The sequence below is a fragment of the uncultured Brevundimonas sp. genome (assembly GCF_963977465.1).
Taxonomy (GTDB): Bacteria; Pseudomonadota; Alphaproteobacteria; order Caulobacterales; family Caulobacteraceae; genus Brevundimonas.
The window spans coordinates 277,241-332,590 of sequence record NZ_CAXBOQ010000005.1; the positions used below are offsets into that span (position 1 = coordinate 277,241).

A 55,350-nucleotide genomic window follows, 5' to 3' on the forward strand; every position below is an offset into this window, starting at 1 on the left:
TCGCCGAAGCGGCGGGTGCTGCGGGCCAGACGCGCGGTGCGTCGGGCACTGTCGAAGATCCGGGGGGGCGCTGAAATGGGGCTCATGGGTATTCAGGATGGGGGCTGGCGCGACCGATTGAAAGCGGGACCCGGTCTGATCCTGCCGCGGCTCCGGGATCTGGGGCGCGGCCTGACCGACCTGATCCTGCCGCCCCTGACCCATGACAGTCTCGAAATCTCCGGAGCACCCGGACTGACCGCCGATGCCTGGAGCCGGGTGGTCTTCCTCGAAGCCCCGGTCTGCGATGGCTGCGGCGCGGCTTTCGAGGCCGACGGCGGGACCTTTGCCGCCGATCGCTGCGCTGCCTGTATCGCCGCCCCCTACGCCTTTGCCCGGGCCCGGGCCGCCTGTGTCTATGATGAGGCCTCGCGCGGCCTGATCCTGAAATTCAAACACGGAGACCAGCAGCAGTTCGCCGGCCTGTTTGCCCGCTGGCTGTCGCGCGCCGCCGCCGATCTGCTGGCTGACGTCGATGCGGTCGTGCCCGTGCCCCTGCACCGGCTGCGGCTGCTGGAGCGTCGCTTTAACCAGGCGGCCGAGATCGCGCGGCCGCTGTCGCGACACGCCCGGCTGGACTATCTGCCCGACGCCCTGGTGCGGGCCCGGCACACCGTCAGCCAGGGCGGACGCAGCGCCCGCGGCCGCCGCCTGAACGTCAAATCGGCCTTTGTCGTGCCCGAGGCGGGTCGGCGGCAGATTCGGGGGCGTCGCATCCTTCTGGTCGACGACGTGTTGACCACCGGAGCGACCGCCGAGGCCTGCAGCCGCGCGCTTCTGGCGGCCGGTGCCCGCGCCGTCGATCTTGCCGTCGTCGCCCGGGTGCGAAACGCGCGGGAACTGCCTATCTAGTCAGGACCGCACCCTCCAAGGAGCCTGAATTGCCCGAGATTACCCTCTACACCAAGCCCGGCTGCGGCTTCTGCAGCGCCGCCATGGGTCTGCTCAAGCGCAAGGGCGTGAGCTTTACCGAAATCGTCGCCTCACACGATCCGGCCAAAAAGCAGGAGATGATCCAGCGCTCGGGCGGCCGCATGACCTTCCCCCAGGTCTTCATCGGCGACACCCATGTCGGCGGATCGGACGAACTGCACGCCCTTGACCGCAAGGGCGAACTGGACGCCCTGCTGGCGGCCTGATGACCCGATCGCTCGACATTGCCCTGATCCAGACCCGCACCCCGGCCACCGCCGAGGAGTCCTGGGCCCATGTCGAGCCTCTGGTGCGCGAGGCCGCCGGGCGCGGAGCGAAATTCATCCTGACCCCCGAAGGCACCAATGTGCTGGAGCAGCGCCGCGACCGGCGCGAGGCGGCGATCACCGACCACGGCTCCGATCCCGTCGTCACCGGCCTGCGCGGTCTGGCCCGCGAACTGGGCGTCTGGATCCTGATCGGCTCGGCCATCGTCCGCTCGGGGATCGCCGACGACGCCCGGGCCGCCAATCGCGCCATCCTGATCGATGACCAGGGACAGCTGGTCATCACCTACGACAAGCTGCACGTGTTCGATGTCGACCTGCCCGGCGGCGAGACCTGGCGCGAAAGCGCGGCGGTGCGTCCCGGCGACGCGGCCGTGGTCGCCCAAACCCCGTGGGGCGGTCTGGGTCTGTCCATCTGCTACGACATCCGCTTTCCCCATCTGTATCGGGCCCTGGCCCGGGCTGGGGCGGCCCTGATCGCGGTTCCCGCCGCCTTCACCGTGCCGACCGGCGAGGCCCACTGGGAAACCCTGTTGCGGGCCCGGGCCATCGAGACCGGCTGTTTCATCCTGGCCCCGGCCCAGGGCGGAACCCATGAAGACGGCCGTCGCACCTGGGGCCATTCCACGGTGGTCGGTCCTTGGGGCGAGATCATCGCCCGCTGTGACGATGACGCGCCCGGCGTCCTGCTGGCCACGCTCGATCTGAACGCGGTCGAGCGCGCCCGGGCCGCCGTGCCCCAGCTGCGGCACGATCGCGAATTCGCGGGGCCGGCATGATCCGCTACGCCCTGTCCTGCGGCAACGATCATCCGTTCGAGGCCTGGTTCGGCACCTCGGGCGACTACGACGACCAGGCTGCACGCGGCCTCGTCGAATGTCCGGTCTGCGGCTCGCGCGCCGTGTCCAAACAGATCATGGCCCCGGCCGTCGCCGGCACCCGCAAGACGGCGGCGAGCTCAGCCGACCCGGCGAAAATGCAGGCGATGATGATGCACGCGGCCCGTGAGGTCCGCGCCCATGTCGAGGCCAATTTCGACTATGTCGGCGACACCTTCGCCCGCGAGGCCCGCGACATCCATGAGGGCCGCAGCGAAAAGCGCGAGATCTACGGTGAGGCCACCGGTGCCGAGGTCAAGGCGCTGAAAGAGGACGGCGTGCCCTGTGCCGCCCTGCCGCCGCCGCCGCCCGATCCGTCGAAACTCAATTGAGCCCGCTGGCCTGGCGACCGATGACGGCGGGCGATCTGGACGCCGTCGCCCGGATCGCCGTCGTCGGCTTTCCCGATCATTTCGAGGGCCGCCCCTGTTTCGAGAACCGGCTGGCGCTGAATCCATCCGGCTGTTTCGTCCTCGCCGCCGGTGACGGTGAACCGCAGGGCTATCTGGTCACCTATCCTTGGAGTGCGGGTTCGGCCCCGACGCTGAACACCGTGATCCCGGCGATCCCGGCGGACGCAGCGGTGATCTATCTGCACGACCTCACCCTGCTGCCGACGGCTCGGGGTGGTGGCTGGTCGCGCCCGATCGTCGAGCGGCTGGTTGACGATGCGCGCGCCGCCGGCTGGCCGACCCTGGCCCTTGTCGCCGTCAATGACGCGACGGCCTTCTGGGCGCGGCACGGCTTCAGCGCGGTCGAGAGCCCGGGTCTGGCGGCGAAACTGGCCAGCTACGGTCCGGACGCCCGCTATATGGTCCGGCCGCTCTGAACCGTCAGTCCCGCAGGGCGATCATCATATAGTTGATGTCGGCGTCGTCGCTTTCGCTCCAACGATCGGCCAGCGGCTCATAGGCCAGGCCGAAGGGCCCGCTCACCGCCAGCGGTTCCTGCGACAGCATCAGCCGGATTTCGTCGGGCTTGAGGAATTGCCGCCAGTCATGGGTGCCCGGCGGCACCCAGCCCAGCACATATTCGGCGGCGATCTTACCCAAGACCAGCGCCTTCAGCGTGCGGTTCAGCGTGGCCACGATCATCATCCCGCCCGGTTTCACCAGCCGCGAACAGGCGCGGATGAAGGCTGCGGGATCGGCGACGTGCTCGATCACTTCCAGCGTCAGCACCACGTCGAACGGCCCGGCCCCCTCGGCCTCCAGTTGTTCGACCGTGGCCGCGCGATAGGCGATGTCCAGCCCCTGCTCGGCAGCATGGGCCCGGGCCGTGCCGATGTTCTCGCTCGAGGCGTCGACGGCCGTGACGGCGAACCCCAGCCGTCGCATCGGCTCGGCGATCAGCCCCCCGCCGCAGCCGATATCCAGCAACGTCAGCCCGGCGAACGGCGCGCGGGTCTTCACGTCGCGCCCGAACCGCTCCGCCGCGCGATCGCGTACGAATTTCAGCCGGGCCGGATTGAATTTGTGCAGCGGCGCGAACGGGCCGCGCGCGTCCCACCACTCGGCCGCCTGGGCCGAGAACCGCGCCACATCGGCCGGATCGATACTGGGTCCCGCCGCCCCGGCCCCGGATTCGGGCGGGCTTTGGGCTTTGCGCGTCGTCAGGGTGTCGTTAGAAGCGACCATGAGCCGAGGGATGAACCCGTCGGCCGTTCCATGCAAGACGGGGGCGATCTGCCACGATGACGCGGCTGGTGATGAAATTCGGCGGCACCTCGATGGGCGACCTCGAGCGGATTCGTCGTGCCGCCCGGATCGTCGCCGCCGAGGCGCGCGCCGGGCACAGCATCGCCGTGGTCGTATCGGCCATGGCCGGCAAGACCAATGAGCTGGTGGCCTGGACCGACGGCGCGGGCCGCGCGGCCCAGAGCGTGTCGATGACCGACGATGAATATGACGTGGTACTGGCCTCCGGCGAGCAGGTTACGGCTGGTCTGCTGGCCCTGACCCTGCGCAATCTCGGTCATGACGCCCGCAGCTGGATGGGCTGGCAGATCCCGATCATTACCGACGACGCCCACGGTCGCGCCCGCATCGATGAGGTGCCGGGTGACGTCCTCGGGGCCGCCATTGACGCCGGTCAGATTGCCATCGTGCCCGGTTTCCAGGGCGTCAGCCGCGCCGGACGCATCACCACCCTCGGCCGCGGCGGTTCGGATACCTCGGCGGTGGCGGTGGCCGCGGCCCTGGGCTGTGCCTGCGACATCTATACTGACGTCGACGGCGTCTATACGACCGACCCGCGCATCGAATCCCGTGCCCGCCGCCTTGAAAGGGTCTCCTATGAGGAGATGCTGGAGATGGCGTCACTGGGGGCCAAGGTGCTGCAGACCCGCTCCGTCGAACTGGCCATGGCCAAACGGGTCCCCCTGCGGGTCCTGTCCAGCTTCATCGAACCCGACGCCGCCGGCGTCCTGCCCGAGAAATCCGGTACCCTGATCTGCGACGAGGAGGAAATCGTGGAGAAACGCATTGTGAGCGGCGTCACCATGAGCCGCGACGAGGCCCGTATCAGCCTGCTGGGTCTGCCCGACAGCGTCGACCGCCCGGCCGAGGTCTTCACTCGCCTGGCCGAGGCCAACGTCAATGTCGACATGATCGTCCAGTCGCCCAGCCGCACCGAAGGTAACGTCAACCTGACCTTCACCACCGGACGGCGCGATGCACTGCGGGCGGCGGAGCTGATGCGTGCGGGCCAGACCGACATCGGATTTCAGGATATTCGCGTCGACGAGGATGTCGCCAAGGTCTCGGTTATCGGTGTCGGCATGCGCAGCCACGCCGGCGTGGCCCAGACCATGTTCCGCGCCCTGGCCGACAAGGGTATCAAATTCCAGGCGATCTCGACCTCCGAGATCAAGATCAGCGTGCTGATCGACGCGGCCTATGCTGAGCTCGCTGTGCGCGCGCTGCATTCGGCCTACGAACTGGAAGCTGTATAGGGTCATGGACGCAGTCGCCCCTTCGGGCGTCTGAACGGGAGCGGCGATGCCAAAAGGCGGCGGATTGACGACGAGGGGGCCACGGAACCTCCTGCGCCAGATCCGCGAGGCCATGGCCGGCGCGGCCCCGGCCCAGGAACGTCTCGACATGGTCGTGCGCACCATCGCCCAGTCGATGGTCGCCGAGGTCTGTTCCATCTATCTGCGCCGCGCCTCCGGCGAGCTGGAGCTGTTCGCCACCGAGGGCCTGAACCGCGACGCCGTGCATACGACCCGTCTGCGGCCCGACGAGGGTCTGGTCGGGGAGGTCGCCCGCATGGCTGTGCCGATCAGCCTGTCGAACGCCCCGGCCCACCCCAGTTTCGCCTATCGCCCGGAAACGGGCGAGGACCCCTATCACGCCTTCCTCGGGGCCCCGCTGTTGCGCGGGGGCCGCGCCATCGGCGTCCTGGTCGTCCAGAACCGGGCCGAGCGTCGCTATGACGACGAAGAGGTTGAGGATATCCAGACCATCGCCATGGTCCTGGCCGAGACCGTGGCCTCCGGCGAACTGCTGGCCCAGGGCGATCTGCGCGACGTCGAAGTCGCGCCGCACCGGCCCGAGCGGATCAAGGGCCAGAGGTTCGCCGAGGGCCTGGCCTATGGTCTGGTCGTCCTGCACGAGCCGCCACTGGCCCCGGAACAACTGCTGTCCGATGACCCGGACGCCGAGGGGGCCCGGCTGTCCCAGGCCCTGTTCGCGCTCAAGGCCAATATCGATCACATCCTCGAAGGCGGGCAGGGCAAGCTGGCCGGGGCCTCGTTCGAGGTGCTCGAGACCTACCGCATGTTCGCCGACGACCGCGGCTGGAACCGGTCGCTCGTGGATGCGGTGCAGAGTGGCCTGACCGCCGAGGCCGCCGTCGACCGGGTCCGCAACGAACACCGGGCCCGCTTCGCCCAGGCCCGCGACCCTTACATCAAGGAGCGGCTGCACGATTTCGAGGACCTGGCCAACCGGCTGCTGCGGGTGTTGGCCGGTGACCGGCCGGGCGAGCGCGAACTGCCGGACGACGCCATCCTCGTGGCCCGCAACCTCGGGCCGGCCGATCTGCTCGAATATCCCCGCGACAAGCTGCGGGGGCTGCTGCTCGAGGAGGGATCGGCCGCCAGCCATGCCGCCATCGTCGCCCGGGCCCTGCAGATTCCCTGCGTCGGGCGCCTGGTGGGTCTGCGCGACCGCCTGTCCGAGGGTGACCTGGTCATTGCCGACGGCGAGGCCGGTGAGGCCTATCTGCGACCGCGCCCCGACATGCTGGAGGCGGTCCAGTCGCGCATGGAGGTCCGGGCCCAGCAGCGCGCCGAGTTCGCCCTGCTGCGCGACACCCCGGCCATCACCCTGGACGGCACGCGTATCACCCTGCTGGCCAACGCCGGCCTGGCCGTCGATCTTGAGAACCTGAACCAGACCGGGGCCGAGGGCATCGGCCTGTTCCGCACCGAATTCCAGTTCATGGTGTCCGAGGAACTGCCGCGGCTCGATGCCCAGACCGCCCTCTATAAACTGGTCCTCGACGCGGCCGGCGACCGGCCCGTGACCTTCCGCACCCTCGACGTCGGCGGCGACAAGGTGCTGCCTTACCTCGAGACCGAACGGGAAGAGAACCCGGCCCTGGGTCGCCGCGCCATCCGTCTCGGCCTCGACCGCCCCGGCCTGCTGCGCCTGCAGATCCGAGCCCTGCTCCAGGCCGGAGCCGGGCGCGAGCTGCGCGTGATGTTCCCGATGATCGCCACGGTCGATGAGTATCGGGCCGCCCGCGAACTGGTCGAGGTCGAGAGCCGGTGGGCCCGTCGCCGCGGCCGGACCCTGCCGGACCGGCTGCGCGTCGGGGCGATGATCGAATGCCCCTCGCTGCTGTGGCACCTCGACGCCCTGCTGCCGATGACCGATTTCGTCTCGATCGGCACCAACGACCTGTTCCAGTACATGTTCGCCGCCGACCGGACCAATCCGCTGGTGTCGGACCGCTACGACCCGATGTCGCCGCCGGCGCTGCGGGCCCTGGCCGAGATCCAGAAGAAATGCGCCGATACCGGCACCCCGGTCTCGGTTTGCGGGGAGCTGGCCGGCCGTCCGCTTGAGGCCTTCGCCCTTATGGCGCTCGGCTTTACCCGGCTGTCGGCGCCGGCCGGCGGCGTCGGACCGGTCAAGCGCATGATCCTGTCGACCGACCTGACCGCGGCCCGGCGCGGCATGGCCAATCTGCTCGGCTCGTCCGCCGGTTCGATCCGCAGCGAACTGGAATCCCTGGCCCGGAAATTGAACGTCTCGACCTGACGTGTCTCCCGATGGCACAGCCCCGCCCCGCGGGTCGTGACCTCGGGTTATGCCCAATAAATCGTTGATCGGTCGGCTCTAATGAGTTATCCACAAGACGAGTTTGAAGGTCCTCCGGGGGGAGGCCTGAACGGTCAGCATCATGTGTTAGGCGGTTCAGGGTCGAGTACGACGCCGGGAAGTTCTGTTTCCGGGTCGAGTGTGAGGTCGGGCGTTATGGCGCTGGATACGGGGTCTGTCCCCGAAGAGTTTCGGGACCACCCCGACTGGAAGGACCCTGCGCCTTCCATCGCTGAGGCCGTGACTCTGGGCGAGGGTCTGCGGATGGCGCGTGACGCCTCCGGCAAGTCGCTGGCCGAGCTGTCCACCATCACCCGCGTCCACACCCGTTATCTGACCGCTCTCGAACAGAACGACTTCTCCATCCTGCCGTCGCGCGTCTTCTCGACCGGCTATGTGCGCGCCTATGCCGGGGCCCTCGGGGTCGACGAGCAGCTGGCCGTCGAGCGGTTCAAGCGCGAATGCCCCGACCCGTCCATGCCGCTCCAGGCCCCGGTCGGCGTCGCCTTCGAGGATGTGCGGCGCTATTCGCCGCGCCTGATCGCCGCCGGTCTGGCCCTGGTGCTGGCCGTGGTCGGCTGGAATGTGTTCCAGCGCGTTAGCCTGATGCGCGCGCCGCATCCTTCGGCCCTGACCGCCACGCCCGAGAGCTGGACTCTGGGGGCCGTGCCCGGCCAGGACGGCCTGATGCGCCTGTCCGCGCCGCAGCCCGCGCCGCCGGATCAGACGGTGCCCGCCTTCTACATCACCCCAGGTCTTGAGGCCCAGCTGACCGGCATCCGGCCCGGCTCGGCCGAGGCCCTGGCCGCCGCCGCCGCCGATGCAGCTCCGGTGCAGAAGGCCTTCAATCCGCGCGGAGCCATCTACGGGGCTTCGGCCACCGCCTCCCAGGTCGTGCTGCAGGCCCGCAAGGCCGCCAGCCTGGTGGTGCGCATGGGCGACGGCCGGGTCCTGTTTGCCCGCCAGCTGGTCGCCGGCGAGGCCTGGCGTGCCCCGGATGGCGTCTCGGCCACCATCGACACCTCCGATCCGACCGCCTTCGACGTCTATCTGAACGGCGAGCATGGCGGCGGGCTCCAGGCCGTGCTGACGCCCCTGTCGCAGCTCAACAGCCGGGCCCAGGCCCTGGCCCGCCAGACCGCTGCGGCCGTTGCGGCCCGCACCGAAGCGCGCGAGGCAGCGGCCATCGAGGCCCAGGCCGAAACCGCCGCCCCGGACGTCATTCCGGGCTGAATCGACGCAGGCCCCGTCCTGCGGCGTGGTTTCGCGCCGGCGGATCGCCTATATTGCGCGGGACATGAGCGAACTTTCCCATATCCGACCGTGGCGCCACATCGAGCGCCGCAAGAGCCGCCAGATCATGGTCGGCTCCGTGCCCGTCGGCGGTGATGCCCCGATCAGCGTCCAGTCGATGACCAACACCCTGACCTCGGACCCGGCGGCGACGATCGACCAGATCCGCCAGCTGGAAGAGGCCGGGGCCGACATCGTCCGTGTCTCCTGCCCGGATGAAGCCTCGACCGCCGCCCTCAGCACCATCGTGCGCGAGTCCCGGGTACCGATCGTCGCCGACATCCATTTCCACTACAAACGCGGCATCGAGGCCGCCGAGGCCGGGGCCGCCTGCCTGCGCATCAATCCGGGCAATATCGGCAATGCCCAGCGCGTTCGCGACGTGGTCCAGGCCGCCCGCGACAACGGCTGTTCGATGCGGATCGGCGTCAACGCCGGCAGTCTCGAACGCGACCTGCTCGAGAAATACGGTGAGCCCTGTCCCGAGGCCATGGTCGAGTCCGCCCTCAACCACGCCCGCATCCTGCAGGATCACGACTTCCACGACTTCAAGATTTCGGTGAAGGCCTCCGACCCCTTCCTGACCGTCGCCGCCTACCAGCAACTGGCCGAGGCCATCGACTGCCCGCTTCACCTCGGCGTGACCGAGGCCGGGCCGCTGCGCTCGGGCACGATCAAGTCGGCCATCGGCATGGGTAATATGCTGTGGTCCGGCATCGGCGACACCATCCGCGTCAGCCTCGCCGCCGACCCGGTCGAGGAGATCAAGGTTGGCTTCGACATCCTCAAGTCGCTGGGTCTGCGCCATCGCGGCGTCAACATCATCGCCTGTCCATCGTGCGCCCGTCAGGGCTTCAACGTCATCGAGACCGTCGGCATCCTCGAGGAAAAGCTGGCCCACATCACCACGCCGATGTCGCTGTCGATCATCGGCTGCGTCGTCAACGGTCCGGGCGAGGCCCTCTATACCGACGTCGGCTTCACCGGCGGCGGGGCCGGGTCCGGCATGGTCTATCTGAACGGCAAGATGGCCCACAAACAGCTCAACACCGGCATGGTCGATGAGATCGTCCAGCAGGTCGAGGCCAGGGCCGCCGAGCTCGATGCCGCACGTAAGGTTGTGACTCGGTCACCTGTCGCCGCAGAGTAGCAATCGGTTGCGACGGGCCCGGACCGGGCGCATATTCCACCCATGCCCGCGCTCTCGCCCATAGAATCCGAGTTCGCCTCGACTGAAGAGGCCGAGGCCTATGACGTCTGGTTCCGGGCGCGCGTTGAAGCATCACTGGCTGATCCCCGGCCCGCCGTACCGCATGATGAAGCCGTCGCGAGGATCGATCGCGCGCTTGCCAAGTCCGCATCCGGGGCTTGAGCCGTGCTTCCGACGGTCTGGTCAGAGACGGCCATCACCGATGTTGAGCAAATCGTCAGCTACATCGCGGCGCGCAATCCTGACGCTGCCAGGCGCATCCGTAACCTGATCGTTGATACAGCCCGGACGTTGGGTGATCATCCATATGCCTACAGGCCCGGCCGCGTGTCGGGCACACGGGAGGTGATCGTTCATCCCAACTATGTCCTGATCTATCGCGTAGAGGTAGATGCCATAACGATCACCAACGTCTTCCATTCCGCTCAGCAGTATCCCCCCGAATGAAACTCTATTTCGCCGGCCCGTCCCCCTTCGTCCGCAAATGCCGGATCGTGGCCCGCGAGAAGGGGCTGGCCGACCGCATCGAGGAAATCGCGGTCAATCCGTACGAGAACGCGCCGGAACTGATGGCCACCAATCCGGTCGTGCAGGTCCCGACCCTGATCGCTGATGACGGCCTGCCACTGACCGACAGCCCGGTCATCTGCGAATATTTCGACACGCTCGGTACCGGCCCCCGCCTGCTGCCCGAGGGCGGCGCGGACCGCCTGCGCGTGCGACGGATGGAGACCCTGGCCAACGGCGCGCTCGAGATGGGGGTCAAATGGCTGCTGGAACTGCGCCGCCCCGAAGCAGAACGCTCGCCGTCATGGATCGCGCGCTGGTCCCACAATATGGATCGCGCCCTCGATGCACTGGAAGCGGCCCGTCCCGATCCCGCCGTCCTCGACATGGGCACGATCACCGCCGGCGTCGCCGTCACCTGGATCAGTTTCCGCCACCCCAACCACGACTGGCAGACCGGCCGCCCGAATTTGGTCGCCCTGCAGACGGCGCTGGAGGCTCGACCCAGCTTCGTCGAGACCCGGCCCGTTTAAGGCGCAAAACCCGCCAGTTGCAGGCCTTGATAGCCCGCCAGAATGACGATCAGCACCCCGACCCCATAGGTCAGCAGCCGGGCCGGGACCCGCTTGGTGATCCAGCCGGCGAACGGCGCGGCGATCACGCCGCCGATGATCAGTCCGGCCAGCGCGGCAGCATGGTTTTCCAGCGCCCCGCCCGACCAGCGTCCGGTCAGCAGGGTCGTCAGGAAGGCCGCCGATATGGCCACGGTGACCAGAAGTTCGGCGGTATTGACGGTGCCGATGGCCCGGCGCGGTTCGGTCCCGGCCCCGACCAGGGTCGAGGTCACCGTCGGACCCCAGCCGCCGCCGCCGATCGCATCCAGCAGACCCCCGACGAACCCCAGCGGCCCGCTCCAGCCCAGCGGAAACAGGCGCAGCCGCACATCGCGGGCGGCCCGCCACAACACCCAGATCCCGATGGCCAGCAGATACAGCAGGATGAACGGCTTGATCGTTTCGCCGGGAATGCCGGTCAGCACATAGGTCCCGACCACCCCGCCGATCATGCCGCCCGCGGCCAACGGCCAGAACAGGGACCACCGGATGTTCCGGTGCATCACATGCGAAACGGCCGAGGCCGCGCCGGTGAAAATCTTGGCGACATGGACACTGGCCGAGGCGGCGGCCGGCGGCACACCAAAGGCCAGCAGCACCGTATTGGCGATAACGCCATAGGCCATGCCCAGCGCCCCGTCGACGATCTGGGCCAGCAGGCCGACCAGCAGAAACAGCAGGAAGACGTCCATTCAGCTACCGGTCCGGCGTCGGCCCACTGCGGTGACGCCCACCTGCCTAATGCGCCGCACGCCGCAGCGGAAGCGGCGGTGACGCGCTTGTTATCCATCGCCTCCGGTCCGGGCTCCCTCCATCGACAGGCCCCGCCCTCCGCGCTAGAGCGAAATCGGTTGAGTGGGACGAAGTCCAACTCGGCTCAGATTTCGCTCCAGTTTGAATCTGGACCATTTTTTGGATTCAGGTCGGTTCGACCTGAAACAAAAATGGTCTAAGGCTCCGCCCCTTCGGAATTCAGGATACTGTCCCCCGTGCGACTGCCCCAGGCCCGGCTCGATCAGGTACTCGACCGCTTCCACCAGGTGGAGGCGCGCATGGGCGCGGCCAGCGACGGTCAGGAGATCGTGCGCCTGTCCAAAGAGCATGCCGAGCTCAAGCCGGTCGCCGACGCCGTCATGGCCGTGGCCCGGGCCCGGGCCGAGGTCGCCGATCTCGAGGCCATGGCCAGTGACCCGGAGATGGCCGCCATGGCCGCCGAAGAGCTTGAGGCGCTCAACGAGACCCTGCCGGAGCTGGAGCGCGAGGTCGCCCTGCTGCTGGCCCCGCGCGACGCCGACGAGAACGCCTCGGCCGTGCTGGAAGTCCGCGCCGGCACCGGCGGTGACGAGGCCGCCCTGTTCGCCGGTGACCTGTTCCGCATGTATTCGCGCTATGCCCAGGCCCGCGGCTGGAAGGTCGAGGTCGATTCCGCCACCGAGGGCGACGCCGGCGGCTTCAAGGAAATCATCGCCACCGTGAACGGCGACGGTGTGTTCGGCCGGCTGAAGTTCGAGAGCGGCGTGCACCGGGTGCAGCGCGTGCCGTCGACGGAAGCCCAGGGACGCATCCATACCTCGGCCGCCACCGTCGCCGTCCTGCCCGAGGTCGAGGATGTCGAGATCGACATTCAGGACAAGGACATCCGCATCGACACCTTCCGCGCCTCGGGCTCGGGTGGCCAGCACGTCAACAAGACCGACTCCGCCGTGCGCATCACCCATTTCCCGTCCGGGATCGTGGTGACCTCTTCGGAGAAGTCGCAGCACGTCAACCGCGACAAGGCGATGAAGAACCTGCGCGTCCGCCTGTATGACCAGCAACGTCAGGCCAAGGACCTGGCCCGCTCCGACACGCGCAAATCTCAGGTCGGCTCGGGCGACCGCTCGGAACGTATCCGCACCTACAACTTCCCCCAGGGCCGCGTCACCGACCACCGTATCGGCCTGACCCTGCACAGCCTGCCACAGATCCTCGAGGGCGACATCGACCCGCTGCTGAACGCCCTGATCACCGAGGACCAGGCCGCGCGCCTCGCGGATCTGGAAGCCGAGTTCAGCTAGACGGCGTCCCGTCGTCTTCCGGCGGCGGCCCGGGGCGATCCCGGCTTCGCTGTCGGTCGCGGCGGATACGGCGGTGCATCAGCCGGTCGGACAGGGCCTCGGCGTGTTTCAGGGTGAAGGCCAGGGCCGCCGGATTGCCGCGTCGGGCCCCGACACTGTCGGCGACCACGGCACCCCGGTCACCGATCGCCAGAGGCTGGCCGGTGGTGGTGTCGATCGCCGTCTGGTGTTCGATCTCGGCGTTCAGCTCGGCCCCGAGAATGATGATCTGCACCGACAGCCAGGTCCACAGCAGGAAGCCCATCATCGCCGCCAGCGGCCCGTAGGCGGCGGTGCGCACAAAGGTCTGCAGGTACCAGCTGAACACGAACGATACCGCCAGACTGGCCGTGGCCGCAAACACCGCCCCCGGGGTCAGCCAGCGCCAGCGGGCGCGGCTGCGGCACGGGCCATAGCGATAGATCACCGCCAGCGCGGCCCCATACCCGACCAGCAGGATTGGCCAGCGCAGCGGGGCCAGGTGGTTCCACTCTGCAGCCAGACCGAACACCCCCAGCACCAGCGGCACGCCGACCACCAGCGCCGCCGTCATGAACACTGCCATCAGGCCCGACAGGGTGAAGGCCATGCAGATCAGGTTGTAGTGGACGATATTGCGCTTCTCGACCTGATGGTAGGCGACATTCAGTCCGTAGAAGAGCGTCTTGATGCCGTTGTTGGCCACCCACAGCGACAGCAGCAGCGTCCAGGCCAGGGTCAGGGTCATCTGCGGCTTGGCGGTTTCCGCCAGCCGGTCCATCTCGCCGCCGAGGAAGCTGGCCACGCCCGAGGGCAGGACCGAATAAAGGAATTGCAGCCGGCTCCAGGCGTCGGCCGGGTCGGCGAACAACCCATAGACGGTGACGAATGCGGCCAGGGTCGGGAACAGCGACAGCACGATGAAGAAGGTCACGCCCCCGGCCAGGAAGCCGACCCGGTCGCCGAAATAGGACATCCCGACCCGCCACAGGATGTCGGTCCAGCCCTTGCGTGGAATCTGCAGCGGGCGCCTGGCCAGTCGACCGCGGCCCGGCTCGCGCGCGTCGAAATCCTCGGGCGTCGGCGGCGGCGGCGGCGGTTCGTCCGGGCGAAAGCCGCGCACGTCCAGCCCGACCTTGTGGCCTTGACGATGCAGCAGATGGATGGCCCCGGCCCCCGCGGCCAGGCTGCCTGCCACGGCCGCCAGCAGCCGCCAGGCGCGCCCGCCACCGCTGGCGCGGGCCGGTTTGGATGATCCGGTTCCTGTCCCCATCGGGCTCATCAACACCTCCCGTGATCTGCCGTTCCGCTTGAATTCGGTCGAAAGGCGCACCAATCAATCCTCATGACCGATAGCACGCCCGCCCCCACGCTCGTCACTGTCTGGAAATCTGCCCAGGCCCGGCTCAAGGCCGGTCACATCGACAGCCCCACCATCGACGCCCGCCTGCTGCTCGAGGTGGCCGGTGAGTGCAGCCGCACCGACATCCTGACCGATCCGCATCGGGTCCTGACGGCGGAGCAGGCCGCGGCCTATGCGGCGATGATCGACCGGCGGCTCAAGCGCGAACCGGTGTCGCGCATCCTCGGTCGCAAGGGCTTCTGGAAGATCATGCTCAACGTCACCCCCGACGTGCTCAGCCCCCGCCCCGATACCGAGGCCATCCTCGACGTGGTCATGCTGGCCTTCCCGCCGGAACGAGCCTTCCAGATGATCGACCTGGGTACGGGTTCGGGCAATATCCTGCTGGCCACCCTGGCCGAGCGCCCGGCCGCGCGTGGCGTGGGCACCGACATCTCGTCCGAGGCCATCGCCGTGGCCAAGGAGAATGCCGCCAACCTCGATCTCGACGCCCGCGCCAGCTTCCTGCGCACCGAATGGGCGACCGGCTTCGGTCCGGGTGAGTTCGACCTGGTGGTGTCTAATCCGCCCTACATCCCCAGCGCTGACATCGCCGGCCTCGACCCCGAGGTGTGTGATCACGACCCGCATCTGGCGCTGGATGGCGGCCCTGACGGCCTGCAGGCCTATCGCGAGCTGGCCCCCGAGATCCGCCGCATCCTCAAGCCGGGCGGCATCTTTGCCGTCGAGATCGGCTGGGACCAGGGCCGGGCCGTCCGCGACCTGTTCGCGGCCGCAGGCTTCGCCGACGCCAAGGTGGTCAAGGACCTGTCCAACCGCGACCGTGTCGTCACCAACGGCCCCGACCCGCGCACCAACCCGATTCCGAAGATGTGAGCCCGGCACGGGCGTGCCGAACAAACCCCTTGGAAACCCGCCCGTCCCGCGCTAAGTCTTTGTCTGTCTCCCACCCAAAACGCACGCCTTGGACCGCTTCCGGCCCATCCACGCGCGCATCAGGGCAGTGACGGTCGGGCCGGTCGCCCGGCGGACCACAGGGCGTCAACGGATTTCCGAATACATCGTCAGCGGGGATTGGCCCCGAACGAGACGGAACGAAGAAACGGACGGCGACAGGCTGCAGCATGCAGACCCGCCCGTTCCCCTTAAAAAGCACGGTAAGTTTCGATGAGAGATTTCAAGGGCATGAAGCGTCAACGCGGACGCAACAGGAAGCCCGGCGGCGGTGCCAGCAACGCCAACAGCAGCAATCCGAACCGGTCGTGGGATTCCCAGGGCCCCGAGAACATCAAGGTCCGCGGCAACGCCCAGACGGTCTATGAGCGCTATCAGCAGCTCGGCCGCGATGCGACCGCGAGCGGCGACCGGGTTCTGGCCGAGAACTATATGCAGCATGCCGAACACTATTTCCGCGTGCTGCGCGCCCTGCAGCCACAGCGTTCGGTGTCCGAGATCGCCGCCCGCGAACTGTCCAACCAGGGCTATGACATCGATTTCGAGGACGAGACCGGGGCCCAGGCCGCCGCCTTCCTCGCCGCCCAGCAGGCCGCCGACCGCGCCGCCCAGGGCGACTCCGGTGACAGCCAGGGCGACAGCAACAGCAACGGCAATGGCCAGTCGGGCAACAATCAGTCCGGCAACAACCCGTCGGGCAACAATCCGTCCGGCAACCAACAATCCGGCAACGGCCAGCCGCGTGAGTGGCGCGACCGCGACGGCAATCGTGACCGCGACGCCCGCCCGCCGCGCAACCGTGACGATCGCCCGCGTGAGGATCGGCCCCGTGAGGACCAGGCCCGCGACGACCAGCCCCGCACCGAGGGCGATTCCGACAGCAGCCGCCGCGAGACCCGCCGCGAACGCTGGGAACGCCGCCGCAACGAACGCCCGGCCCGCGGTGACGGCACCGACGGCGAGACGTCCGGTTCCGACGACGATCAGGCGACCGCCGCTGCCGCGACGCCCGCGGCCGAACCCGCCGAAGCCGCACCGGCCCGGACCGAGACCCGGGCCCGCCGGCCGCGCGCCGAACGTGCCCCCCGGACCGCGACCGTCGATACCGCCGATGACGCGCCGACGGCCCTGCCGGGCTTCCTGACCCGCTCGACCGTGCCCGCCGCTGCCCCGGCCGAGGCTGCGGATGCGCCGGTCGTCAAACGTCGCGCCCCGCGCAAGAAGGTCGAGGCTCCCGCCGGCGACGAGTGACCCCGCACCGCAGCGGCCGGTCTTGACGGCAGCGGTCATGACCGCTTGTTGGGACCGGTACCCTGCGGAAGGACCGTCCATGCGTTCGCGTCTTCGTCTGTCTCTCGTCACCGCCGTGGCGGCTGTCACCGTGACGGCCTGCGCCGCCACGCCCCCGCCGCCGCCACCGCCGCCGATGGGGCCGTCGGGCCAGCCGGGCCGGGTCCTGCGCGACTGGCGCAGCATCATCACCAGCACCGACCGCGATCGTTACACCCGCCGCGACGCCGCCTGGGCCCTGGCCCTGCAACAGGCCCGACGTCTGCCCGGCTCGGGCGACCTGTCCAGCCTCGGTGATCTGATCGACCCCGACGCCGCCCGCTCCGGCGTGCGCCCGCTCGTCGGCGACTACCGCTGCCGCACCGTCAAACTGGGCTCCCAGGGCGGCGAAGCCGGGCTCGGCTATGTCGTCTATGACTGGTTCGCCTGCCGCATCGAACAGACGCCGGGCGGCCTGAAATTCTCCAAACTGACCGGCTCGCAGCGCCCGGGCGGCCTGCTGTTCACCGAGACCCGCGACCGGATGGTCATGCTCGGCTCGGTCGCCCTGGCCGCTGAACCGCCCGCAAACTCCTACGGCCAGCGGCCCGAGCGCGACCTCGTCGCCGTGCTGGAACGGATCGGCGACCGCCGCTGGCGCCTGGTCATCCCCTGGCCGCAGAACGAATCCAACCTCGACGTGATTGAGCTGGTGCCGAACTGAGCACCAAACCGGTCCGCGTCGCCGTCGCGGGGGCCGGCCCCTCGGGGCTGGCCTGCGCCCTGATGCTGGCCCGTCAGGGTCGCGACGTCGTGGTCTTCGAACGGTTTGCCGAGGCCGGTCCGGTCGGGGCCGGCTTCATGCTGCAGCCCACCGGACTGGCGGTTCTGGACCGGCTCGGCCTAACCCCGGCCGTCGAGGCCATGGCCCAGCCGATCGATCACATCATCGGTCGCGAGGCCCGGCGCGGCCGGGTCGTGCTCGACGTCCACTATCGCGATCTGGCACGACCGCGGGTCGCCCTGGGGGTCCACAGGGCCGCCCTGTTTGATGTCCTGTACCGGGCCTGTGTCGCCGACGGGGTGCGCTTCGAGGTCGGGCGCGAGATGGTCGCCGCCGGGGCCGGTCGGCTGACCGATGCCCACGGCGTCCAGACTCCGGCCTTTGATCTGGTCATCGATGCGTCCGGCGCGCGCTCGCGCATCGCCGCCGACCTCGGCGCGCGACCCCGCCCTTTGGCCTGGGGTGCCCTGTGGGCGACGACACCGTGGCCGGGCGCGCCGTTTGATGCCCGCGCCCTGCAGCAGGTCTATCGCTGCGCGTCCCGGATGGTCGGGGTTCTGCCGGTCGGCGCGCGGCCGGGCGCGCCGGAGCGGCTGGCCACCTTCTTCTGGAGTCTCAGGACCGACGATTATCCGGTCTGGCGCAGCGCCGGGCTGGAGGCGTGGAAGGTCGAGGTCCGCGCCCTGTGGCCCGCCACCGGCGACCTGCTCGAGACGATCACTGACCCGGACCAGCTGACCCTCGCCCGCTATGGCCATCACACCCTGGCCCGCCCCGTCGCCGACCGGCTGGCGATCATCGGCGATGCGGCCCATGCCACCAGTCCGCAGCTGGGGCAGGGGGTGAATATGGGCCTGCTGGATGCCTGGAGTCTGAGCCAGGCCCTGACGCGGGAACCCGGTGTCCCGGAGGCCCTGTCGGCCTATGCCAGCGCCCGTCGCTGGCATGTTCGCCTCTATCAGGCGCTCAGCATGGGCTTCACCCCCTTCTACCAGGCCGACGGGGCCTTCCTGCCATGGGTCCGCGATCATGTGCTCGGCAAGGCGGCGCGCCTGCCGTTTTCGCCCCGCCTGCTCGCCGCCACGGTCTCTGGCCTGTTGCTGGATCCGCGCCCGCCAGCCGCCTGAGCGGCAGCGTCCCCGCCGACTTCGCTTGACCCCCGGCGTCCGAACCGTGACTCTGCGCCTGCGTCGGGTGTCCCGGCGCGTGTTTTCAAGGGGTTCGCATGCGCGGTATCGGCGCCACCATCACCATGGTCGTTTTGTTGGCGATCGCTCTCGGCATCGCCCTCGTCGGCATGCCCACCTACAACGTCTATTCCAAGCAGATGAAGGGCAAGGCCGCCTATGAAGAGGCCGTCCAGAACCGTCGCATCCGCGTGCTGGAAGCCCAGGCCGCGCTGGATTCGGCCGAGCTGACGGCCCAGGCCGAGATCGCCCGCGCCCGCGGCACCAACGAGGCCAACCGCATCATGGCCGAAAGCCTCGGCGGCCCCGACAACTATCTGCGCTGGGCCTATATCAACATGCTCGAGGAAACCGCCGGCAAGGGCGACCGCTCGGTCATCTACCTGCCGACCGAAGCCGGCATGCCGATCCTCGAAGCCGGCCGCCGTCCGGCGCCGTAGGGCTCATTCCCTGCCGGTCACAGCCCGCAGAGCGGGGCGGGGGTCCATGGTCTCGGGCGTTCGCACGTCCCGGGCCAGCCCCACCCGCTCCAGCAGCCGGATCAAGCCGTAGCCCCAGTCGCTCTGGCCGGGATACAGGCCGATCCGGGCCGAGCCGGGCCAGGCATGATGATTGTTGTGCCAGGCCTCGCCCATGGTCGGGATGGCGGCCCAGGGCACGTCGTGGGCCTGGACCCCGGCCCCCTCGACCCGCCACGACTGCGGCCCCCGACGGTGCGCCAGATGGCCGACGAACCAGTGGCCGGTGACCGAGGCCGTGATCCGGGCGCACACACCCCACACCACGAAACCCCAGCCGCCCAGCAGATACAGACCGACCGCGATCGGCATCTGCTGCAGCATCCAGGTCCGCTCCAGAAAACGATAGAAGCGATCCCGTCCGACCCGGCCCAGATCGAAGGCCGGCGGATGGTCCAGCGCCAGTCGGGCGTGCATCTGCCAGATCGCGTCGACCGGCATCGACCGTCGGTGGGCCAGATAGTCGTGGCAGTCACTCTGGCGCTGGGCCCAGTCACGCAGGTCATGGGCGCGGATCATCCAGAACGGACCGCTCATGCCCAGGGCGGTGCCGACCCAGACCAGTCCATGCTCCAGCCACAGCGGACAGCGAAAACTGCCGTGGATCAGCAGCCGGTGAAAGCCGACCGAATGCCCCAGCAACAGACCCGCCCCGGTGGTCAGGGCGAACACCGCCAGCGCGCCGGGACTGACGGTCAGAGGTCCCAGCACCAGGGTGACCAGCAGCATGGACCCGTTCCACAGCGAATGGACCGGATCCCAGACCACCCGGCCCGCGACCGGACTGCATCCCGGTGTCTCGACCAGGCTGTTGACCGCGCAAGGATCGGGATGATCGCTCATCGGTCCGTCCCGCCGCGCCCATAGGCCGACCACCACAGACCCCAGCCGGCGAAAGCCCCGGCCAGGGCCCCGGCCGCGCCTGCGGTCCAGTCATGGGTCACCAGAAACCAGATCGGGCCCACAAGGCCCGCGCCGCACGTGACGGGTGTCGGCCAGTTCCGCATGCCGAGCGCATGAAGCCCTGCCCAGAGCGGCAGGGCGACGAACACGCCGCCCAGACCCCAGACAATCACGCTGGGAAGAATGATCACCAACATCAGTATGGTGAATCCAGGAAGGCTGATGCCGGCCCCCCCGGGTTCCATAGCCCACCACCCCGTGACCGCGACTGCCGTTGCGGCCGACCCTGAAAGGATCAATCCCGATACCCCACGACCCACCATGTCGGCAGTCAGGCGGGTTTTTGTCGCTCTCTGTTTCATATCCAGCCTCCTAGGTAATTAGTTCCTGACTTAAATACCTAATCAAAGGGGCTGGCAAGCCCTTAGCAAATCGCTTAAATACGTCTCCATGCAACGTGTGTTTGAAGCCCTGTCGTCCGGCGTCCGGCGCAAGATCCTCGCCTATCTGGCCCATGCCGATCTGACCGCCGGAGAGATCTCGGCCCGGTTCGACATGTCAAAGCCGGCTGTGTCCCAGCACCTGTCGGTGCTGGAGAACGCCGGGCTCGTGCACAGCGAAAAGCGCGGCCAGTTTGTCCACTACAGCCTTGTGCCCGACCATCTGGCCAATACGTTGAACGCCTATGCCCAGGAGGTCTGCCCGGTCTCGAAACCGCTCAAGACTGAAAGCGCGGCCCTGGCAGCGGGCAAGAAAACCAAGGGCTGAAAGTCACCGATCTCTGACGACCGGTGCCGGTTCAGTCGGCCGCGGGACAGTCCAGCGGTTGCCGGTACGAGACGGCAGAGGGATCGAGCCGGCGCGCCGTCGTCATCTCGGTTTCAGACTCGGCGCAGCGACCGAGCAGCGCCAGCGCCGTCGCGTAGCTGTGGCGGAAGGCCGCTTCGTCCGGCACCTGCTCCACTGCGCGTTGGCAGAAGCTGATCGCCTCCGGGCCCCGGTCTGCAAGCGTCAGATAGTAGCACTGGTTGTTCAACAGACCCGGATGATCCGGGCTTCCGGCCATGGCCTGGGCATTGTGATCCAATGCCCCGTCGAGATCGCCGAGGTTTTTCAGGACGGAAGCGCGCTGGGCGTGTCCGACCCAGTCGGTCACGGGAACGCGCTGGAACGCCGCCAAGGCCGGTGCGAAAGCCGGATCGTTGCCGGACTTCAACAGGGGAAGGATCAGGGTCAGTATCAGGCTTCGGGGCTCATCATCCACGGGATACCGGCCCCGGGTTTCGGGCGGGAGGGCCGGATCTTCTGACAGCAGTCTCCACGCCATCCGCGCATCCTCCAGCGCCTCCTTGTCCCGGCCGACATGGCGATAGGCATCGCCCCGAAACGCGTGGAAATGTGCATCGGAGGACACGGTCTGGCCGGGTATGCGGGCCGCATCGTACAAACGAACGGCCTCGGCGAAATTCCGCGCCAGATAGGCCTCGGTGCCGAGGTTGATCAGGGCCCAGCTGTGGACCGGACTGCCCGGAGCGGTGGCGTCGGCACAGGCCTGGTAGTCGGCAGTCCGGCACGCCGGTGGCGGCGGATCCTGCCTGACCTGTGGGGTCGGGGCCGTGGCCAGGGCCAGGGTCAGGGCCAGGCTGAAAACCAGCATCACACCCGCACCAGCTTCAGGTCCTGATAGTCGTACGAGAAGTCGATGTCGGGCGAGACGCCCTTGACCGTGGCTCGCACCGGGCGACCGTCCTCGATCTCGAAGGTGATGAAGGCGTCTTCCTCGCGCGTGTCGGGGAAGCGGGTGCGCAGGGTGTCGCCGTCATAAGGTTCCAGCGGTCCCTGCAGGGCCGGATTGTGGGTGAAACTCAGCCACAGTTGCAGGTCGCGCGCTTCGATGGTGATGTCCCCGTACCAGGGGTCGCGCCAGGTCCCGGCATAGGCCGACAGCGGCAGCGTCGGCGCGGCCCCAGCGGCCTGTTTGGCGTCGATCTCGACCGCCGCAGCCAGCGATTTTGCGATGCCTTCGTCATTGCGGCGCACCGAGTCGGCGATCCAGTCGAAATCGGTCTTGGCCATGCAGATGTCGGTGATGCCCGAGCGCAGCGCCCGCAGCAGATAGCTCTCTTCGGCATTGGAGAAGACCGCAAAGCCGACCTTGCGGCCGGGGATCAGCATGGTCGCCGAAATGCCGCCGGGCGAGCCGCCGCCGTGGCTGATCAGTCGTTCGCCGCGATAGTCCTGCACCGACCAGCCCATCGCATAGGTGGCGGCGATGGCGCGGCCGGGCAGGGCGGCGGTCGGCCCTTCGGACGAGTTGACGATGATGTTGGGCCGCCACATCTCCTTCGCCGTCTCCTCCGAGAACAGCCGGCTGCCGTCGGGCAGGGCCCCCATGGCCAGCCGCACGGCGATCCATTTAGCCCAGTCGGCGGCGCTGGCACAGATGCCGCCCGCCGCCGCCGCGGAATCCCAGTTCCAGATGGCGGCGATCGAGCCGGCGATCGGCCGCATCGGCCCCTGATAGCGCAGCGGCGGCCCGGTGCGGGCGTGCGGCAGGGCCGACTTTTCCGGATCGGCCAGGCTGGCCATCGGCACGGTGTCGCCCATGCCGACCCGGTCGAGAATGCGCGTCTGGACGAAGTCTTCCCAGCGTTGGCCCGAGGCTGCGGCCAGCACCTGACCGGCGACCACGAACATCAGATTGCAATAGTGGTAGCCGGCGCGGAATCCGTATTCGATCGGCACAAAGGCCACCCGCGCCATCACCTGCTCGCGGCTTCGGTCGCTGTTGGGCCAGAACAGCAGATCCCCGGCCCCCAGACCGAACCCGGCCCGGTGACTCAGGGTGTCGCGCACCGTGATCCGCTCGCCGATCACCGGGTCCGACAAGGTAAAGCCGGGCAGATAGGTGCGCACCGGCTCGTCCCATTTCACCTTGCCCTCATCGACCATCATGGCCAGTCCGGCGGCGGTGACGTTCTTGGTGTTGGAGGCGATGGCGAACAGGGTGTGGTCGTCGACGCGCCGGGCCTCGCCCATCTTGCGCACGCCATAGCCGCGCGTCAGCACCGCCTCGCCGTCCTTGACCAGGGCCACCGACAGGGCCGGCTGGTCGGGAAAGGCCGCCAGACACCGCTTCACATAGGCATCGACCGCCGTGGCCAGATCGGCATGATCATTGGCCGCCTCATGCGCCCAGGCCGACAGCGGCAGGGCCGCGACGCCCATCCCGGCGACGGAAGAGGCCAGGGCGGCGCGGCGGGTCAGACGGATCGACATGGGCAGGGCTCCGGAACGAACTGAGCCCGGACGCTAGCCCGCGGGAGCGGCCGATGCCAGACGCGCACAACCCGGCCGCCCACCCCTTGTGTGTCTCACTGGCCACACCCACCTTTGCCTCAGATCAAGGCGTCGCTTGTCGCAAGGGCGCAACTGGTCGACCATCCGCCGCTTCAGGGGACACGCATGAATCTCGACCTCTATTCCGACCGCGCCAAACAGGCGATCCAGTCCGCCCAGTCGCTGGCCCTGGCCCGCCGCCACCAGCAGTTCGCGCCCGAGCATCTGCTCAAGGTGCTGCTGGAAGAGCGCGACGGCCTGGCCCGCAACCTGATCACCGCCGCCGGCGGCGACGCGGCCAAGGCCGAAACCGCCACCGAAACCGCCCTGAAGAAGCGCGCCCAGGTCTCCGGCGGCTCGGGCCAGCTCTATCTGGACGGCGATACCGCCCGCGTCTTCGCCACGGCAGAGGACGCCTCGAAAAAGGCCGGCGACGCCTTCGTCACCACCGAACGCCTGCTGGCCGCCCTGCTGCGTGAGGGCGGGGTCGCGGCCCAGGTGCTGAAGTCGGTCGGGGTCACCACCGACACCCTCGACGCGGCCGTCACCGACCTGCGCAAGGGCAAGACCGCCGACTCCGCCGGGGCGGAGGATGCCTATGACGCGCTGAAACGCTACGCCCGCGACCTGACCCAGGCCGCCCGCGACGGCAAGATCGACCCGGTCATCGGCCGCGACGAGGAGATCCGCCGCACCATTCAGGTGCTGGCCCGCCGCACCAAGAACAACCCCGTCCTGATCGGCGAACCCGGCGTCGGCAAGACCGCCATCGTCGAAGGCCTGGCCCTGCGCATCGTCAACGGCGACGTGCCCGAAAGCCTCAAGGACAAGACCGTCATGGCCCTCGACATGGGCTCCCTGATCGCCGGGGCAAAATACCGCGGCGAGTTCGAGGAACGGCTCAAGGCCGTGCTCGGCGAGGTCACCGCCGCCGAGGGCCAGATCATCCTGTTCATCGACGAGATGCACACCCTGGTCGGGGCCGGCAAGGGCGACGGGGCCATGGACGCCTCCAACCTGCTCAAGCCCGCCCTGGCCCGTGGCGAGCTGCACGCCGTCGGGGCCACCACGCTCGATGAATACCGCAAGCATGTGGAAAAGGACGCCGCCCTGGCGCGGCGCTTCCAGCCGGTCTTCATTGAGGAGCCCAGTGTCGAGGACACCATCTCGATCCTGCGTGGCATCAAGGAGAAGTATGAGGTCCACCACGGGGTGCGCATCTCCGACTCTGCCATCGTCGCCGCCGCCACCCTGTCGCACCGCTACATCACCGACCGCTTCCTGCCGGACAAGGCCATCGACCTGATCGACGAGGCCGGTTCCCGCGTGCGCATGGCCGTCGACTCCAAGCCCGAAAGCCTCGACGAGATCGACCGCCGTCTGGTCCAGCTCAAGATCGAGCGCGAGGCCCTGAAGAAGGAGACCGACAAGGCCTCGGTCGCCCGCCTCGAAAAACTGGATGACGAGATCGCCGACCTCGACGCCGAGTCCGACGACCTGACCGCCCGCTGGAAGGCCGAGAAGGAGAAGGTCGGGGCCGGGGCCCAGCTGCGCGAAACGCTGGACCGGCTGCGCGCCGAACTGGCCGCAGCCCAGCGCGCCGGCGACCTGGCCCGCGCGTCAGAGATCGCCTACGGCCAGATCCCCGGCATCGAGAAACAGCTGGTCGAGGCCGAGGAAAACGAGACCGACAAATCCGGCCCCCTGACGCCCGAGGTCGTCGACGCCGAACAGATCGCCCAGGTCGTCAGCCGCTGGACCGGCGTCCCCGTCGACAAGATGCTGGAGGGCGAGCGCGACAAGCTGCTGGCCATGGAGGACGCGCTCGGCCAACGCGTGGTCGGCCAGGACGAGGCCCTGACCGCCGTGTCCGATGCGGTGCGTAGAGCTCGCGCCGGCCTCAACGACCCCAACCGCCCGCTCGGCTCCTTCCTGTTCCTCGGCCCCACCGGCGTCGGCAAGACCGAACTGACCAAGGCCCTGGCCGAATTCCTGTTCGACGACGAGGCCGCCATCACCCGGATGGACATGTCCGAATACATGGAGAAGCACTCGGTCAGCCGCCTGATCGGGGCCCCGCCCGGCTATGTCGGCTATGACGAGGGCGGGGCCCTGACCGAGGCGGTCCGCCGCCGCCCCTATCAGGTCGTGCTGTTCGACGAGGTCGAGAAAGCCCACCCCGACGTGTTCAACGTCCTGCTCCAGGTGCTGGACGACGGCCGCCTGACCGACGGCCAGGGCCGCACCATCGACTTCCGCAACACATTGATCATCATGACCAGCAACCTCGGCTCCGAGTTCCTGTCACAGCAGGGCGAGGGCGAGACCGTCGACGCCGTGCGCCCCATGGTCATGGACTCGGTGCGCGCCCATTTCCGCCCCGAATTCCTTAACCGCATCGACGAGATCATCCTGTTCAGCCGCCTCGGCCGCGAACAGATGGCCGGCATCGTCCGCATCCAGCTGTCACGCTTCGAGAAGCTGCTGGCCGACCGCCGCCTGACCCTGTCCATCGACGACGCCGCCCTCGCCTGGATCGCCGACCGCGGCTACGACCCGGTCTATGGCGCGCGGCCCTTGAAGCGGGTGATCCAGAAGGATCTGGTCGACCCGATCGCGCGGAAGCTGCTGGCCGGTGAGATCGAGGACGGGTCGGTGATCGGGGTGTCCGCCGGGGCCGACGGGCTCGAGATCGGGAAGGTGCGGGTGCATTAACTCCCTGCTTAGCGAATGCGGCGCTTGGCAAGTTCCGGCTAAAGCCACGGTCGACTGAGGTCAGGCGGCAGCTTTGTGAAGATCCATGAAAAGAACCGGCGTGTCTCGCGCCTTGTTCTCGTCTGTGTCGATAAGGGTGAAGCCGCAAGCCTCATAAAAGGAGACTGAAGCCTTCTTCGCGTCCACAACCACAAATCGACAACCAACGGCAGGACAAATCTCGCTCCTAGCAATCCCGACGGTAAAGTCGACTAGCGCCGTGCCGAGCCGATAGCCGGTTCCCCTGTAGTCGGAACCGACCAGCAAGCGGGCAATCTTTACAGCAGGATAATTCTTGTAAGGGAAAGCTACCTCCGCCTCCAGCAGGCGGTTTTCACTGACCACTTCACTGCATGTCAGAGTGACGTAGGCGGCTACTTTGCCAACCGTTTTGTCTTCGAATACGTAGGTCCGAGCCAAGTTCGCCGCCTCGAACTTTGCGGCCTTCTGCTTGGCAAAAATCTTGAGCGCGAGAAATTCCTCCTCGCCATGCTTGAGTGCGCCGAAGCGCTCTCCGTCGCGCATCGGCCGCAGCGCGAACTCAATCTGAGCTGCGGCCTTGGGCACTCGTTAGCGGGTTTTCTCGACCTTAAAGGTCAGCTCGCGGCCATTTTCCCGGAATGAAGTCGCCATTGCCACGCCACGCACAAGGCTTTCCTTGGCGCGCGCTTTGGGGCGACCATAGGTCACTTGGCGGCGGAACTTTTGGGCGTCCTCCTCGGTGAGAGTGACGCTGCCGAAAGCGCTAGAAATAACGGCCATACCATCCTCCTTTCGAGTTACGAGGGCTCAGACACAAGCGTCTGACTGTTGTACAACGCACTAACTGGCCGTGGGTGCATTGTTGTCAACTGGGGATTGACAAATCCGCTTTTCGACGCTATTGCCAATGCCTTGGCGTTTGACATTGCCATCCGCTTCGCAGTGGTGAAAATTAATGTCATCGTTGCCCCCTCGCACCACCTTTAAAACGGACTGTACCAGCTTGCTGCGTCAATAACGGGCGTGCGGCCAGTCAGGTACTAAACGTTACGATCGACGCTCGAAGAGTTGCGGGCCGGGCTAGATACCCAGGCGAGTCGAGGCTCGTTTTGGGGGCTGAAAGGCGCTGGATTCGTTTCCAATAGCGGAACAAAGGGGGTTCATAGAGGGCGCGTGGTCCCGTCCAGGCAGTCGCAATTCACTGTTAACAAACACTAATTTGGAACCCGTGACTTTCCGGTCGGAAGCCCCTTCCGAACCACTCGCAAAGCTGCCTATAAGGCTGGTGCGAGGACCGACGGGTTCATTTCCCCGAGGGTGCGCGCCCGTACTGACCTGAGGGCTCAATCAAAGGTCGGTACGAGCGGCAGTCGCTGAAGTCTGGTGCGGCACGAGAGGGGCGGGATTGGTGAAAGCCGGTCCCGCCTTTTCGTTGCAGAATCGGATTGTCCAGCTTGTGGCCTAGCTTTTCCGGTCTTGCCCGATTTCCATGCATTAAGCCGGTCTCGTACGTCAATAGTTCGGCTAAAAATGTACTACAGCGCGTATCGCCCGTAGTACCGTATATACGCCGATAATGTCGTCGCTATCGTACCGCTTTATGTGGGCTTAGTTGCGAAGTTCATTCCATGAATGGCCCAATCCACGCACTCTTCACCCACCCAACAGCGGCATCACCTCCACCGCCTCGCCCGGAAACACCGCGCCGCGCGGATGCCCCTCGAACAGCCGCGCCCTCTCCGTTTGGGAGAGGGCTTGAGCGCACGACGGCGCAGCCGTCGTTCTGGCGCTCAAGGGTGAGGGTCGACTGTCCGGGGGCGGCTTCGCCGCTTCACCCAGCCGACCCTCATCCGAGCGGCTACGCCGCCCACCTCCACCCACCGGGAGAAGGATCGGGGTTTATGCCCACCCCCGCACCGCCTCTGCCGCCACCCGATCCGTCCACGCCTTCTTGCACGCCGCATAGGCCCCGCTGTCGTCCGGATGCCGGGCCGCGCAGCGTGCCTTCTCGCGCGCATAGGCGGCGGCCGTGGCGGGCTCGGCCCGCAGCCGGTCGCGGAAGGCCAGATGCCAGGCGAGGGCCGGGTCCCCGGCCGCATACACATGCAGGTGGACGGCCCGGACCCCGGTGTCCGGATCGTCGCGGGTGAAATAGCGCCGCCCGGCCGCGCCGTTCTCGCCACGCCAACGATAGCCCAGCCCTTCCAGCGCCGACCGCGCCGCCTCGATCCCCGCCAGCGCCCCGACCTCGCCCAGCAGGTCGATGACCGGCTTGGCCCGCAGGCCCGGTACGGCGGTCGAGCCGACATGATGCACGGCCAGCAAGACTCCGGGCGCGGCGGCCTGCAGCTCCGCGATCAGCGCCGCCGCCCGGATGGTCCAGTGCGGGCTGTGGGGCGCGAGGGCGACAGGTCTGGGCATCCGCCATGATCCGGAGCGGCGCGGCCGGGGTCAAGGCACCCCCACGTCCTTCTCCCCTTGCGGGTGGAGGAACGATCGCATTGCGATCGGACGACGGGTGGGCGGCGCAGCCGCTCGGATGAGGGGTTTCCGTGGCGGCGAGAGTCAGCGACCCGTGGTGAACCCGCTTTCGGTCCCGCCGGTGCGACCCCTCATCCGTCAGCCTTCGGCTGCCACCTTCTCCCACAAGGGGAGAAGGATGCTCACACCCCCCCGCTTCAAAATCGCCGTCAGACTCCCGTCGCTCTCCAGCATCACCACCTCGGCCTCGGCCATGTGTCCCTCCGCTCCCTTGCGGTATCACAGGCCCGCCCTCGTCATCCCGGAACCACACTGCGTCGCGGGGATGACGGGCGGTTGCCGTCCCCCTGTTCAACTCGCTCTGCGTGCGTCACAGTCCCCGACCATGACCACCCCGGCCGCTGATCGTCCGCCGCTGTTTGCCCCCCGGCGCGACGCCCGCGGGCGTCGGCGCGCCGGGCCGCCGATCTGGGATCGCCGCGCCTGGAAGCTGCTGTTCTCCCCGTTCGGCGTGCCCGCCTTCGTTCTGCTGGCCCTGTTCGCTGTCGGGCTCAGCGTCCAGACCCTCGCGTGGGCCGTCTCGGGACAGGCCCTGGCCGAGGGGCGCTGGTACACGCTGGTCACCCATATGGTCGCCCATCTGGGGGTCGTGCATATGCTGTTGAACGCCAGTGTCCTGTTACCGCTGACGCCGCTGGCGATGGTGCGGCTGGGGGCGACCCCCATGGGCTGGCTGCGCTTTATCGGGCTGTTTGTGGGGTCGGGACTGGCCGGGGCGGCGCTTTACCTCGCGCTCAACCCCGCCGGTCTGCCGATGGTCGGTGCCTCGGGGGCGATCTTTGGCCTGTGGGGTGCGGTGGGACGGATTCGCGCCGACGGCAGCATGGCCCCGCTGCGGTCGCGGAGGGTCCGGGACGAGGTGCTGCAGGTCCTGCTCCTCAACCTCGTGGTGTACGGGCTCGTCTTCATCCTCACCCAGATCGAGGACGGCGGCTTCGGCGGGATCGCCTGGGAAGCCCATATCGGCGGCTTTCTGTTCGGCCTGCTGGTCATGCCCTGGCTGGCCCCGCGCACACCGCCCCCGGCGACTTGCTGAACGCGAGGCGCCGGACTAACGCCCCCTCCGTTTTCGTCATCCCGGGGGCGCGAAGCGAACCCCGGGACCCTTCAATATTGCCGTCAGACTGCCGTCGCTCTCCAGCATCACCACCTCGGCCTCCATCACGGTGCGGCCGCCGGCGGCGCGGATGGCGCTCAGCACCTCGTTTTCGGTGATCCGTTCGCGCCGCATCGCCGCTTCGACGGGGCTGCCGTCGCGCACCAGCAGCGTCGGATCGGATCGCACCCCGCGCCGGATCCAGCCCCAGCGGATCGACGACCAGGTGACCAGATACTGCAGCCCGATCAGGCTGGCGAAGGCCACCAGTCCCTCGGCCAGGGCCACGTCCTTGTTCAGCAGCGTCGTCGCCAAAATCGACCCCAGCGCCACCGTCACCACCAGATCAAAGGCGTTCAACTTGGACAGGGTCCGCTTGCCCGACAGCCGCAGAAACAGCACCAGCCCGACATAGGCCAGTACCGACACCAGCGCCGTCCGCCCCAGCCCCGGCCAGCCCTGAAACAGAATGTCGTCCATCGCCTCGCCCTCCGGTGGTTGCCCCGGGCTAACGAGTCGGGCGGGGGAGGGTTCATCGATAGCCCCTCTCCCGGGGGAGAGGGGTTGGGGAGTGGGCGTACGGTGGTCCCGGCGGCGCACCGTAACCTCTCACCCTTTCGCCTGACCGATCGCTGCGCTCGCGGAGGCTCAAGCCCTCTCCCGCCGGGAGAGGGATGCGATGCGACATGTTTGTGAACAATCCCCCTATCGGCGCTACTCAATCTCCAACCGGATCAACCCCTTCCCCTTTTCCACCCCCAAAAAAACCCGCCCCCCTTCCGACCTGCGCCATACTCCCCGGGTCCCGTCGCAAGGAAGGACCGTCTGGCCTGCGACCTGGTGTGCGGCGGGAGTGGAGAAGCGGGGGCCCGGTTCCGGTCTGCCATCGCAAGGCAGGCGACGCCCGGGGTCTGATCGGGATGATTGGATGTCAGGGATGCGGGGGATACGCATCCGGTCCGGGGACTGTGTCGCAAGAACGGCCCGCCCGTCAGGGGCACTGCGGTAAGGCGCTAAATATCGCCACCCGACGCAAGCTTCTGAAAACTCTCCACGCGGAGCGTCAGCCTTCGTCGAAACGGTATTTTTTTGAGTCCTCCGGGCGAAGGCCCGGCGCACGCGAACAATCTCTCTATGCAACCGGAGCGTCACGAGGCAGATTGACTCCATGACCGACCTCGACGCCCCCAGACCTGTCCTGCAAAGCGTCACCGACGGCCGTCTGGCCGGGTTCGGGCAGGCGGCCCGCAGCACGGCCCCGGCCATGGTCCTGATCGGCGTGTTCGTTGTCGTCCTGATCGCCGAGGGCGTCGCCGGCGGGGTCGGTGGCTGGGGCCTGTCGGGTCAGGCCCTGGCCGAGGGTCGCTGGCACACCCTGGGCAGCCATATGGTCGCCCACGCCGGTCCCACCCATATGTGGATGAACAGCGCCGCCCTGCTGGCCTTTACCGCGCCGGTCATGACCCGGCTGGGCGGGGTCTGGTCGGTCCGGGCCTGGGTCCGCTACGCCCTGTTGTTCGGCCTGTCCGGTCTGGCCGGTGCCGCGCTGTTTGTCGCCCTGCATCCACTCGGCACCATCCCGATGGTCGGGGCGTCCGGAGCCATCTGCGGCCTGTGGGGCGCGGTCGCGCGGATCCAGGCCGACGGCCGGATTGCGGCGCTGCGGTCAGGCCCGGTCTGGACCCAGATCAAGGCCTTCACAAAGATGAACGTGGCGCTGGTGCTGGTGCTGCTGATCCCGATCTGGCTCGGGGCCACGCACGGCCTCAGCCTGGCCTGGGAGGCCCACCTCGGCGGCTTCCTGTTTGGCCTGCTGGCCATGCCGCGTCTGGCCCCGGTCCTCGCGCCGGTGCCGGTCCCCGCCACGGCCTGAGACCGGCGCGCGTCGTCAGTGCGCCCCGGTGCCCTTGGGCAGGTGCTGTCGCTCGTGCCGGCCGACGCGGGTCACCAGGGTCTTGCTGGCGGCGTTCATGCCGGTCAGCACCACCTCGGCCCCCTGGCGGCGATAGCGGAACACCACCTTGTCGACGGCGGCGGCCCCGGTCAGGTCCCACAGATGCGCCTCGCGCATGTCGATCTCGACCCGGGTCGGATGGCCGTGATGTTCGAAGGCGGCGGCGAACACATCGGCCGAGGCGAAGAACAACTGGCCGCTGACCTCGTAACGCAGCTCGCCCTCAGGTGAATCGACCTCGCTCACCACCACCGTCTTGCCGACCTTGCGCATGAAGAACACCGCCGACAGGATCACGCCCAGCACCACCCCCTTGGACAGGTCGTGGGTGGCGACCACGGTGCCGGTGGTGGCCAGCATCACGATCGACGACTGCATCGGCGTCTCGCGCAGCTTCAGCATCGAGCCCCAGTCGAAGGTGCCGATCGAGACCATGATCATCACCGCCACCAGCGCCGCCATCGGAATGACCGCGACCCAGTCCTGCAGCACCAGGATCAGGAACAGCAGGAAGACCCCGGCCCACAGGGTCGACAGTCGCCCGCGCGCACCGCTGGTCACATTGATGATCGACTGGCCGATCATCGCGCACCCGGCCATGCCGCCGAACAGCGGTGACAGCACATTGGCGATGCCCTGGCCGCGCGTCTCGCGGTCCTTGTCCGACGGGGTGTCGGTGATGTCATCGATCAGATTGGCGGTCAGCAGGCTTTCCAGCAGGCCGACGAAGGCCAGGGTCGCGGCCACCGGGGCGATGATGGCGAACGTCTCCCAGGTCAGCGGCACCTGCGGCAGGTGGAACATCGGCAGGGTCGAGGGCATCTCGCCCATGTCGCCGACGGTGCGCACGTCCAGCCCCATCCACACGGCAAAGCCGCTCAGCACGACGATGGCCACCAGCGGCGACGGCACGGCCCTGGTGATGCGCGGCAGGCCGTAGATGATGACCAGTCCGGCGGCGACCATGGCGAAGGTCTGCCAATTGGCCCCGATCAGCTCGGGCATCTGGGCCATGAAGATCAATATGGCCAGCGAGTTGACGAAGCCGGTCATCACCGATTTCGAGACGAATTTGATGTACCGGCCCAGCCGCAGCACGCCGACGGCGATCTGGAAGATCCCGGTCAGGATCGAGGCGGCGAACAGATATTCCAGCCCGTGGTCACGCACCAGCACGACCATCAGCAGGGCCATGGCCCCGGTGGCGGCGCTGATCATGGCCGGGCGGCCACCGACGAAGGCGATGGTCACGGCGATGACGAAACTGGCGTACAGGCCGACCGCCGGATCGACGCCGGCGATGATCGAGAAGGCGATCGCCTCGGGGATCAGGGCCAGGGCCACGACCGTGCCGGCCAGCATGTCCTTGCGGGGATTGGCCAGCCATTGCTGGCGCGCATTGGCGATCAGGGTCATGTCGTCAGGGTCCGTCGCAGGATCGGCCGGGCGCGTCAGGCGCGCGATGTCCGGGTTCGTTCAATTTCCCGGGGGATCGGCGCCCGGGCTAGCCACCCGGTCGAGGCCGGGTCCGTGGTGTCGGCAGCCCTTGCGATATTGCAGTGCAAAAAGCAAGGAGACGCCGCCCCCGGGCCGGGGGCGACGACGTCCTGTGCCGCTTGCGCTGCGCCGGACTCAGCGGTCGATGCGGGTGGCCGAGCCGTGGATGATGCAGGCGAACTCGGTGCCCGGCTGGCCGGTATGCGCCCCGGTCGAGGTCAGCACCCCGTCCCGCGCGTGGCAGCTGTCCCGAAGAGCGGTCAGCTCCCGCTGGTACCAGGAATCGCCGACCGTGCCGGTGGCACAGGCGCCGAGGGTGAGAAGGGCGATCAGGGCGAGAGAGGTACGCATGGGATAGTCTCCTTCCGGATTGAGAGGCGGGCTCAGTCGGTCTTGGCAGCAGCGGCGGCGATCAGGGCATCATCGATCTCCCGGGCCCGCACCGCCGCCGGCCGGGTCGAGAGACGTTCGGCGTAGGCCTTGAAGGCCGGCCGCTCGGGCAGGGTCTTGAACATCAGGCCCCAGATGATCTGGCTGCCGACATAGACATCGGCGGCGCTGAACCGGTCACCGAGGATATAGGGCCCCTTCGCCACCGCGGTCTCCAGCGTGTCGACGGCATTCTCGAAACTGCCGTAGCCGGCCTGCATCGCCTTGTCGGCCGGGGCCAGCAGGCCCAGCGACTTGGCGGTGACGGCGGCTTCCAGCGGCCCGGCGGCAAAGAACAGCCAGCGCAGCCAGGTGCCGCGCGCCGGATCGTCGAACGCCGGGGCCAGACCCGCCTCGGGAAAGGTGTCGGCCAGCCAGGCGCAGATGGCGGCGCATTCGGTGACCACCACGCCGCGGTAGGCCACGGCCGGGACCTTGCCCATCGGATTGATCGTCAGATAGTCCGGGCCCTTCATCGTGGTGCCGTAGTCCAGCACCTCGGTGCCATAGGGCTGGCCCAGCTCCTCCAGCATCCAGCGCACGATCCGCCCGCGCGACATCGGGTTGGTATAGAAGACAATCTCGTCGCTCATGGTCGCGATGCTCCGGTCTGCAGGGACCAATCTAGACCCGGACGCCGCAATCAACCAGCGGTCTCACGCGGGGGTGACTATCGCCCAGGCCGGGCGGGCGGTAAGTCAGGGTCATGACTGCATCGCCCCGCCTGCGCCGCCTGATCGACCTGCCCGGAATCGCCGATCTCGAATACCAGGCCCTGCTGAAACGGGACTGGGCCGAGCCCGGGGCCCGCGCCGAATTCCCCGAGATCGACGCCTGCTCCCGCGCCGTGTTCGGCCTGACCGCCGACGAGGCCGAGGCCATCGCCCGCCCGGCCGACTGGGACGGCATCGACCAGCAGTCCCACGCCCGCCAGGTCGAGGCCTTCGAGGTCGAGGGCTGGGACGTGACCGACAACCGCCGCAAGCCGCTGCGCATGCTCGACCATTTCAGCACCCAGCTGTGGCTGGCTATCCGCGGCGTCGCCGGCGAGCTGCCGTTCCAGCCCGACGACGAACAGCCCGACGCCTGGGGCTCGTCCTTGGCGGACGACGCCGCCCGCTTCCGCAAGCGCTGAGCCGGCCCATGCAGACCGATGACCGACAGCCGGGCTGGCGCTTCTGGATCGACCGCGGCGGCACCTTCACCGACATCGTCGCCCAGGCTCCGGACGGTCGCATCCAGACCGGCAAGCTGCTGTCCGAGAATCCCGAACACTATGCCGATGCCGCCGTCGAAGGCGTGCGCCGGCTATTGGGGGCCGGACCCGGTCCCCTGCCGCCGGGCCGGGTCGAGACCATCCGCATGGGCACGACCGTGGCCACCAACGCCCTGCTGGAGCGCAAGGGCGAACCGACCCTGTTGGCCATCACCCGCGGCTTTGGCGATGCCCTGACTATCGGCTGGCAGAGCCGTCCCGACATCTTCGCCCGCCACATCGTTCTGCACCGCCAGCTCTACGACCGCGTCCTTGAGATCGACGCCCGGGTGTCGGTCGACGGCACGGTGCTGGAGCCCCTCGACGAGGACCGTGCCCGCGCCGGTTTCGCCGCCGCCCATGCCGACGGCCTGCGGTCCGTGGCCATCGTCCTGCTGCACGGCTGGCGCTGGAGCGCCGACGAAATCCGTCTCGCCCAAATCGCCCGCGAGGTCGGCTTCACCCAGGTCTCGGTCAGCCATGAAATCGGGGCCCTGATCAAGCTGGTCGGCCGCGGCGACACCACGGTGGCCGACGCCTATCTGTCGCCGGTGCTGCGCGCCTATGTCGACCGGGTCGGGGCCGAACTGGGCGAGGACACGCCGCTGCTGTTCATGCAGTCCAACGGCGGCCTGACCGGGGCCCGCGCCTTCCGCGGCAAGGACGCCATCCTGTCGGGTCCCGCCGGCGGCGTGGTCGGCATGGCCGAGACCGCCGCGGCCGCCGGTTTCGACCGGGTCATCGGCTTCGACATGGGCGGCACCTCGACCGATGTCTCCCACTATTCCGGCGCGTTCGAACGCACTTCCGACAGCGTCGTCGCCGGCGTGCGGCTGCGCGCACCGATGCTGGCGGTGCACACCGTCGCGGCAGGCGGCGGCTCGATCTGCCGCTTCGACGGCGCGCGGCTGCGGGTCGGCCCGGAGTCCGCCGGGGCTGTGCCGGGCCCCGCCGCCTACCGCCGCGGCGGTCCGCTGACGGTGACCGACTGCAACGTCATGCTCGGCAAGCTAAGGCCCGAATTCTTCCCGCCGGTGTTCGGTCCGGGTGCCCACCAGCCGCTGGACGCCGACGCGGTGCGAGACGGCTTTGAGGCTCTGGCCGCCGATGTCCTGGCCGCCACCGGCCGATCCATGACGCCGGTCGAACTGGCCGAGGGCTTCCTCGCCATCGCCGTTCAGGACATGGCCGAGGCAATCAAGGCCATCTCAATCCAGCGCGGCCACGACGTCAGCGGCTATGTGCTGAACAGCTTCGGCGGGGCCGGGGGCCAGCACGCCTGTATGGTCGCCGATGCCCTCGGCATGACCCGGGTCATGCTCCATCCACTGGCCGGCGTGCTGTCGGCTTATGGCATGGGTCTGGCGGCGGTGCGCACCATCCGCGAGGAGACGGTCGCCGTGCTGCTGGAGCCTAAACAGATCGCCTTGCTGGACCAGCGGGCCGCCGTGCTCGGTGCTGTTGCCCATGCCGAGCTGGTCGCCCAGGACATCGCGTTCGAGTCCGTCGAGTCCCTGGTCCGGGCCCGGATCAAATACGACGGCACCGACACGCCGCTGACCGTCGCCTTCGGCCCCGTTGACGCAATGCGCGAGGCGTTCGAATCCCTGCACCGTCGGCGCTTCGGCTTCGTCGCCGCGGACAAGATCCTGATCGTTGAAAGCCTCGAGGCGGAGGCCACCGGCCGGTCCGGATCGCCCGGCCCCGCTGCGGCCGCACCGGTCGCCGAGACCGTGCCGCCGCCGATCCCGGCCGCGCGCATCCGCATGGCCGGCGCGGACCAGACCGCGGCCATCGTCCGGCGTGAAAGTCTGATCGCCGGGTCGGTGATCGACGGTCCCGCCGTCGTTCTCGAACAGACCGGAACCACGGTGATCGAACCCGGCTGGCGCGGTGTCACCGACGCCGCCCTGAACCTGATCCTCGAGCGGGTCGCGCCGCTGGCGCAACGGCGCGCGATCGGCACTGAGGCCGATCCGATTCTGCTGGAAGTCTTCAACAGCCGCTTTATGGCCGTGGCCGAGCAGATGGGCGAGGCCCTGCGCGCCACCGCCTATTCGGTCAACATCAAGGAGCGGCTCGACTTCTCCTGCGCTGTCTTCGACCGCGACGGAGCCCTGATCGCCAACGCCCCGCACATTCCGGTGCATCTGGGCTCGATGGGCGAGAGTATCGCCGCCGTTGTCCGTGCCCGGGGCGACGGCCGGGACGGCCGCGGCCTGCGCGACGGTGACGTCTATATGCTCAACGCCCCGTGGAATGGCGGTACCCATCTGCCGGACATCACCGTCATAATGCCGGTCTTTCTGACGGGTGAGGCCGGTCCGGCATTTTTCGTCGCGGCGCGTGGCCACCATGCCGACGTCGGTGGCATCACGCCGGGCTCCATGCCGCCGGGCAGCCGTACAGTCGAGGAGGAGGGGATCCTGATCGACGACTTCCTGCTGATCAACGAAGGCCGCCTTTGCGAGGCCGAGACCCGAGCCCTGCTGGGCTCCGGTCGCTGGCCCGCCCGCAACATCGATCAGAACCTTGCGGACCTGAAGGCACAGGTCGCCGCCTGCGCCCGCGGCGCACAGGAATTGGAGTCCATGGTCGCCAGCTTCGGCCGCGCCGCGGTCGACGCCTATATGGGCCACGTCCAGGACAATGCCGAAGAGGCAGTGCGGCAGGTTCTGGCCGTGCTGAAGCCCGGCACATTCGCGCTCGAGATGGATGACGGCGCGATCATCCGGGTGCGGATCGACGTCGATCCGAAGGCGCGTCGGGCCACGGTCGACTTCACCGGGACCAGCGCCCAGCGCGACAACAATTTCAACGCCCCGCTGTCGATCACCCGGGCCGCGGTCCTCTATGTCTTCCGCACCCTGGTCGATGACGTCATTCCGCTGAACGCCGGCTGCATGAAGCCGATTACCCTGCTCGTGCCCGAGGGTTCGATGCTCAGCCCGCTCTATCCGGCCGCCGTCGTGGCCGGCAATGTCGAGACCAGCCAGGCGGTGGTCGACGCCCTGTACGGAGCCCTCGGCGTGCTGGCTGCCAGCCAGGGCACGATGAACAATTTCACCTTCGGCGATGAGACCCGTCAGTACTATGAGACCATCGCCGGCGGCTCGGGCGCGGGACCGGACTTCGACGGAGCCGATGCGGTCCAGACCCATATGACCAACAGCCGCCTGACCGATCCCGAGGTGCTGGAGTCGCGCTTTCCGGTGCGACTGGATGAGTTCTCGATCCGACGCGGATCCGGTGGGGCCGGGGCCCATCATGGCGGGGACGGCGTGATCCGACGGGTACGCTTCCTCGAACCGATGACCGCCGCCATCCTGTCGAACCGTCGCCGCGTGCCCCCCTTTGGTGTCGCGGGCGGCTTGCCCGGCGCGGTTGGACGCAACAGCGTCGAACGCGCGGACGGCAAGCATGAAGCCCTGGGGTCGACCGCCGAGGTCCAGATGCGGCCGGGCGACGTCTTCGTCATCGAGACGCCGGGCGGCGGCGGGTTCGGGTCTCCGCCCAAAGAGTAGAAGCGTCGGAACGCGGGGGCTTTCGTCAGTCTCTTTTCCACGTCACCATCACAGTCGGTCGGGGAAATTCAACATGCTGGTGCTTCTGGGGATCGCAGTGGTCGTGGCCGGCTTCGTCGCCCGCATCAATCCGTTGCTGGTCATTCTGGCGGCAGCGATCGTCACCGGGGTGATGGCCGCCGTGGTGTCGGGTGTCGAACCCCGGACCCTGCTTCAGGCCGGAGTCGATACGCTGGCGGCCTTCGGCAAGGCGTTCAACGACAACCGCTATTTCCATATCACCTGGCTGGTCCTGCCGGTCATCGGCTTGCTGGAGCGCAAGGGTTTGCAGGAGCGGGCACGCATTCTGGTCGGCAAGGTGCGGGCCGCGACGGCCGGGCGGCTGCTGATCAGCTACCTGCTGGTGCGCCAGGCGACTGCGGCTCTGGGCTTGACCTCGCTGGGCGGGCATCCGCAGATGGTGCGCCCCCTGATCGCCCCGATGGCCGAGGGGGCGGCCGAGGTCGAGGCGGGCGTGGTCCTGCCCGACAAGGTCCGGTTCCGGATCCGGGGGATGTCGGCGGCGACGGATAACGTCGGCCTGTTTTTCGGCGAGGATATCTTCATCGCCATCGGGTCGATCGTGCTGATCGTCGGCTTCCTCGAACAGTCGGGCCTGATCGTCGAACCGCTGCAGATTTCCGTCTGGGCCATCCCCACCGCCATCGCCGCTTTTGCCGTCCACGGGGCCCGGTTGCTGCTGTTTGACCGGTCGATCCGCCGCGAGATTGAGGCCGGTCCGCCGAGACCGGCCGTCGATACAGGGGCGGGTCAATGATCACTCTCGAACACGCCTATCTGGTGGTGGGGCTGATGTTCCTCGCCTTCGCCGTCCTGACCCTGCGCGACCGCGAACACCCGACGCGGATTCTCAGCGCCCTGTTCTGGGGTCTGATCGCCGTGTCCATGCTGTTCGGTAGCTGGCTCGGCGGACTCGGCAACGGCCTGCTGGTGCTGGCGCTCGTCGGCATCGGCGGCCTGAAGCGGCTGGGCGTCGGCAAGCCCGCCACGACCAGTCCGGTTCAGCGCCTCGAACGCGCCAAAAGACATGGCAACGCCCTGTTTCTGCCGGCCCTGATCGTTCCGATCGTCGCGGTCGGGGGTACGCTGGCGGCCAAACATTCTGCCGCCGGTGCCTGGCTGATCGCGCCGGTGCAGACCACGCTGATCGCCCTCGGCCTCGGCTGTGTCCTCGCCCTGATCGCCGCAATGGTCTGGCTGCGGCCGCCGGTGCTGGCCCCCGTGCAGGAGGGGCGGCGGCTGATGGATTCCATCGGCTGGGCCGCCCTGCTGCCGCAGATGCTGGCCTCGCTCGGCGCGGTCTTTCTGGCCACCAATGTCGGCGGGGTCGTCGGTGAACTGGTGACGCAGGCGGTGCCGATGAACTCGGCCCTGATCGCCGTGGTCGCCTACTGTCTGGGCATGGCCCTGTTCACCGTCATCATGGGCAACGCCTTCGCCGCCTTCCCGGTGATGACGGCGGCCATCGGCCTGCCCTTCGTTATCTATCAATTCGGCGGCAACCCGGCGATCGTCTGCGCCATCGGCATGCTGGCCGGCTTCTGCGGCACGCTGATGACGCCGATGGCCGCCAATTTCAACGTGGTGCCGGCCAACCTGCTGGAACTGCCGGACAGGGATTCGCCGCTGAACGGGGTGATCCGGGCCCAGATGCCGACCGCCCTGATCATGCTCGGGATCAATATCGTGCCGATGTACCTGCTGGCCTTTCGCTTCTGATGACCGGTCTCACGCTCGACATCGCCGACCTGTACGCCCGCACCGCCCTGGGCCATGTGACGCGCGAATATCCCAACAAGATGGATCACGTGCTTGAGGGTCCGACCGACGTGTTGGGTCCCCGGGCCCTGCATCCGGTCTTCTTCGGCAGTTTCGACTGGCACTCGTGTGTGCACGGCTGGTGGACCCTGTTCACCGTCTATCGTCTGTATCCGGACGGCGCGGAGGCCGCGGGTATCCGTGATCTCGCCGACACCCTGTTCACCGTCGACAACATCGACGTCGAGGTCGACTATCTCGACCGGCCCGGCAGTCGCGGCTTCGAACGCCCCTACGGATGGGCCTGGTGCCTGACGCTGGCGGCCGAGCTGGCCCGGCATGAGACGGATGAAGGGCGGCGCTGGGCGGCCGCGCTCAAGCCTCTCGCCGACGCCTTTGCCCGGCGGTTCACAGTCTTCCTGCCGCTGGCCACCTATCCGGTCCGGGTCGGCACCCATTACAACACCGCCTTCGCCCTCAGACTGGTGCTTGATTATGCGGAAGGGTCCGGGGATGCGGCCCTGGCCGCCCTGTGCCGCGACCGGGCCTGGGCCTGGCACGGAGCCGATCGTGACTGTCAGGCCTGGGAGCCGTCGCAGGATGAATTCCTGTCACCGGCGCTGATGGAGGCCGAGCTGATGCGGCGGGTGCTGGAGCCGACCGCCTTTGTCGACTGGCTGGACGGCTTCCTGCCGCGACTGGCGAAGACGCAACCGCAGACCCTGTTCGTCCCGGCCTCGGTCAGTGATCGCAGCGACGGCAAAATCGCTCATCTGGACGGGCTAAACCTCAGCCGGGCGTGGTGCTGGCGCGGCATCGCCTCGGCCCTGCCGTCGGGCGATCCGCGTCGGGCAGTGGCCCTGGCGGCGGCCGGGCACCATCTGGATGTCGCCCTGCCGCAGGTGACCGGCGACTATATGGGCGAGCACTGGCTGGCCAGTTTCGCCTTGCTGGCGCTTCTGGCCGCGTCGGACTAGCCCGGCAACAGGTCCAGCAGGGTCTCGACCGGGCGGCACAGTTTCACCCCCTTGGGCGTGCGAACGATCGGCCGGTTCACCAGAATCGGATGGGCGACCATGGCGTCGAGAATGGTGGCGTCGGACACGGACGGCTCAAGCAGACCAAGGTCCGACACGAGGTCGCCTGTGCGACGCATCACGTCACGCGGAGTCACGCCCATTTCGGCGAACAGGGCGGTCAGCTGGTCACGGGTCCAGCCGGCCTTCACATATTCGACGACCTCGGGCTTCAGGCCGGCGGTCTCGATTGCGGCCAGCACCTTGCGCGAGGTCCCGCAGGCCGGGTTGTGGAAGACGGTGACGGGAAAGGCGGGGTCGGCCATGGGCGGCTCCTGCGACTATGGTGCGGACAACTGCGGATACCGCCTCCTAGCAGGCCCGTCGTCAACGTTCACCCCGTGCCATGGTCGGGCGATTTCATCGTTGCGTGGTTGCGGCCCCGAACCATAGCGCGCACATGCGGCTCATGACCGACAGAGTTGCCGTTCCTGTTCCCCCGAAAGGCCCGGGATTTCCAGAGTTCGTCAGCCTGATCGCGATGATGATGGCGCTGAATGCGCTCGCCATCGACGCCATGCTGCCGGCCCTGCCGGCCATCGGCACGGCCCTTGGCGTCGTCACCGAGAACAGCCGCCAGTGGGTCATCACCGCCTATCTGCTGGGCTTCGGCGTGGCCCAGATCATCTACGGCCCGCTGGCCGACCGCTACGGCCGCAAGCCCGTCCTGATGGTCGGCCTGAGCCTTTATATCTTGTTCGGCGTCCTCGCGGCCTTCGCCCCCACTTTCGAGACCCTGATCCTGGCCCGGATCGGCAGTGGTATCGGGGCGGCGGCGCTGCGGGTTCTGGCGGTGTCGATCGTGCGCGACCGCTACAGCGGACGGACCATGGCTCGCGTCATGTCGCTGAGTTTCCTGGTCTTCCTCGGCGTGCCCATCCTGGCCCCGACGCTGGGCCAGTTGATCCTGAACGTGGCTCCGTGGCCGTGGATTTTCGGCGTCCTGGCCCTGGCCGGTGGGGCCTTCATGGTCTGGGCCGCGATCCGCCTGCCGGAGACCCTGCATCGTGAAGATCGCCTGCCGATCCGGGTCGACCGCATCGCCGCCGCCTTCCGCGAGGCCCTGACCAATCGCCGCTCGATGGGGTACACGCTGGCGATGACGGCGATGACCGGGGGGCTGTTCGGCTTCATCAACTCGTCGCAACAGATCTTCTTCGACGTGTTCGACGAACCGGACCTGTTCACCACCTTTTTCGGTGTGATGGCGGGCGGGGTGGCCGTCGCCTCCCTGCTGAATGCGAAACTGGTCGAACAGCTGGGCTCCCGACTGATCTCCCACACAGCCCTGATGGGATTCATCGCCATGGGCCTCATCCATTCGGCCGTGACCCTGACGGGACACGAGACCATCTGGACCTTCGCCGTCCTGCAGGGGCTGACCATGTTCTGCTTCGGTCTGATCGCCGGCAATTTCGGGTCGATGGCGATGGAGGCCATGGGCCACATCGCCGGCACCGCCTCGTCGGCCCAGGGCTTCATCTCGACGACGGCCGGTTCGACCCTTGGCTTCCTCATCGGACAACAGTTCAACGGGTCCGTGGCCCCGCTGGCCCTGGGTGTCACCGTTTGCGGTTTTCTGGCCTTGGCCGCCGTCCTGTTCGCCGAGCAAGGCCAGCTTTTCAGGGCGCGAAATCCGGTTCAACCCCCGGCGACCTGAGACACGCCTCTTGATCTTTGCCGCTCGAGGGGGCTGTCTCCCGTCCAACACGTCAACGGAGCGTTTCATGAACCGCAAACTGACCGGACTGGTGTCCGCCCTGGCCCTTTCCGCCGCCCTCGCCGCCTGCGGCCAGCCCGGCGTCAAGTCCGACATGCCGCCGCTGCCGGCCTCGGCTACAGCCCCGATCCAGTATGTCCGGGACATCCATTCGTTTGCCCGGCCCGAGATTGCCCGCGTGCGAAATGTCGACCTCGATCTGACCGCAAATTTTGAGACCAAAACCCTGTCGGGGACAGCCACTCTCGATGTTACGGCCGAGCCGGGGGCCACCCAGGTCATTCTCGATGTCCGCAACCTCGACATCCGCGGCGTCACCGACGAAGCCGGCGCCGCCCTGCCGTTCGTGCTGGGGGCCGTCGACCCGATCATGGGCCAGCCGCTGACCGTGACCTTCCCGGCCTTCGCGGCTGGTGAACAGCGCAAGATGGTCATCACCTACTCAACCCGCCCCGACGCGGCGGCCCTGCAATGGCTGACCCCGGTGCAGACGGCCGGCGGCCAGCAGCCCTATCTGTTCAGCCAGGGTCAGGCCATCCTGACCCGGACCTGGATCCCGACCCAGGACAGCCCCGGCATTCGCCAGACCTATTCCGCCAAAATCACCGTGCCGGACGCCCTGAAGGCGGTGATGAGTGCCGAGATGCTGACCCCGGACGGCAAGGCCGCCGGCACGGGCATGCACAGCTTCAGCTTCCGCATGACCAATCCGGTCCCGCCGTATCTGATCGCGCTGGCGGTCGGCGATCTGGTCTTCGCCAGCGAAGACGGCCGCACCGGCGTCTGGACCGAGCCGAGCCGTCTGGACGCGGCCAAGGCCGAATTCTCGGAGGTCGGCCAGATGGTCGATGCGGCCGAGGCCCTGTACGGCCCCTATCGCTGGGGTCGCTACGACCTGCTGATCCTGCCGCCGTCCTTCCCGTTCGGCGGGATGGAAAACCCGCGCCTGACCTTCGCCACCCCGACGATCGTGGCCGGCGACAAGTCGCTGGTCTCGCTGGTCGCGCATGAATTGGCGCACAGCTGGTCCGGCAATCTGGTGACCAACTCGACCTGGTCCGACATCTGGCTGAACGAGGGTTTCACCACCTATTTCGAAAACCGCATCATGGAGTCGGTCTATGGGCGTGACCGGGCGCTGATGCTTCAGGTGCTGGGCTGGAATGACCTGCAGTCCAGCCTGAAGACCATGCCCGCCGCCGATACACGGATGCACATCGACCTGACCGGGCGCGACCCGGACGACGGCCTCAACGACATCCCCTATGAGAAGGGGGCCGCCTTCCTGCGCACGATCGAGCGGATCGTCGGTCGCGAGGCCTTCGACGTGTGGCTGAAGGGCTATTTCGAGCGCAACGCCTTCCGCCCGATGTCTTCGGCCCAGTTCCTGACCGATATCCGCACCCATCTGGTCAAGGGCGATGCCGCACTCGAGGCCCGGCTGCAGCTCGACAACTGGGTCTACCAGCCCGGCCTGCCGTCGAACGCCGTGGCTCCGGTCTCGACGGCTCTGACGACGGTCGACACGGCCGCCAAGGCCTTCTTCGCCGACAAGGGACCGGCCTCGGCCATTCCGTGGTCCGGCTGGTCGACCCAGGAACGCCAGCATTTCCTGGCCTGGCGTCCGGCCAATCTGCGCACCGGCACCGACTGGCTGACCAACCAGCAACTGACCGATCTGGAATCGACCCTGACGCTGCGGGATGAAGGCAATGCCGAGGTCCTGTTCGGCTGGCTGCAGATCGCCGTGGCTCACCGCTACCAGCCGGCCGTGCCGACGCTGGAGAATTTCCTGACCAGCCAGGGACGGCGCAAATTCGTCATGCCCCTGTTCACCAGCCTGTGGGGTGAGGGTGACTGGGGTCGGCCGATCGCCACGCGCATCTATGCCAAGGCCCGGCCCGGTTATCACCCGGTGACCACGGGCTCGGTCGACGCCCTGGTCGGGGTGCCGACAGGCCAGTAGTCCAGGTCGATTCGCGGACAGGCGGGCGTCTCCGGCACGCCTGTCCGCCTCTTACCAAGCTGAACGAAAGATCTGTCCGATGCTGCGACTGACCGCTCTTGCCCTGCTGCTCGCCGGCACAGCCCTTCCGGCCCTGGCCCAGAACCTGCAGATCCACGGCGGTCCGATCTACACGGGGGTCGAGGCCGCGCCCCGTGCTGAACTGGTGCAGGTCCGTGACGGCCGGATCGTCTTTGCCGGCCGCGCGGCCGATGCGCCCGACGCGGGCGGTCTGACCGACATCGACCTGGCCGGTGCGACCCTGTTTCCCGGCTTCACCGACGGTCATGCCCATCTCGACGGGATCGGCTGGCGCGAACTGACGCTCAACCTCGAGGGTTCGACCTCGGTCGCCGACGCCATGGCCCGGCTGACGGCCTGGGCCGACACGCATCCCGAAGGCCCGATCATTGGCCGCGGCTGGATCGAGACCCGCTGGCCCGAGGCCCGGTTCCTGACGCGGGCTGATCTTGATGCCGCCGCGCCGGGTCGGGTGGTCCTGCTCAGCCGCGCCGACGGCCATGCGGTGGTGGCCTCGTCCCCGGCCCTGGTCGCCGCCGGCGTCGACGCGGCCACCGTGGCACCGTCCGGCGGCGAAGTCCTGAAAGCCGCTGACGGCCAGCCGACCGGTCTGCTGGTCGATGCGGCCATGGACCTTGTCGCCACCCTGTTCCCGCAACAGGACCCGGACGCCGTCCGCGACGCCTATCGCGCGGGCTTCCGGGTCGAGGCTGCCTACGGCTGGACCGGTATCCATTTCATGAGCGCGCCGTGGTCGGACATTCCGATGCTGGAGGCCATGGCCGAGGCCGGCGAGGCTCCACTGCGACTCTACAACAGCGTCACCCCCGACGGTGCGCGGGCGCTGTTCGCCTCGGGTCCACGCAGCGTCGCTGACGGTCGGGTCATCACCCGGGCGGTCAAATTCTATGCCGACGGGGCCCTGGGCTCACGCGGCGCGGCCTTGTTCGAACCCTATGCTGACAGCCCCGACTCGACCGGTCTGATGCAGACAACCGGGGCGGAGATGGTGCCCCTCTATGAGACGGCGCTGAGATCCGGCATCCAGCTCGCCACCCATGCGATCGGCGACCGCGGCAATCACGAGGTCACTGAATGGTACGCGACGGCCATGCGGGCCGTGCCCAAGGCCGAGTGGAGTGTCGCCGACCCGCGCTGGCGTATCGAACACGCGCAGATCCTGCGGCCGTCCGACTATGCGGCCTTCCGCGATCTGCCGATCATCGCCTCGATGCAACCCAGCCACGCCATCGGCGACTTCCATTTCGCCGCCGCCCGGCTGGGCGACGCCCGGCTGGACGGGGCCTACGCCTGGAAGAGTCTGGTCGACATGGGCGTCATCGTCGTTGGCGGCTCCGACGCCCCGGTCGAACGTGGCGACCCCCTGATCGAATTTTATGCCGCCGTGGCCCGCCGCGACCTCGACGGGTTCCAGGGGGCCGACTGGCGACCACAGGAGGCGGTGTCGCGTGAAACGGCGCTGAAGATGTTTACGCTGTGGCCGGCCTACGCCTCGTTCCGCGAGGGCGAACTGGGCACGATCGAAGTCGGCAAACGCGCTGACTTTTCCGCCTTCGATATCGACCTGATGACCGTGGCTGAGGCTGAGATTCCGCATGGCCGTGCCGTGCTGACCGTGGTCGATGGCGTGGTCGTCTGGGCGCGCTCGCCGTCCTGAGCTGATCGGCGGGTCAGCTCGCCAGGGCGGCGCGGGTCGATGGGACGACTTTCCGCCGTTCGCTGATCGTCCGGGCGGTGACGTCGAGCAGGGATCCGGTGAGCACGACCTTTCCGTTGCTCTGTATGACCTGGCTGACATAGGGCTGGATGAACAGTTCCGTTCCCTCTCGGGTCCGGCATCGCCAGAACCGGTCGGCCGAATGGTCCGGGTCGAGGAGTTTTTTGCGGTGTTCGAGGCGGAAAAACTCGCGGTCGCTGTCCGTCAGTAGATCATGGACGGTCATGCCCTCCAGTTCGGTCCGGTCCCATCCGAACAGGGCGACGAGGGCGTCGTTCACCTTGTGGAATTTCAGGGTCTCGGGATCGACGACACACATCGGCACAGCGTTATTGTTGAAGATCGCCTGGATGAAATTCTCGCGCTGCTTGATGTCCGTGATGTCGATGATGGTCGTCGAGGCTCCGCCGTCTGGCAGGCGACGATATTCATAGCGGAACCAGCGGCCGTCGAACCGCGCCAGCTCAATACTTTCACCTGCGGCGTGGACGGCCAGCTGGAGGTTCATGCGGTCGGCGTTGTTCCGTCCGGCCCGGGGGGTGGATTCGTCGGCTTCCATCCGGGCCAGCAGGTCCTCGAATGCGAGGCCGGGCGTCAGTTCGACCCCATAGGCCCGGCAGTAGTCGGCCAGATGGTCGTTCCAGAAGCTCAGGCTGTCATCCGCGCCGAAGAAGGCCAGACCGGCTGGGGTTGCGCCCACCGATTGCCGGAGCCGCTCGAGGGCTCCGGCACTGATCTGTTCGGCATGAACAGCGGCGTCGTGGGCTTCGGATATCTGTGCAACCAACGTGGCGTGGTCGCGCGCTCTCGTCAGCCGGTCCTTCAGGGCGGTTCGCGTGTGGACCGCGGTGAACAGCAGGGCGGCGGTGGTGCCCAGGGCCACGATCACGAGGTCCTCCGGCGGGACGGCCTTGAGGTTGGTGACGATCCAGGCGGCGGCCAGGACGCAGGGGAGGGCCACGAGCAGACCGAGCCGGGGGGCTGCAGCATAGCCGGCGATCAGGAACTGAACCCCGGCCGCCAGCATGATCAGGCCGACGATGGTCCCCATTGGTGAGGCGCTGCCGGCGGCGATGATTGGACCCGCGGACAGGACCGTCGTGCCGAGCAGGCCGAGGGTCGCGGGAGTCCAGCGCCGGGCCTGGCTGCGCTCCATGACGCTGGCGATCCTTGGCTGGACCAGGGTGTAGAGCCCGCTCAGCGCGACCCACAGGACCGCTCCGCGCCAGTTGCCGATAACGAGGAGGCAGAGCACGCCCGCGGGCATGAAAACGAACCGTGCGGCGCGAAGCCAGCGATGGTCTACCTGGGCGATGGCCTCTGCGACGGGGCGGGTCAATGCAACGCTCCAGAAATGGTGCTCCTGCCTTCTCGCACAACGCGGGTTTAGAATTGGACAACAACGTTCCGGAAAACTGGAGCGGCCGGCGGGAATCGAACCCGCGACATTCAGCTTGGGAAGCTGACGTTCTACCTCTGAACTACGGCCGCACAGGCCCCGAACCGGATCGGTTCGCGAGCGCAGGCCGGTCTAGCCTGCACGGTGCCCAATGGGAAGCGCTTCCGGTGGCAAGGGCCCCGCACCCCGCCCGGACACACTAGAACCAGGCCTTCAGCCCCACGACGGCCCGGACGGCGTCCACGTCCTCGCCGCGAGCCCGGGCGAAATCGCCGGTGGCCCCGAGGCGGCGCGTCCATTCGACACCGACATAGGGGGCGAATTCCTTGCGGATCTCGTAGCGCAGGCGAAGTCCGGCCTCGATCGTCCCCAGACCGGCACCGACACCCAGTTCGGGAATGTCCTGGGCCGCCAGCGCGACCTCGACGCGCGGCTGCAGGATCAGCCGCTGGGTCAGTCTCTGGTCATATTCCGCCTCGACCCGCGCGGTCAGGTCACCCCCGGTCGACAGGAAGGCGGCGGCGTCGACCTCCCACCAATGCGGGGCCAGGCCCTGCAGACCGAGCACCAGATGGGTGGTGTCCTCACCATCGGGACGGTAGTCTTGACGCACCCCTGCCTGCACGTCCCAGAAGGGGGCGACGGCGCGGCTGTAGAGGGCCTGGATCTCGGCGTCCTCGAGACCGTCGGAGAAGCTGCCTTCGCCTTCCGACTTCCACCAGAAGCGGTTGATGTCGCCGCCGGTCCAGCCCTGCACATCCCAGAGCCATGACTCTTCGCCGTCGCCGAAACCGGCTTCCAGCCGGTCGATGATGACGGCGGTGGTGCGGATGTCGCCGTTTTCGGCGATCAGGGTCTGGCGTGAGTCCGCCATGGCTTCGGCGCCGAAGATCAGATCGGCGGCGTGTGCCGGGCCGCGCAGGGCCGCGGCCGGAAGCGGATCCTCAGGAGGACGGCCGGGATTGTCGGCGCTGGTCGGGACGTCTGGCGGCATGGCCATGCCGCCCATGTCATGACCCGCGTGCGGATCGGCCGACTCCATGGTCATGCCCGTCATGTCGTGGCCGGTCTGCGGATCGGTCGGTTCCGGCGTCATAGTGGACATGTCGTGGCCCGCGTGAGGGTCCGCCGCCTGCGGTTCGGTCGGCATGACGTGACCGGCGTGGGGATCAACCGTCGCCGGGGCCTCGGCCGGCGGCATCGCGTGGCCGGCATGAGGGTCCTGGGCTGGCGCGGCAGGCGGCGTCGCCGGCCGGGGGCGCGGCGCGGGCCGGGGAACCGGCCGCGGAGCCGGAGCCGGTGCCGGGCGCGCGGCGGGAGGTCTCGGACGCGGCGCGGGAGCCGGGGCCGGGGCCGGGGCCGGGCGGACGGCCGGCGGCATCGTGTGGCCGGCATGCTGCGCCGCCGCGGGCGTGGCGGCGAGGATCAGCGGCGCGAGGGCGATGAGGAGACGGTTCATTGGGCTGCTCCTTCCATCGGACGGACGGTGACGACGTTGAACATCCCGGCGTGCATGTGCATCAGCAGGTGGCAGTGGAAGGCCCAGTCGCCGGGCGCGTCGGCGGTCAGGTCGAAGGTGACCTTGCCGCCCGGGGCGACATTGACCGTATGCTTCAGCGGCTGGTGCCCGGCCGGACCACCGGTGACCAGTTCGAAGAAATGACCGTGCAGGTGGATCGGGTGGGCCATCATCGTGTCGTTGACCAGGGTGACCCGCACCCGCTCGTCGCGCTCGAAGCGGATCGGCTCGACCAGTTCGCTGAATTTGCGCCCGTCGAAGCCCCACATGAACCGTTCCATATTGCCGGTCAGGTGGATTTCCAGAGTCCGGCTGGGCGGGCGCTGGTCGCGGTTGGGGATCAGGGCGACGAGGTCGGTGTAGACCAGCACCCGGTGATCGACGTCCTTCAGGCCGGTCGGACGTTCACCGAGGCGGTTCTTCGGCGACATATTGACCATGTCGACGCCGACGCCGACCGCCATGTCGGGCGGCGCGTTGTCCGGATCGCGCATGTTCATGCCGCTCATCGACATGCCGGCCATGTCATCCGATGCAGCCGCGCCCGGGGCGGGAGCTCCGTGATCCATGCCGGCCATGGCACCGTGGTCCATGCCGCCCATGCCCATGTCGGCCATGGTCAGATTGGGGACCTCGCGCAGCGACGGCACCTCGGCCGTCATTCCCATCCGGGGCGCGAGGGTGGCGCGGCCCATGCCGGAGCGGTCGATCGCCTCCGAGACTATGGTGTAGGCGCGGTCCTCGGTCGGGCGGACGATGACGTCATAGGTTTCGGCCACCGAAATCTGGAACTCGTCGGTCTCGACCGGACGCACATTCTCGCCGTCGGCCTGCACTACGGTCATGGCCAGGCCGGGAATGCGGACGTTGAAGATCGACATGGCCGAGGCGTTGATCACGCGCAGCCGCACCCGCTCGCCGGGCCGGAACAGGCCGGTCCAGTTCTCCTGCGGGCCGTGGCCGTTGATCAGATAGGTATAGGTGGTGCCGTTGACGTCGAGCACGTCGCGCGGGTCCATCCGCATTCCGCCCCACATGCGGCGCTCTTCCAGACTCATCCGGTCGCTGCCGTCCAGCAGTCCGGCCAGCGTGGTGCGCTGGCGGTTGAAATAGCCGGGGCTCTTCTTCAGCTTTTCGAGAATTTCGTGCGGATGCATGAAGCTCCAGTCCGACAGGACCAGCACATGCTCGCGGTCATAGCCGACCGGATCGGCACCGGCCGGGTCGATAACGAGGGGGCCGTAGTGACCCAGCGCTTCCTGCAGGCCTGAATGGCTGTGGTACCAGAAGGTGCCCGACTGCCGGACCGGGAACTCGTAGACGAAGGTCTCGCGCGGTTTGATGCCGGGGAAGCTGATGCCGGGCACGCCGTCCATCTGGAACGGCAACAGGATGCCGTGCCAGTGGATCGAGGTGTCCTCGTCGAGCTGGTTGTGTACCGCCAGCCGGACGTTCTGTCCCTCACGCAGGCGCAGAAGAGGCGCGGGGAGCGTGCCGTTGATCGTTGTCGCGGTCGCGGTCCGTCCGTTTACGGTGAAGGGCGACTGACCGATCGTCAGATCGATGTTCGGACCGGTCAGGGTCGGCAGGTCAGCGCGCAGCCCCTGAGACCCGGTCTGGGCCCAGGCGGGCAGCAGGCCCTGAAGGCCCAGAAGGCCGCCCCCGGCGACGGCGCTCCGGAGCAGCATTCGGCGATCAAGACCGGGAGTCGACATGGGCGCGGGGATCCTTTGGGCTCGGTGAGCCGATATTGACGATACGCATCTGGGCGGTGAACCCCTCGCGTCAAGGTGCGGCAGGTCTGGCCAACCTGTCCACCTTGCCCTGATGGCGAGGTCAAGGGGCTGTTGTGGCCGCCGCATCGAGGACGTCGGACAGTTTGCGGCGGGCGCGGGCGATCCGGGTCTCCACCGCCTTGGGAGTGATGCCGAGTATATCGGCAATTTCGGTATGCGGACGGGCTTCCAGTGTGGCGAGCAGCAAAGGGGCCTTGAGGGCAGATGGAAGCCTGGAGAGCGCCAGGTTCAGGGCCGCGAGGCGGCGTCTATCGTCCAGCTGTGCCTCCTGCCCGGGCGTGTCGTCACTCACCGCCATGGCCTCGGGGGCATCCAGGCTGATGACACCCCGGACCATGCGGCGCACGCTGCGGCGCCGGCCCCAGTCGCGACATTTGTTCACGGCGATCGTACGCAGCCAGGTGTCGAAGGGACGGGACGGATCATAGCGACTCATGGCGAACCAGGCCGCCGTATAGGCTTCCTGGACGATGTCGAGGGCTTCATCCTCATCACCGATGTAGCGCCGGACGAAACGATAAAGACCGGCTTTGGTGTTTGCGACCAATTGGGCGAAGGCCGCACGGTCGCCTCGCGCGGCCCGGGTCTCGACGCTGTCAGCCGATCCGGTGTTTCCCACTAGCCGGGATCTTGGCGCAAGGCATCCACGATACGGGTATCGAATATCCGTGCCTGGGTCGGGGTCAGGGTCGCTCGCATCTCGAAGACATGGGCGATGGTGGCCTTCTGCAGGTCCCCCATCGCGGCATGGAAATGATCGACCGCGGCCCGGACCGCCGGGCTGTCGCCGTCACTGGCCTCGATGGCGTGCGCCAGCTCGTCGTTGGCGGCGCGAACTTCTGCCTCCAGGGGGACGCGCTGCGTGGCGAACCGGGCTTCTATGGCGTCAAGGCGCGCCTCCTGATCTGCACTCAGGTCGAGCTCGTGGTGGACGAGAGTGTGCAGCGAGGGTGTTGCGTGTTGACGCATCATCCAGTTGGCGCTGGCCCAGGTGCCGACCCCGCTGGCCAGGGCCGCGAGAACCGCGGTGATCGCGATGGATTTCCACCCCACGATCATCCGACGATCCCCATGCCGGACAGAGGCGAAAGACCGGCGGCGAGCGTCAGGACGCCGATTTCGGATGGCGGAGTCGCGGGAACCAGAAGTCCGAAGCCGCCATTGATGACGCCGAATAGCAATGCCCCCGTGACGGCCAAGGTCCGGATGCGACCAAGATGCCGACGCTCTTCGGCGAGGCCGACCCTCTGCCATACCCGCTGTTCAAGCGTGTCCAGCTGCGCGTCCGCGGAGCGCTCTGCCGGGTGTGCCAACAGGCTGTCGATATCCGTCATTGGCTGTCTCCGTCTCTTGCAGTCCAGATACGCACGGTTCGGCGGCGCCCCTCAAATCGGTTGGCTACAACGCCGACGGCGGCATCAGTGTCCCCATGACGGCCACGATTAGCAACACGCCGATCCCGAGAGCGAATTCCACGGTCAGGCTGAGGCGCAGCGCGCTCTGCTGCGTCGGGTGGTCGACCTGCCCGATCGAGGCCGTCAAGGCCGGGGTCAGGCGAAACCGGTTGACGGTCGCGAGGCCCAGCATGGCCAGGAACAGCGCGAGTTTGAGCAACAGTAACTGACCCCAGAGCGTCGTCACCAACTGGCTCAGACGCTCCGGGCCGACCAGGAAAAAGGTATTGACCACTCCGGTCACCAGCAGGGTGCCGACAGCGACCGATCCCAGGCCGGCAAACCCCGTCAGGGCCCGGGCCAGGCTCTGGTCCCGGACGTCAGAGCCCGGGGCACGCAGGACCAGGATCAGGAAGGCCGTCAGGGCCCCGATCCACAGCGCCGCCGCGACAGCGTGCAGGGCATCGGCACCGGCATGCCACCATTGGCCCACGCCTTCGGTTGCTGCGCCATGGCCCGTCCAGGCGAAGCTGGCGCAGGCGACCAGTCCGGCCAGGGCGGCCAGTCCCCACCGTCGGCGCGATGGCTTGCCCGTCAGCAGGATGACGACTGCCACAGCGGCGGTCGCGGCACGAACGCCAAAGGCCGGACCCAGGCTGGTCCCGGTCATCATCACCATCAGGGTCGACGGCTTCATCGCCTCGGCGACCGAACCGGTCATCACCGCCGTCTGCGCCACCAGCGCTCCGAGCGCGGTAATGGCCAGGACAGCGGCAGCGACCGCCGTCAGCCCGCGTGGCCAGCCGGGCAGGGTCGGTTCCAGCGACCGACGGCTGTAGAGCATAAACGCCGGCAGGCCGAGCAGGATGGACGCTGACAGATACTGCGCGGCCCGGAGGCCGATGACGGTAACGTCAAGCAGATCAGCGAACGGTAAAGGCATGGTTTCCCGTCATCCGGTGACCGTCGCCGGACGCGATGGCCCAATGAACGGTATAGCGTCCCGTGGTCAGCGGCGCGGACAGGGCGCCGACCAAAGACTTGCCGTCTTCGCTCACGGACGATGCCATAGTCGATCGCGTGCCTGCGGGGCTGACGATCTCGAGGCTGGAAAAGGCGGGAATCAGTCGCTCGCTGAACGTCAGGGTGACGCTGCGCGGGGCAGTCACCGTCGACTCTGCGGCGGGGGTGGCGGCCGTCAGATGCGCATGAGCGCTTGCGGCGGTCGCTGTCAGACTGACAGCCATCACCAAGGCGACGGGCAGAACTCGATCGAAATACATCAGCGTCTCCGTACGCCTCAGTGGCGTCTGTTAAAGTTTACGCGGCGGACCCGGTCTGCCCTCGTGCCGTTCGGTCGGGGAGCCTCACGCGGTTCCGTGCATTTCCCATTAATGACATCAAAGGAGGATTCCGTGAAAGCCAAGCCCTATGTCCGCTTCGCCCTGATGATCGCGACGTCGACCGTGGTCATGTTCGGCCTGATGTATCTAAACACCTACGCGCTCGATCATGCGCGATTCAGCGAGACCCGCCTGTACATGGCCCTGCTGATGGGTGCCACCATGGCGGTGATCATGCTGCTGTTCATGCTCGGCATGTACGCCGACAAGCGGTTGAATGCCGTGATCCTGGGGGCGGCCGTGATCGTCTTCGGCGGATCCCTGTGGCTGGTGCGCAGCCAGAGCACCATCGGCGATGTGGCCTGGATGAAGGCGATGATCCCGCACCATTCGATCGCCATCCTGACCAGCGAACGCGCCCATATTCGCGATCCTCGCGTCCGTCGCCTCGCGGACAATATCATTGAGGCCCAGCGTCGCGAGATCGACGAGATGGAACAACTCATCACTGACCTCGAACGCAACCCGACGCCGGCCGGAGCCCCGGACCTGCCGGCCGGTTCGTCCAAGGCCATACCCGACGGCCAATGAGCCGCCGGGCGGCCAGGGCAGTTAGAGTTTGACCGCCCGCAGTCTCAGGGCGTTGCCGATCACGCTGACCGAAGACAGCGACATGGCCAGGGCCGCGATGGCCGGCGACAGTAGCAGGCCGAAGGTCGGGTACAGAAGGCCGGCAGCGACCGGAATGCCCAGCGTGTTGTAGCCAAAGGCGAACACCAGGTTCTGGCGGATATTGGCCATGACCGCCTTCGACAGGTGCCGGGCCCGCACGATGCCCTGCAGGTCACCACTCAACAGAGTGACGGCGGCGCTCTCGATGGCCACATCGGACCCCGCGCCCATGGCCACGCCGACATCGGCGGCGGCCAGGGCCGGGGCGTCGTTGACCCCGTCGCCGGCCATGGCCACGATCCGGCCCTCGGCGCGCAACTGTTCGACCACGTCCGCCTTGTCCTGGGGCAGAACC

General features: G+C 67.8%; 56 protein-coding genes, 1 tRNA gene and 1 other annotated feature (2 of these 58 only partly in view). Of the genes, 31 read left to right on the forward strand and 26 right to left on the reverse strand.

Annotated elements, in window-relative coordinates:
- A protein-coding gene (locus AAC067_RS12480) for a methyltransferase domain-containing protein (protein ID WP_339932995.1) crosses the window boundary here: on the reverse strand, positions 1-86 show its start. It extends 805 nt beyond the left edge of the window; only the first 86 of its 891 coding nucleotides appear in the window; the start codon lies at positions 84-86; its stop codon lies beyond the left edge, outside the window.
- On the opposite strand from AAC067_RS12480, the gene AAC067_RS12485 reads away from it, so the two are divergent.
- The 5 genes from AAC067_RS12485 to AAC067_RS12505 are packed head-to-tail and all read left to right on the forward strand — an operon-like array spanning position 85 to position 2,945.
- Positions 85-891 (forward strand): ComF family protein, encoded by an 807-nt coding sequence (locus AAC067_RS12485; protein ID WP_339932997.1) that lies wholly within the window; start codon positions 85-87, stop codon positions 889-891. The genes AAC067_RS12480 and AAC067_RS12485 overlap by 2 nt on opposite strands.
- Positions 892-920: 29 nt before the next feature.
- Complete coding sequence (gene grxC / locus AAC067_RS12490; RefSeq protein ID WP_339932999.1) at positions 921-1,178, forward strand: glutaredoxin 3; 258 nt, start codon at positions 921-923, stop codon at positions 1,176-1,178.
- Positions 1,178-2,017 carry a carbon-nitrogen hydrolase family protein gene (locus AAC067_RS12495; protein WP_339933001.1) on the forward strand — a complete coding sequence of 280 codons (840 nt, stop codon included), beginning with the start codon at positions 1,178-1,180 and terminating at the stop codon, positions 2,015-2,017. The genes grxC and AAC067_RS12495 overlap by 1 nt, the downstream gene beginning before the upstream one ends.
- Positions 2,014-2,448, forward strand: coding sequence for a DUF1178 family protein (locus AAC067_RS12500; protein WP_339933003.1), 435 nt, complete (start codon positions 2,014-2,016; stop codon positions 2,446-2,448). The genes AAC067_RS12495 and AAC067_RS12500 overlap by 4 nt, the downstream gene beginning before the upstream one ends.
- Positions 2,445-2,945, forward strand: coding sequence for a GNAT family N-acetyltransferase (locus tag AAC067_RS12505; protein WP_339933004.1), 501 nt, complete (start codon positions 2,445-2,447; stop codon positions 2,943-2,945). The genes AAC067_RS12500 and AAC067_RS12505 overlap by 4 nt, the downstream gene beginning before the upstream one ends.
- Positions 2,946-2,949: 4 nt before the next feature.
- Here AAC067_RS12505 and ubiG read toward each other — a convergent pair whose 3' ends face one another.
- Positions 2,950-3,753, reverse strand: a complete 804-nt coding sequence (gene ubiG, locus AAC067_RS12510) for a bifunctional 2-polyprenyl-6-hydroxyphenol methylase/3-demethylubiquinol 3-O-methyltransferase UbiG (RefSeq protein ID WP_339933006.1) — start codon at positions 3,751-3,753, stop codon at positions 2,950-2,952.
- A 56-nt stretch (positions 3,754-3,809) separates the two neighbouring features.
- Between ubiG and AAC067_RS12515 the strand changes: the two genes are divergently transcribed.
- From AAC067_RS12515 to AAC067_RS12545, 7 genes are all read left to right on the forward strand, one after another.
- Positions 3,810-5,069, forward strand: a complete 1,260-nt coding sequence (locus AAC067_RS12515) for an aspartate kinase (protein WP_339933008.1) — start codon at positions 3,810-3,812, stop codon at positions 5,067-5,069.
- Between the two features lie 46 nt (positions 5,070-5,115).
- Positions 5,116-7,386 carry a phosphoenolpyruvate--protein phosphotransferase gene (gene ptsP / locus AAC067_RS12520; protein ID WP_339933010.1) on the forward strand — a complete coding sequence of 757 codons (2,271 nt, stop codon included), beginning with the start codon at positions 5,116-5,118 and terminating at the stop codon, positions 7,384-7,386.
- A 201-nt stretch (positions 7,387-7,587) separates the two neighbouring features.
- Positions 7,588-8,679 carry a helix-turn-helix domain-containing protein gene (locus AAC067_RS12525; RefSeq protein WP_339933012.1) on the forward strand — a complete coding sequence of 364 codons (1,092 nt, stop codon included), beginning with the start codon at positions 7,588-7,590 and terminating at the stop codon, positions 8,677-8,679.
- A gap of 64 nt (positions 8,680-8,743) precedes the next feature.
- Positions 8,744-9,889, forward strand: coding sequence for a flavodoxin-dependent (E)-4-hydroxy-3-methylbut-2-enyl-diphosphate synthase (gene ispG, locus AAC067_RS12530; protein ID WP_339933014.1), 1,146 nt, complete (start codon positions 8,744-8,746; stop codon positions 9,887-9,889).
- A gap of 42 nt (positions 9,890-9,931) precedes the next feature.
- Positions 9,932-10,111, forward strand: a complete 180-nt coding sequence (locus AAC067_RS12535) for a hypothetical protein (protein ID WP_339933016.1) — start codon at positions 9,932-9,934, stop codon at positions 10,109-10,111.
- A gap of 3 nt (positions 10,112-10,114) precedes the next feature.
- Complete coding sequence (locus tag AAC067_RS12540) at positions 10,115-10,396, forward strand: type II toxin-antitoxin system RelE/ParE family toxin (protein ID WP_339933018.1); 282 nt, start codon at positions 10,115-10,117, stop codon at positions 10,394-10,396.
- Positions 10,393-10,989: a glutathione S-transferase N-terminal domain-containing protein gene (locus AAC067_RS12545; RefSeq protein WP_339933020.1), complete on the forward strand. Its 597-nt coding sequence runs from the start codon at positions 10,393-10,395 to the stop codon at positions 10,987-10,989. Before AAC067_RS12540 ends, AAC067_RS12545 begins: the two co-directional genes overlap by 4 nt.
- Here AAC067_RS12545 and AAC067_RS12550 read toward each other — a convergent pair.
- Complete coding sequence (locus AAC067_RS12550; protein WP_339933022.1) at positions 10,986-11,762, reverse strand: sulfite exporter TauE/SafE family protein; 777 nt, start codon at positions 11,760-11,762, stop codon at positions 10,986-10,988. The two genes, AAC067_RS12545 and AAC067_RS12550, sit on opposite strands and share 4 nt — an antisense overlap.
- 297 nt (positions 11,763-12,059) lie before the next feature.
- Between AAC067_RS12550 and prfA the strand changes: the two genes are divergently transcribed.
- Complete coding sequence (gene prfA / locus AAC067_RS12555) at positions 12,060-13,127, forward strand: peptide chain release factor 1 (protein WP_339933024.1); 1,068 nt, start codon at positions 12,060-12,062, stop codon at positions 13,125-13,127.
- On the opposite strand, the gene AAC067_RS12560 is transcribed toward prfA, so the two are convergent.
- Positions 13,120-14,427 (reverse strand): YihY/virulence factor BrkB family protein, encoded by a 1,308-nt coding sequence (locus AAC067_RS12560; RefSeq protein ID WP_339933026.1) that lies wholly within the window; start codon positions 14,425-14,427, stop codon positions 13,120-13,122. The genes prfA and AAC067_RS12560 overlap by 8 nt on opposite strands.
- Before the next feature lie 63 nt (positions 14,428-14,490).
- Between AAC067_RS12560 and prmC the strand changes: the two genes are divergently transcribed.
- The 5 genes from prmC (at position 14,491) to AAC067_RS12585 (ending at position 19,142) form a co-directional block, all read left to right on the forward strand.
- Positions 14,491-15,384 carry a peptide chain release factor N(5)-glutamine methyltransferase gene (prmC, locus tag AAC067_RS12565; RefSeq protein WP_339933028.1) on the forward strand — a complete coding sequence of 298 codons (894 nt, stop codon included), beginning with the start codon at positions 14,491-14,493 and terminating at the stop codon, positions 15,382-15,384.
- A gap of 309 nt (positions 15,385-15,693) precedes the next feature.
- Positions 15,694-16,713, forward strand: a complete 1,020-nt coding sequence (locus AAC067_RS12570; RefSeq protein ID WP_339933030.1) for a DUF4167 domain-containing protein — start codon at positions 15,694-15,696, stop codon at positions 16,711-16,713.
- 79 nt (positions 16,714-16,792) lie between these two features.
- Complete coding sequence (locus tag AAC067_RS12575) at positions 16,793-17,455, forward strand: DUF4893 domain-containing protein (RefSeq protein WP_339933032.1); 663 nt, start codon at positions 16,793-16,795, stop codon at positions 17,453-17,455.
- Positions 17,452-18,642: an NAD(P)/FAD-dependent oxidoreductase gene (locus AAC067_RS12580; RefSeq protein WP_339933203.1), complete on the forward strand. Its 1,191-nt coding sequence runs from the start codon at positions 17,452-17,454 to the stop codon at positions 18,640-18,642. The genes AAC067_RS12575 and AAC067_RS12580 overlap by 4 nt, the downstream gene beginning before the upstream one ends.
- A gap of 98 nt (positions 18,643-18,740) precedes the next feature.
- Positions 18,741-19,142, forward strand: coding sequence for a hypothetical protein (locus AAC067_RS12585; RefSeq protein WP_339933034.1), 402 nt, complete (start codon positions 18,741-18,743; stop codon positions 19,140-19,142).
- Between the two features lie 3 nt (positions 19,143-19,145).
- Here the strand turns inward: AAC067_RS12585 and AAC067_RS12590 are convergent, their stop codons facing one another.
- Both AAC067_RS12590 and AAC067_RS12595 read right to left on the reverse strand, forming a co-directional pair.
- Positions 19,146-20,063 carry an acyl-CoA desaturase gene (locus AAC067_RS12590; protein ID WP_339933036.1) on the reverse strand — a complete coding sequence of 306 codons (918 nt, stop codon included), beginning with the start codon at positions 20,061-20,063 and terminating at the stop codon, positions 19,146-19,148.
- Entirely contained in the window at positions 20,060-20,320 is a 261-nt protein-coding gene (locus AAC067_RS12595; RefSeq protein WP_339933037.1) for a hypothetical protein, read from the reverse strand. Before AAC067_RS12595 ends, AAC067_RS12590 begins: the two co-directional genes overlap by 4 nt.
- A gap of 253 nt (positions 20,321-20,573) precedes the next feature.
- On the opposite strand from AAC067_RS12595, the gene AAC067_RS12600 reads away from it, so the two are divergent.
- Complete coding sequence (locus AAC067_RS12600) at positions 20,574-20,891, forward strand: metalloregulator ArsR/SmtB family transcription factor (protein WP_339933039.1); 318 nt, start codon at positions 20,574-20,576, stop codon at positions 20,889-20,891.
- Positions 20,892-20,922: 31 nt separating this feature from the next.
- On the opposite strand, the gene AAC067_RS12605 is transcribed toward AAC067_RS12600, so the two are convergent.
- Both AAC067_RS12605 and AAC067_RS12610 read right to left on the reverse strand, forming a co-directional pair.
- Positions 20,923-21,780 (reverse strand): hypothetical protein, encoded by an 858-nt coding sequence (locus AAC067_RS12605; RefSeq protein WP_339933041.1) that lies wholly within the window; start codon positions 21,778-21,780, stop codon positions 20,923-20,925.
- Positions 21,780-23,402 carry a serine hydrolase gene (locus AAC067_RS12610; protein ID WP_339933042.1) on the reverse strand — a complete coding sequence of 541 codons (1,623 nt, stop codon included), beginning with the start codon at positions 23,400-23,402 and terminating at the stop codon, positions 21,780-21,782. The genes AAC067_RS12605 and AAC067_RS12610 overlap by 1 nt, the downstream gene beginning before the upstream one ends.
- 186 nt (positions 23,403-23,588) lie before the next feature.
- On the opposite strand from AAC067_RS12610, the gene clpB reads away from it, so the two are divergent.
- Positions 23,589-26,177 carry an ATP-dependent chaperone ClpB gene (clpB, locus tag AAC067_RS12615; RefSeq protein WP_339933044.1) on the forward strand — a complete coding sequence of 863 codons (2,589 nt, stop codon included), beginning with the start codon at positions 23,589-23,591 and terminating at the stop codon, positions 26,175-26,177.
- Between the two features lie 60 nt (positions 26,178-26,237).
- On the opposite strand, the gene AAC067_RS12620 is transcribed toward clpB, so the two are convergent.
- From AAC067_RS12620 to AAC067_RS12630, 3 genes are all read right to left on the reverse strand, one after another.
- Positions 26,238-26,783: a GNAT family N-acetyltransferase gene (locus AAC067_RS12620; protein WP_339933046.1), complete on the reverse strand. Its 546-nt coding sequence runs from the start codon at positions 26,781-26,783 to the stop codon at positions 26,238-26,240.
- Between the two features lie 3 nt (positions 26,784-26,786).
- On the reverse strand, positions 26,787-26,978 hold the full coding sequence (locus AAC067_RS12625) for a hypothetical protein (RefSeq protein ID WP_339933048.1): 192 nt from the start codon (positions 26,976-26,978) through the stop codon (positions 26,787-26,789).
- A 1,119-nt stretch (positions 26,979-28,097) separates the two neighbouring features.
- Positions 28,098-28,619, reverse strand: a complete 522-nt coding sequence (locus AAC067_RS12630) for a GrpB family protein (RefSeq protein WP_339933050.1) — start codon at positions 28,617-28,619, stop codon at positions 28,098-28,100.
- Between the two features lie 445 nt (positions 28,620-29,064).
- Between AAC067_RS12630 and AAC067_RS12635 the strand changes: the two genes are divergently transcribed.
- A complete protein-coding gene (locus AAC067_RS12635) occupies positions 29,065-29,775 on the forward strand; it encodes a rhomboid family intramembrane serine protease (RefSeq protein WP_339933052.1) in 711 nt (236 codons plus the stop codon).
- Positions 29,776-29,811: 36 nt separating this feature from the next.
- On the opposite strand, the gene AAC067_RS12640 is transcribed toward AAC067_RS12635, so the two are convergent.
- Positions 29,812-30,315, reverse strand: coding sequence for a YetF domain-containing protein (locus AAC067_RS12640; RefSeq protein WP_339933054.1), 504 nt, complete (start codon positions 30,313-30,315; stop codon positions 29,812-29,814).
- Positions 30,316-31,003: 688 nt separating this feature from the next.
- On the opposite strand from AAC067_RS12640, the gene AAC067_RS12645 reads away from it, so the two are divergent.
- Positions 31,004-31,708: a rhomboid family intramembrane serine protease gene (locus tag AAC067_RS12645; RefSeq protein ID WP_339933056.1), complete on the forward strand. Its 705-nt coding sequence runs from the start codon at positions 31,004-31,006 to the stop codon at positions 31,706-31,708.
- Between the two features lie 15 nt (positions 31,709-31,723).
- On the opposite strand, the gene AAC067_RS12650 is transcribed toward AAC067_RS12645, so the two are convergent.
- The 3 genes from AAC067_RS12650 to AAC067_RS12660 form a co-directional block, all read right to left on the reverse strand.
- A complete protein-coding gene (locus AAC067_RS12650) occupies positions 31,724-33,199 on the reverse strand; it encodes a SulP family inorganic anion transporter (protein WP_339933205.1) in 1,476 nt (491 codons plus the stop codon).
- A gap of 68 nt (positions 33,200-33,267) precedes the next feature.
- Positions 33,268-33,322 (reverse strand) — a sequence feature (sul1 is cis-regulatory element that is thought to sense ions involved in sulfur or methionine metabolism; They are found in Alphaproteobacteria).
- A gap of 99 nt (positions 33,323-33,421) precedes the next feature.
- A complete protein-coding gene (locus tag AAC067_RS12655; RefSeq protein ID WP_339933058.1) occupies positions 33,422-33,637 on the reverse strand; it encodes a hypothetical protein in 216 nt (71 codons plus the stop codon).
- A gap of 32 nt (positions 33,638-33,669) precedes the next feature.
- Positions 33,670-34,308, reverse strand: a complete 639-nt coding sequence (locus AAC067_RS12660) for a glutathione S-transferase family protein (protein ID WP_339933060.1) — start codon at positions 34,306-34,308, stop codon at positions 33,670-33,672.
- Positions 34,309-34,421: 113 nt separating this feature from the next.
- On the opposite strand from AAC067_RS12660, the gene AAC067_RS12665 reads away from it, so the two are divergent.
- The 5 genes from AAC067_RS12665 (at position 34,422) to AAC067_RS12685 (ending at position 41,289) form a co-directional block, all read left to right on the forward strand.
- Positions 34,422-34,850: a hypothetical protein gene (locus AAC067_RS12665; RefSeq protein WP_339933062.1), complete on the forward strand. Its 429-nt coding sequence runs from the start codon at positions 34,422-34,424 to the stop codon at positions 34,848-34,850.
- Between the two features lie 8 nt (positions 34,851-34,858).
- Positions 34,859-38,494: a hydantoinase B/oxoprolinase family protein gene (locus tag AAC067_RS12670; protein ID WP_339933064.1), complete on the forward strand. Its 3,636-nt coding sequence runs from the start codon at positions 34,859-34,861 to the stop codon at positions 38,492-38,494.
- Positions 38,495-38,567: 73 nt separating this feature from the next.
- Entirely contained in the window at positions 38,568-39,311 is a 744-nt protein-coding gene (locus AAC067_RS12675; RefSeq protein WP_339933066.1) for a DUF969 domain-containing protein, read from the forward strand.
- On the forward strand, positions 39,308-40,273 hold the full coding sequence (locus AAC067_RS12680) for a DUF979 domain-containing protein (RefSeq protein ID WP_339933068.1): 966 nt from the start codon (positions 39,308-39,310) through the stop codon (positions 40,271-40,273). The genes AAC067_RS12675 and AAC067_RS12680 overlap by 4 nt, the downstream gene beginning before the upstream one ends.
- Positions 40,273-41,289: a DUF2891 domain-containing protein gene (locus tag AAC067_RS12685; RefSeq protein ID WP_339933069.1), complete on the forward strand. Its 1,017-nt coding sequence runs from the start codon at positions 40,273-40,275 to the stop codon at positions 41,287-41,289. The genes AAC067_RS12680 and AAC067_RS12685 overlap by 1 nt, the downstream gene beginning before the upstream one ends.
- Here the strand turns inward: AAC067_RS12685 and arsC are convergent.
- Positions 41,286-41,654 (reverse strand): arsenate reductase (glutaredoxin), encoded by a 369-nt coding sequence (gene arsC, locus AAC067_RS12690; protein ID WP_339933070.1) that lies wholly within the window; start codon positions 41,652-41,654, stop codon positions 41,286-41,288. The two genes, AAC067_RS12685 and arsC, sit on opposite strands and share 4 nt — an antisense overlap.
- Positions 41,655-41,797: 143 nt before the next feature.
- On the opposite strand from arsC, the gene AAC067_RS12695 reads away from it, so the two are divergent.
- The 3 genes from AAC067_RS12695 (at position 41,798) to AAC067_RS12705 (ending at position 46,812) form a co-directional block, all read left to right on the forward strand.
- Complete coding sequence (locus tag AAC067_RS12695) at positions 41,798-43,048, forward strand: multidrug effflux MFS transporter (protein ID WP_339933072.1); 1,251 nt, start codon at positions 41,798-41,800, stop codon at positions 43,046-43,048.
- Positions 43,049-43,115: 67 nt separating this feature from the next.
- Positions 43,116-45,074, forward strand: coding sequence for a M1 family metallopeptidase (locus AAC067_RS12700; RefSeq protein WP_339933074.1), 1,959 nt, complete (start codon positions 43,116-43,118; stop codon positions 45,072-45,074).
- Between the two features lie 79 nt (positions 45,075-45,153).
- Entirely contained in the window at positions 45,154-46,812 is a 1,659-nt protein-coding gene (locus AAC067_RS12705; RefSeq protein ID WP_339933076.1) for an amidohydrolase, read from the forward strand.
- Positions 46,813-46,825: 13 nt separating this feature from the next.
- Here AAC067_RS12705 and AAC067_RS12710 read toward each other — a convergent pair whose 3' ends face one another.
- The 9 genes from AAC067_RS12710 to copC form a co-directional block, all read right to left on the reverse strand.
- Positions 46,826-48,211, reverse strand: a complete 1,386-nt coding sequence (locus AAC067_RS12710) for a PAS domain S-box protein (protein ID WP_339933078.1) — start codon at positions 48,209-48,211, stop codon at positions 46,826-46,828.
- A gap of 77 nt (positions 48,212-48,288) precedes the next feature.
- Positions 48,289-48,363, reverse strand: a tRNA-Gly gene (locus AAC067_RS12715).
- Between the two features lie 107 nt (positions 48,364-48,470).
- Positions 48,471-49,730 (reverse strand): copper resistance protein B, encoded by a 1,260-nt coding sequence (locus tag AAC067_RS12720; protein ID WP_339933080.1) that lies wholly within the window; start codon positions 49,728-49,730, stop codon positions 48,471-48,473.
- Positions 49,727-51,505, reverse strand: coding sequence for a copper resistance system multicopper oxidase (locus AAC067_RS12725; RefSeq protein WP_339933082.1), 1,779 nt, complete (start codon positions 51,503-51,505; stop codon positions 49,727-49,729). Before AAC067_RS12725 ends, AAC067_RS12720 begins: the two co-directional genes overlap by 4 nt.
- Before the next feature lie 121 nt (positions 51,506-51,626).
- A complete protein-coding gene (locus AAC067_RS12730) occupies positions 51,627-52,205 on the reverse strand; it encodes an RNA polymerase sigma factor (RefSeq protein ID WP_339933084.1) in 579 nt (192 codons plus the stop codon).
- Positions 52,205-52,645: a periplasmic heavy metal sensor gene (locus AAC067_RS12735; protein WP_339933086.1), complete on the reverse strand. Its 441-nt coding sequence runs from the start codon at positions 52,643-52,645 to the stop codon at positions 52,205-52,207. Before AAC067_RS12735 ends, AAC067_RS12730 begins: the two co-directional genes overlap by 1 nt.
- Positions 52,642-52,920 carry a hypothetical protein gene (locus AAC067_RS12740; protein ID WP_339933088.1) on the reverse strand — a complete coding sequence of 93 codons (279 nt, stop codon included), beginning with the start codon at positions 52,918-52,920 and terminating at the stop codon, positions 52,642-52,644. Before AAC067_RS12740 ends, AAC067_RS12735 begins: the two co-directional genes overlap by 4 nt.
- Positions 52,921-52,984: 64 nt before the next feature.
- Positions 52,985-53,923: a copper homeostasis membrane protein CopD gene (gene copD, locus AAC067_RS12745; RefSeq protein ID WP_339933090.1), complete on the reverse strand. Its 939-nt coding sequence runs from the start codon at positions 53,921-53,923 to the stop codon at positions 52,985-52,987.
- Positions 53,904-54,263: a copper homeostasis periplasmic binding protein CopC gene (copC, locus tag AAC067_RS12750; RefSeq protein WP_339933092.1), complete on the reverse strand. Its 360-nt coding sequence runs from the start codon at positions 54,261-54,263 to the stop codon at positions 53,904-53,906. The genes copD and copC overlap by 20 nt, the downstream gene beginning before the upstream one ends.
- A 132-nt stretch (positions 54,264-54,395) precedes the next feature.
- On the opposite strand from copC, the gene AAC067_RS12755 reads away from it, so the two are divergent.
- On the forward strand, positions 54,396-54,914 hold the full coding sequence (locus AAC067_RS12755) for a DUF305 domain-containing protein (RefSeq protein ID WP_339933094.1): 519 nt from the start codon (positions 54,396-54,398) through the stop codon (positions 54,912-54,914).
- A gap of 21 nt (positions 54,915-54,935) precedes the next feature.
- Here the strand turns inward: AAC067_RS12755 and AAC067_RS12760 are convergent, their stop codons facing one another.
- Positions 54,936-55,350, reverse strand: the 3' portion of a protein-coding gene (locus AAC067_RS12760) for a heavy metal translocating P-type ATPase (protein ID WP_339933096.1). Its footprint extends 1,940 nt past the window's final position; 415 of the gene's 2,355 nt are visible here — the last part of the coding sequence; the start codon falls outside the window, past its right edge — the gene reads right to left on this strand; its stop codon occupies positions 54,936-54,938.

What these genes read in the sequence shown, in the direction of transcription:
- AAC067_RS12595 (WP_339933037.1), bottom strand. Translation starts at nt 20,320, where the DNA reads ATGTTGGTGATCATTCTTCCCAGCGTGATTGTCTGGGGTCTGGGCGGC.
- AAC067_RS12590 (WP_339933036.1), bottom strand. Translation starts at nt 20,063, where the DNA reads ATGAGCGATCATCCCGATCCTTGCGCGGTCAACAGCCTGGTCGAGACA.
- AAC067_RS12535 (WP_339933016.1), top strand. Translation starts at nt 9,932, where the DNA reads ATGCCCGCGCTCTCGCCCATAGAATCCGAGTTCGCCTCGACTGAAGAG.
- AAC067_RS12600 (WP_339933039.1), top strand. Translation starts at nt 20,574, where the DNA reads ATGCAACGTGTGTTTGAAGCCCTGTCGTCCGGCGTCCGGCGCAAGATC.
- ubiG (WP_339933006.1), bottom strand. Translation starts at nt 3,753, where the DNA reads ATGGTCGCTTCTAACGACACCCTGACGACGCGCAAAGCCCAAAGCCCG.
- AAC067_RS12630 (WP_339933050.1), bottom strand. Translation starts at nt 28,619, where the DNA reads ATGCCCAGACCTGTCGCCCTCGCGCCCCACAGCCCGCACTGGACCATC.
- AAC067_RS12625 (WP_339933048.1), bottom strand. Translation starts at nt 26,978, where the DNA reads ATGGCCGTTATTTCTAGCGCTTTCGGCAGCGTCACTCTCACCGAGGAG.
- AAC067_RS12660 (WP_339933060.1), bottom strand. Translation starts at nt 34,308, where the DNA reads ATGAGCGACGAGATTGTCTTCTATACCAACCCGATGTCGCGCGGGCGG.
- AAC067_RS12605 (WP_339933041.1), bottom strand. Translation starts at nt 21,780, where the DNA reads ATGCTGGTTTTCAGCCTGGCCCTGACCCTGGCCCTGGCCACGGCCCCG.
- copC (WP_339933092.1), bottom strand. Translation starts at nt 54,263, where the DNA reads ATGTATTTCGATCGAGTTCTGCCCGTCGCCTTGGTGATGGCTGTCAGT.
- AAC067_RS12680 (WP_339933068.1), top strand. Translation starts at nt 39,308, where the DNA reads ATGATCACTCTCGAACACGCCTATCTGGTGGTGGGGCTGATGTTCCTC.
- AAC067_RS12705 (WP_339933076.1), top strand. Translation starts at nt 45,154, where the DNA reads ATGCTGCGACTGACCGCTCTTGCCCTGCTGCTCGCCGGCACAGCCCTT.
- ispG (WP_339933014.1), top strand. Translation starts at nt 8,744, where the DNA reads ATGAGCGAACTTTCCCATATCCGACCGTGGCGCCACATCGAGCGCCGC.
- AAC067_RS12500 (WP_339933003.1), top strand. Translation starts at nt 2,014, where the DNA reads ATGATCCGCTACGCCCTGTCCTGCGGCAACGATCATCCGTTCGAGGCC.
- AAC067_RS12645 (WP_339933056.1), top strand. Translation starts at nt 31,004, where the DNA reads ATGACCGACCTCGACGCCCCCAGACCTGTCCTGCAAAGCGTCACCGAC.
- AAC067_RS12740 (WP_339933088.1), bottom strand. Translation starts at nt 52,920, where the DNA reads ATGACGGATATCGACAGCCTGTTGGCACACCCGGCAGAGCGCTCCGCG.
- ptsP (WP_339933010.1), top strand. Translation starts at nt 5,116, where the DNA reads ATGCCAAAAGGCGGCGGATTGACGACGAGGGGGCCACGGAACCTCCTG.
- prmC (WP_339933028.1), top strand. Translation starts at nt 14,491, where the DNA reads ATGACCGATAGCACGCCCGCCCCCACGCTCGTCACTGTCTGGAAATCT.
- AAC067_RS12735 (WP_339933086.1), bottom strand. Translation starts at nt 52,645, where the DNA reads ATGATCGTGGGGTGGAAATCCATCGCGATCACCGCGGTTCTCGCGGCC.
- AAC067_RS12515 (WP_339933008.1), top strand. Translation starts at nt 3,810, where the DNA reads ATGACGCGGCTGGTGATGAAATTCGGCGGCACCTCGATGGGCGACCTC.
- AAC067_RS12685 (WP_339933069.1), top strand. Translation starts at nt 40,273, where the DNA reads ATGACCGGTCTCACGCTCGACATCGCCGACCTGTACGCCCGCACCGCC.
- arsC (WP_339933070.1), bottom strand. Translation starts at nt 41,654, where the DNA reads ATGGCCGACCCCGCCTTTCCCGTCACCGTCTTCCACAACCCGGCCTGC.
- AAC067_RS12560 (WP_339933026.1), bottom strand. Translation starts at nt 14,427, where the DNA reads ATGAGCCCGATGGGGACAGGAACCGGATCATCCAAACCGGCCCGCGCC.
- AAC067_RS12545 (WP_339933020.1), top strand. Translation starts at nt 10,393, where the DNA reads ATGAAACTCTATTTCGCCGGCCCGTCCCCCTTCGTCCGCAAATGCCGG.
- AAC067_RS12675 (WP_339933066.1), top strand. Translation starts at nt 38,568, where the DNA reads ATGCTGGTGCTTCTGGGGATCGCAGTGGTCGTGGCCGGCTTCGTCGCC.
- AAC067_RS12670 (WP_339933064.1), top strand. Translation starts at nt 34,859, where the DNA reads ATGCAGACCGATGACCGACAGCCGGGCTGGCGCTTCTGGATCGACCGC.
- AAC067_RS12575 (WP_339933032.1), top strand. Translation starts at nt 16,793, where the DNA reads ATGCGTTCGCGTCTTCGTCTGTCTCTCGTCACCGCCGTGGCGGCTGTC.
- AAC067_RS12485 (WP_339932997.1), top strand. Translation starts at nt 85, where the DNA reads ATGGGTATTCAGGATGGGGGCTGGCGCGACCGATTGAAAGCGGGACCC.
- AAC067_RS12550 (WP_339933022.1), bottom strand. Translation starts at nt 11,762, where the DNA reads ATGGACGTCTTCCTGCTGTTTCTGCTGGTCGGCCTGCTGGCCCAGATC.
- AAC067_RS12640 (WP_339933054.1), bottom strand. Translation starts at nt 30,315, where the DNA reads ATGGACGACATTCTGTTTCAGGGCTGGCCGGGGCTGGGGCGGACGGCG.
- AAC067_RS12665 (WP_339933062.1), top strand. Translation starts at nt 34,422, where the DNA reads ATGACTGCATCGCCCCGCCTGCGCCGCCTGATCGACCTGCCCGGAATC.
- AAC067_RS12700 (WP_339933074.1), top strand. Translation starts at nt 43,116, where the DNA reads ATGAACCGCAAACTGACCGGACTGGTGTCCGCCCTGGCCCTTTCCGCC.
- AAC067_RS12725 (WP_339933082.1), bottom strand. Translation starts at nt 51,505, where the DNA reads ATGTCGACTCCCGGTCTTGATCGCCGAATGCTGCTCCGGAGCGCCGTC.
- AAC067_RS12585 (WP_339933034.1), top strand. Translation starts at nt 18,741, where the DNA reads ATGCGCGGTATCGGCGCCACCATCACCATGGTCGTTTTGTTGGCGATC.
- AAC067_RS12635 (WP_339933052.1), top strand. Translation starts at nt 29,065, where the DNA reads ATGACCACCCCGGCCGCTGATCGTCCGCCGCTGTTTGCCCCCCGGCGC.
- AAC067_RS12610 (WP_339933042.1), bottom strand. Translation starts at nt 23,402, where the DNA reads ATGTCGATCCGTCTGACCCGCCGCGCCGCCCTGGCCTCTTCCGTCGCC.
- AAC067_RS12695 (WP_339933072.1), top strand. Translation starts at nt 41,798, where the DNA reads ATGACCGACAGAGTTGCCGTTCCTGTTCCCCCGAAAGGCCCGGGATTT.
- AAC067_RS12570 (WP_339933030.1), top strand. Translation starts at nt 15,694, where the DNA reads ATGAAGCGTCAACGCGGACGCAACAGGAAGCCCGGCGGCGGTGCCAGC.
- copD (WP_339933090.1), bottom strand. Translation starts at nt 53,923, where the DNA reads ATGCCTTTACCGTTCGCTGATCTGCTTGACGTTACCGTCATCGGCCTC.
- clpB (WP_339933044.1), top strand. Translation starts at nt 23,589, where the DNA reads ATGAATCTCGACCTCTATTCCGACCGCGCCAAACAGGCGATCCAGTCC.
- AAC067_RS12495 (WP_339933001.1), top strand. Translation starts at nt 1,178, where the DNA reads ATGACCCGATCGCTCGACATTGCCCTGATCCAGACCCGCACCCCGGCC.
- AAC067_RS12655 (WP_339933058.1), bottom strand. Translation starts at nt 33,637, where the DNA reads ATGCGTACCTCTCTCGCCCTGATCGCCCTTCTCACCCTCGGCGCCTGT.
- AAC067_RS12720 (WP_339933080.1), bottom strand. Translation starts at nt 49,730, where the DNA reads ATGAACCGTCTCCTCATCGCCCTCGCGCCGCTGATCCTCGCCGCCACG.